Origin of the sequence: Acidovorax sp. GBBC 1281 (genome assembly GCF_028473645.1) — a bacterium.
GTDB lineage: Bacteria > Pseudomonadota > Gammaproteobacteria > Burkholderiales > Burkholderiaceae_C > Paracidovorax.
The window spans coordinates 1,175,809-1,233,185 of sequence record NZ_CP097269.1 but is presented as its reverse complement, the minus strand read 5'-3'; the positions used below and the strand labels follow the sequence as shown (position 1 = coordinate 1,233,185).

Sequence of the window (57,377 nt, the reverse complement as noted above, 5' to 3'; positions counted from 1 at the left end):
AGCTTAATTCGGAATATCCATGGGCGCTGTTGCACAAATCGAATTGCAGACGGCATGACCCCAACCCCAGACGGACCTATGCCACAGCAGTCACCGACACGGTGTGAGGACGGCCGATCTGACTGAACCGATTGAGCAAGGCCACGCGGACATGCAGCTCCACAACCTGGCGGTCGAACGTGCGCGCGATCACCCGTTCGCCCAGTCGCTTGAAGCAGTGCATCTTCGTCTCCACAAGGCTGCGCCGGTGGTAGCCGCTCCACTTCTTCCAAATGCCGCGACCCAGGCGCTGGCACGCCCGAATGGCCTCATTACGATGCGCCGAGCCCGGACTCGACTTCTTCCAATGGCTGGCGTTCTTGCGGGGCGGGATCACCGCCATCGCGTGCCGCTCGGCAATGGCGTCCAGGCAGGCGCGCGTGTCGTAGGCGCCATCGGCACTGACGCTTTCGATGGATTCGTCAGTGGGAATCTGAGCCAGCAACCCGGGCAACATCGGCGCATCCCCAATGGCGTTGCTGGTCACCTCGATGGCGCGTATTTCCAGCGTCTGCGCGTCGATGCCCAGATGGACCTTGCGCCATTCGCGCCGGTATTCAGCACCATGCTTCTTGCGTTTTCACTCTCCTTCGCCCAGGAACTTGATGCCGGTGCTGTCCACCAGCAACTGCAGCGGCGAGTTGGTTCGCTGGTAGCTCAGTTCGACCTGCAAGGTCTTTTGGCGCCGGCAAACAGTGCTGAAGTCAGGTACCGGCCAGTCCAGCTTTGCCAGCCGCAGCAGGCTCTGCACCATGCCCAGCGCCTGTCGCAAGGGCTGGCCGAACAGGCACTTGATGCTCAGGCAGAACTGGATTGCTGCGTCCGAGAAGGTTCGGCTGCGTCCACGCCTGCCGGTCGGCGTGCCAAACCACTGCATGCCCTCATCTAGCCACATCGTCAACGAGCCTCGCGCTTTCAGCGCCGCGTTGTACGCCTTCCAGTTCGTCGTGCGGTACTTGCTCCGCTGCCTGTTCTTCGTCTCTGTCACGCAGTCAGTCTACGGGCATCAGCATCGCGATTTGTGCAACAAAGCCCCTGGAACCGGAGCGGCTGCTCCACCAGATTGAGGCTCTGGACCTCTCCGCTGGCCGCCAATGCCAGCGGTCTTTCACTCGCGGTGAACACCGCTGCTTCCCCATCGGTGCCCGTCCCCGTGCGCAGCATCTTCAGCGCCTGCGCCTGTCCCCACACCTTATAGCTGGCCGCCCACACGATCCGCCCCGCCTCGTCCGTCAGCTCCTGCGGCGCCCCGATCTGGTCGCACTGGTAGTAGTAGATGGCGAAGTCTTTGTCTTCGGCTTTCTCATTTGCTACATCTTTTGTAGCAATATGCCCTAGTACTTCTTGCACTGGAGCCTGTTTCGCCTCCGACTCCAGCTTGGCCAGCGGCACGAAGCTGTCCGGCTCGTACAGGTATTCGCTGACTTTGCTGCCCCGTATTTCTCCCGCGAGCAGGTCGCCGTCATAGACGAACCGGGTCTTGCCGAAGGCGTCCGTCTTGTCGATACGCCGCCCCAGCGCGTCGTAGCGGTAGCGCGTGGTCTGCACGGTGGCGGGCGGCTCGGTCTGGACCTGCCCAGCCTGCACGGCTTTCGGCATCGGCCGCTCCCGGTAGCGCGTGACGGTGGCCTCCACGATCTGGTGTTCCGCGCTGTACCGGTAATCCTGCACCGTGTGCCAGCCCACCAGCCGTTGCACAACGTTGTCGTGCAGGTCGTAGGTGAACCGCAGGTCCTGGTACACCGTGAGGCGGTTGGTGGGGACTTTCTCGCGCTCGTGGCTCACGCCGCCTGCGCTTTGCTCGCCGCCCCGGTTGGGGTTGAGCAGGTTGCCGGCCGGATCGAACGTGAATTGCTCGCGGTCTTCTCCCTGCTGCGTACCCTGCGTCGTGCTCCGCGTGCCTTTGTGCGCCGACAGGATGCGGCCCAGCGCGTCGTAGCGGTATTCGCTGGCGCCCCGCAGGCTGTCCTGCGTGGCCGTGAGGTTGCCGCCCCGGTCGTACTGGTAGTGCCGCGCGATCCGGTGGCCTGAAGGAAGGTGTGGCAGACGGGCCAGCAGGTCGGGCAGGCCCGCTGGGCCGGGCGTGGCGGTTGGGGTGTCCCGGTCCCGCAGCGACTGCGCCGTGGCTGCGCCGGGCAGCGTCTTCAAGGCGGCTTCCCGGCTCACCTTGTGCGCCACCAGCCGGCCCATGGGGTCCAGGCCGTAGCGGCTGGTCAACGCCCCTTGCGTGCGCGAGATCTCCTGGTGCAGCGCATCGCGCTCCATGTCGCTGACGGTGTGGCCATCCACCCGGATCTGGTGCAGGTGCCCGGAGCCGTAGTACAGCCATTGCACGCTCTTGCCGCTGGGCAGCACGCTGGCGATCCGGTTGCCCAGGAGGGCGTCGGTGATGTCCGTGGGCAGGTTAGGCGCGTTGTAGCGCAGCCGCGTGGATCGCCGTGCGGTCGTTGACATTCACACATGGGCAGGCCGCGGAGTCACGGGACGATAACTGGCAAGCATCTGTTGGCGTCCGTGATGGGGCTTCCTCGGGTGTTTAGGGAAGCGATCGCCATGGCCAGCAGGTCGTGGTGGTAAGTCAAGGTAGTCAGGTAATTGCGCATCACCATCCCGCCCAAGACGATACCCACCAGTGCGGCCAAGCCGCAGGCTATGGGGAGCCTCTCACAACCCCATGTTTGACGAATCCGAATAGGGAGGAGTGGGCGCCAGTAGCCGTTTGAGCGTGATGAGGCCCAGCAACGGTCTGCGCCTGGGTGCATGAGGGGCCTTGCAGGCCCGGTGGCTCAGGCTTTCACCGTTTGCAGGCGCACTTGTGCCTTGCCAGTGGCGGGCTTGAAGAAAGCATCCACGCCCCGATGCAGGAACCAGGCCAGTCGCTTCATGTTGTAGCAGGCGGCCATCATCGTCATCCCCACCGTGGCGCGCGCCTGTCCGATGGTGCGCACGAACTTGCCCCCCAGGTGGCGGATACCGGCGAACACGTGCTCCACCTTGGCTCGTTTCTTTGCGATGCGCTGGTTGCGCCCCTTCTGGCATTCGCTCTGTGGTCGGCCCGCCTGCGCACGGCGCTGCATCGCATCCACGAATCCCAGCACTTTCAGCATCTGGCACCTTTGGCGGCTCGGGTAGGCTTTGTCCGCATGCACTGCCCGCCCGGTGTTGTGCATGTCCAGCACCTCATCGAAGTGGTGCCCGTCGTGCTCGCTGGCCGTGCCCGTGGCGAGGCGGCGGATGAAGCCGTGCTTGAGGTCCACGCTCACGCTGAGCTTGTAGCCGAAGTGGCTTTTGCCGTGCTTCTTCGTGTGCGTGGCCTCCACATCCTTTTGCCTGCGTCGCGCTTGGCTCCAGTCCGGCTGCCCGCCTTGTGCCAGCGTTCGCCGCTCCTGCTGGCCGATGTGCTGTCGGGGCGCGGGCACCAGCGTGGCATCAATGGCCTGCCCGCCCCGGGCGATGTAGCCGTGGCGCTGCAGTTGGGCATCCACCCCCTGGAACAAGGCCGTTGCCCCGCCCACGCCAAGGCGCTCGCCAAAGCGCCAGATCGTGTTGCGGTCCGGCACGTTCATCGCATCCTGCAACAGGCAAAACCGCTGGTAGCTCCCCCGGTCCAGCAACTGATACTCCATCTGCTCATCGGACAGGTTGTACAGCCGCTTCAACACCAGGATGCGCACCATCACCTCGGTGGGGTAGGCGGGCCGACCGCCCCGGCGGCCACCCCCGCGTTCGATCAAGGCATCCACCAGCCGGGCCAGTTCTGCGAAGTCGATGTGCCGCGCGATCACCTGCAGCGGATCGCCCACCTCATCTCTCTTGTGTTGGCGCGAGGCCTCAGCGAACAGGTCGAACTTCAGGGCGCTACGGGGAGTGATCATGGCAAAGGATGGAGCACGCATTCTCGATCAACAAGGGACCGGATGGGTTTTGAGAGGTTCCCTATGGGGAAGGCTATCCAATGATCAAAATAGGTGAGCTTGTTTTCAAGATTGGCAAGGGTCAATTCTTTCCAAACTGTGGACGCCAACCCAAGGACAGCAAAAAGCGCCACTTTATCGGGGGAGCCGAAGAACAGGGACAGCCTGGCTTTGATCCGTTTGATTTGAATGCCCTTCCATTGCTGGGCCAGCACCAGGATTTCCTGGGGATGGGCTTTCAAGGATTCGACGTGCTTCAAATCGTTCTTGGCATCCAACAGTAGCATTGCCTCGAATTCTTTTTTGAACGAAATTATTAATGGTAAACCCGATAGGATTTGGAGCAGCAGGCCCAAAAGCACCGGAACCATGCAGAGTACATACAAAATGTTTGCCGTTGCTCGAACCTCGCTTCGAAGCTTGAGTTCTGGAAAGAACCAGACCATTGCGGCCAATGACACCAGAAGAATAAAAAAGACGCACGATGCACCCGTCGTGAAATTTGAGAGCATCAACACCCGGGATTCAAAGGTGCTTCGTTTTTCCTTGGAGGACAAGGGGTGCAACTGATTCACATGACTCAGGATTTTTATTATTTCCGTCATTGGTTTTCAAACCTCCCACTTCAGAACACCGCTCTGCAGCCTCTACATCTTTCACCTTGTTTTCAACAAGAGATGTAATGCCAATTATAATATTTTGCAGCAGTAGCTAATATCATGAACCTTGGTCTGCACACAAAATTGCAAAGAATATACCAGACACACCAAAATCATTACTCAAATTTAAATTTGATTTTTTCATCATCCGGCAGGTCTTTTATCTGCAATGCAATGGAAGCTCGCGACCGCATCGCCATAACCGCCTCAGCCGCATACAAATTTTCAACTTCAAAATCACCTCCAAAAACAAATGGCATTTTAGGTACCAAGCGGAATCTATCAGGCAACGGGCCATTTATTCTTTGCCACTCATTTGCGAGAGAGTGTCCAGTATAAAAATCATAGTCATCCAAGACTTCTTTAGCCCACCCATCAACCGTCTTTGAAATCAACTCCAATTCACCGGTTTCAGGATCAAAAGAAGACACTCCTTCCTCAGATGCTACAAATTGGATTCCAAACAAATCTTCTGCAAAAACCAAACCTTTGGGATTTAGAGATTTATAAAAATCTCTCCAGAGCAAAGGATCATTCCACTCCGCAATTGACCAGTCAGCTCTTTGCAATCCGGAACCCATAATATGCAAAGCCGATTCAAACGCATATCCCCCATTAATTTTGCTTAAGAAATAACTCAACTCCGTAACCATTTGTTCTGGAATTTTAAAATCCCTCAAAAATTCTAAATCGCATGAAGCGCTAGAGCTGGAGGTGCTAATTTTCACGAGTTTTTCGACATTCTTAAATTGCATCATTTCACCTTTATTTTCACCTTTGTTCCATCCGGATATTTCTTACACTGGTGGCCCATGCATGAGCCCGCGCCTCTGTTATCACAGGGATCAATATGCTTGACATCAGCCCCAGTTCCACCCTCCTTAAACATTGCCGGAGGATATTCATCACGATCTTTATTAACTTTTGTTTTTATTCCTTTAAGAGACGCTTTACGTCGCGCCTTTGCGCCTGGGCGATCAATTGTCACCTCATCAGGATGACCTGCCGCTATCGCGTCTTTAACGTGCTGGGCTGTTTCCGGATATTTACTACTGTCAATCGTGATGCAAGGGAGAGAACAACCACAGGTTTTTGTTGTGCTTCTCTTTCTCTTTCTTTGCAGCCCTACAGGATCAATCCATTCCAGAGGGTTATTCGCATATAAAAAGCTATTGAGGCCGCCTTCCAGATCAATAGGATCCTGATGAATGAACCGCCCCGTCACCGGATCGTAGTACCGGAAGCGGTTGTAATGCAGCCCCGTTTCCCCGTCGAAGTACTGCCCCTGGAATCGGAGCGGCTGCTCCACCAGGTTGAGGCTTTAGACCTCTCCGCTGGCCGCCAATGCCAACGGTCTTTCATTGGCCGTGAACACCGCTGATTCCCCATCGGTGCCCGTCCCGGTGCGCAGCATCTGCAGCGCCTGTGCGTCTGCCCCCACACCTTGTAGCTGGCCGCCCACACGATCCGCCCCGCCTCGTCCGTCAACTCCTGCGGCGCCCCGATCTGGTCGCACTGGTAGTAGTAGATGGCGAAGTCTTTGTCTTCGGCTTTCTCATTTGCTACATCTTTTGTAGCAATATGCCCTAGTACTTCTTGCACTGGAGCCTGTTTCGCCTCCGACTCCAGCTTGGCCAGCGGCACGAAGCTGTCCGGCTCGTACAGGTATTCGCTGACTTTGCTGCCCCGTATTTCTCCCGCCAGCAGGTCGCCGTCATACACGAACCGGGTCCTGCCGAAGGCGTCCATCTTGTCGATGCGCGCCCCAGCGCGTCGTAGCGGTAGCGCCTGGTCTGCACGGTGACTGCAGGCTCGGCCTGCACCTGGCCGGCAGCAGGCACCGATTGCAGCGCAGAGCGCTCTCTAACATCGTTATTTCGTTACAACGAATTGGCGCCTCAGTTAATTTGATCAAGGCCTACGTGGATCTACTATCGAATAGCTAGCTCCCTCTATAATCTCGTCAAATTTTTCAATCCCCTCATTACTAATAATATCAACTTCTTTCTTGCTGATTGGAATCAACCATAAAACAGGCACGGATTCAACCCCCACCTTTATATCATCTAGTTTTTCACTTTCTCCACGCAACTCATCTATCAACAGAGCTTTTGTACTCCATTTATCGGGAGCAATTTCGCTTTCTGGCATAACTATTGGAGTTATGGAATTTTTTGCATTTTCAATATGATGCGCAATTAAATCAACAATATATCCAAAAATTCTATCCGAAGACTCCCCCCCTAAATCAGAAGTAAGCGCAAGCATCCATTCAGCAGAAACAGGTGAACCAGACGGACGAAGCGCGGTTGACAAGCCTATTGTTGCAAATCTGGATACATCAGATCTTTTTCCTGCTGGAAAATAATATATCTCCACATAGGTTTTTCTTGATGATTTTGAGGTTATGACCCTGTACTCGGGCATACCCCATTCATGCATGTAATGCCCTAAAATTATGCTCCGCCTTACATCAAAGGATAATTTCTCATCTCGAGAAAACCATTCAATATCATTAACATCCATCTTTTCGCCTTGATTTTCTAGGTTTAAATTGAGGGCCTGTGTCGGTTCTATATTGCTGCGTATGACTCATTGTGCCACCTTCAGCTTTTTGGCAAGGCAAACACACCAAACTATCAGCAGTGGAGTTATATAAATCATTTCTACCGGCTTGATCTGTATTAAAACCTAAATTATTGTGAGTTTCCACCAAAGGAGGTGAATGCTGAACCGACGTGTTTCCCGGTCCTAACTGGCAACTACATATTGCACAAGCAATATTTCCATCTGAACCTTTTTGCTTCTCTTCAAGCTCTGTTCTCGTTTTTTTCCTGACGCGCGATGGATAGAGCTTTTCTCGAATTCCAGGTCCACTACGTTTCGCAAGTCCGAAAGGATCTAACCAGCCGCTGGTATTTGCAGCGTAAACAAAGAAGTTTGTACCGCCAAATAATCCAATCGGGTCCTGATGCACAAACCGCCCCGTCACCGGATCGTAGTACCGGAAGCGGTTGTAGTGCAGCCCCGTTTCCCCATCGAAGTACTGCCCCTGGAATCGGAGCGGCTGCTCCACCAGGTTGAGGCTTTGCACCTCTCCACTGGCCGCCAATGCCAACGGTCGTTCATTCGCGGTGAACACCACCGCTTCCCCATCGGTGCCATTCCCCGTGCGAAGCATCTGCAGCGCCTGCGTCTGCCCCCACACCTTGTAGCTGGCCGCCCACACGATCCGCCCCGCCTCGTCCGTCAACTCCTGCGGCGCCCCGATCTGGTCGCACTGGTAGTAGTAGATGGCGAAGTCTTTGTCTTCGGCTTTCTCATTTGCTACATCTTTTGTAGCAATATGCCCTAGTGGTATTTGCGCTGGAGCCTGTTTCGCCTCTGACTCCAGTTTGGCCAGCGGCACGAAGCTGTCCGGCTCGTACAGGTATTCGCTGACTTTGCTGCCCCGTATTTCTCCCGCCAGCAAATCGCCGTCATAGACGAACCGGGTCCTGCCGAAGGCGTCCGTCTTGTCGACGCGCCGCCCCAGCGCGTCATAGCGGTAGCGCGTGGTCTGCACGGTGGCTCCAGGCTCGGCCTGCACCTGGCCGGCAGCAGGCACCGATTGCAGCGCGGGACGCTCCCAGTAGCGCGTAACGGTGGCATGCACGATCTGGTGTTCCGCGCTGTACCGGTAATCTGCACTGTGTGCCAGCCCACCAGCCGCTGCACAACGTTGCCGTGCAGGTCGTAGGTGAACCGCAGGTCCTGGTACACCGTGAGGCGGTTGGTGGGCACTTTCTCGCGCTCGTGGTTCACGCCGCCTGCGCTTTGCTCGCAACCCCGGTCAAGACTACAGCCCGACAATCGAGGAAGATACGTTGGAGGTCCTTGTTTCTTGCCGCACTCAACTCGGAATATCCATGCACAGCCTAATGCCCGCCAAAGAATCGGGCATATTTTGCAGGGGGATTTGAAGCTCCGTAGAAAGCATCGCCCATTGCGCTGGACCTTGGAATGGATAGAAACCGGAAGCACCGCCCCTCACCATCACGCCATTGCGGCCCTCCACCTTGGTCATCGCTGCCAAACCGAGCCCTGCGATTCCAAAAAAATTGGAGGCTTTCTTATTCTTCGAAGCACTCCCGAAAGACGTCAGGCAGACATTTTTTGAAAGATCGCCCCGGGGCAACTTATCTCCGCCAATGAAAATATTCGACCGCAGCTCTTTTGCCACATATTCCCACTCATGGTCCCACGGTAAGCGGTAGCCGCTTTTTCTCAAGAATTTTTCAGTCTCGCTGGTTGACAAATAGATGGGGTAAGGCCCCTCTTCTGTCGAAAAATCAGGCCGTTCCAAATCGCCAGACAAATCGATATTTTCTTCCGCCACCCATTCAAAAAGCGGAAACCTGCTCATCAGAAATGGGCGTACGGCTTTCTCCTCTGGTGAGACACGGCCCTCCACCAAGGTTTTCAGCATTTGCCATTCATCTGGAGAGCACAAAGCCTGAATTGCTTTTTTATGCGCATCGCTCATGCCGTAATCAAAAAACCCACCGAAAACTAAGCTCAAGGGGGTTTCGTATTCCTCGTCATAGAAGCACGGAATATCCACTTTCGACTGACTTTTAGATTCAATTGAACGAAAGGGCTCAGCCAATTGAAAACGATCAGGCAGCCTTTCCAATATCTCATCACAGATATACTCTTGTCGCTCTGCAGTTTGCGACATCCACGACTGCAGTGAATCAATCTCAGAAAAATTACTCATGATCTCTTTTTTTTTCCCAGAGCACAAACGCCCGCAGCCTTTTTAGAGTTTGACTTGGCCCTAGCCTTCTTAGCCGCATCACCTGCTTCCCACACTTTACCATCCCAAGTATATTTAATACCAGCAACTTTGCCACTATTTACGGCCGTATTCATAGCTCCCTTGCAGTGGGAGCATGGCGCATACTGCCCATCCATTTCTATGGAATCTTCTGGAGAATAATTTCCTTCATTCAAAGCCTTCCTTTCAGTATGTGTAACCAAGGTGCAGAGCGGATAACCTAACGCCTTATCCTCTTCAGTCATCCCACCACTGACATAATCCTGCTCAGATTTAACCGCACCATCCTTCCCCTTGACTTTGGCTTTCAAATTGTGGGGGGGACGCCTTGCTAGACCAAGAGGATCAAACCAACTCCAAGGATTCGGAGAATATTCATAGAAATTTCCTCCCCCAGCAAAACCGATAGGATCTTGATGTACAAAACGCCCAGTCACCGGGTCGTAATAACGGTACCGGTTGTAATGCAGCCCGGTTTCACCATCAAAATACTGCCCCTGAAACCGCAGCGGCTGCTCCACTAAATTGAGAGCCTGGAGATCGCCCTGGGCCGCGAGAGTCAATGGCCGGTCACTTGCAGTGAACACCGCAGCTTCCCCATCGGTGCCTGTGCGAAGCATCTGAAGCGCCTGCGCCTGCCCCCACACCTTATAGCTGGCCGCCCACACGATCCTTCCCGCCTCGTCCGTCAACTCCTGCGGCGCACCTACTTGGTCGCACTGGTAGTAATAGACGGCAAAGGATTTTGCCTCAGACGATTCATTTGCTACATTTTCCATAGCAATATGCCCTAGTACTTCTTGCACTGGAGCCTGTTTCGCCTCCGACTCCAGCTTGGCCAGCGGCACGAAGCTGTCCGGCTCGTACAGGTATTCGCTGACTTTGCTGCCCCGTATTTCTCCCGCGAGTAGGTCGCCGTCATACACGAACCGGGTCCTGCCGAAGGCGTCCGTCTTGTCGACGCGCCGCCCCAGCGCGTCATAGCGGTAGCGCGTGGTCTGCACGGTGGCTCCAGGCTCGGCCTGCACCTGGCCGGCAGCACGCACCGATTGCAGCGCGGGACGCTCCCGGTAACGCGTGACGGTGGCCTCCACGATCTGGTGCTCCGCGCTGTAGCGATAGTTCTGCACCGTGTGCCAGCCCACCAGCCGTTGCACGACGTTGCCATGCAGGTCGTAGGTGAACCGCAGATCCTGGTATACGGTGAGACGGTTGGTGGGCACCTTCTCCCGCTCGTGGCTCACGCCGCCGGCGCTTTGCTCGCCGCCCCGGTTGGGGTTGAGCAGGTTGCCGGCCGGATCGAACGTGAATTGCTCGCGGTCTTCTCCCTGCTGCGTACCCTGCGTCGTGCTCCGCGTGCCTTTGTGCGCCGACAGGATGCGGCCCAGCGCGTCGTAGCGGTATTCGCTGGCGCCCCGCAGGCTGTCCTGCGTGGCCGTGAGGTTGCCGCCCCGGTCGTACTGGTAGTGCCGCGCAATCCGATGGCCTGAAGGAAGGTGTGGCAGACGGGCCAGCAGGTCGGACAGGCCCGGTGGGCCGGGCATTCCGGGTGGTGGGTCCCGGTCCCGCAACGACGCCTCCGTGGCCGCACCGGGCAGCGTTTGCAAGGCGGCTTCCCGGCTCACTTTGTGGGCCACCAGCCGGCCCATGGGGTCCAGGCCGTAGCGGCTGGTCAACGCCCCTTGCGTGCGCGAGATCTCCTGGTGCAGCGCATCGCGCTCCATGTCGCTGACGGTGTGGCCATCCACCCGGATCTGGTGCAGGTGCCCGGAGCCGTAGTACAGCCATTGCACGTTCTTGCCGCTGGGCAACACGCTGGCGATTCGGTTGCCCAGGGCGTCGTAGGCGTGGCGGAAGGTGAAGTGCCTATCCACCAGGGCCTGCGCCTGGGTGGGTGCGGGTGCCTGCACGCCGTCCGCCTGGGCATCGCCCAGATGCACCTGCGTTTCCTCGACCAGTTGCGAGAGTGCGTCGTAGGCGAACCGGACCTGGGCCTGCGCGTTGGCGCAGCCGACCATGCGCCCGAGCAGGTCGTAGGTGTAGCTGGCCGCCTCTCCGTTCGTGTGGACCTTGGCCAGCAGCCGGCCCAGCAGGTCGCGCTGGAAGTGCGTGCGCTTCGGTAACGGCGCATCGGGCGCCATGTCGTACGGCGTGTCCGGCGGCTCGGCCGCATCGCGTTCGTGCAACTCGGTCAGCTCGCCCGCCGCGTTGTACCGGTAGCGCTGGATTCGGCCATCGAAGCCGATCTCCTGCACCAGGTTGTCAGCCGCGTCGTAGTGAAACTGGTACCAGGCGCCGTTCTCGTTTTGCAGCGCCACGAGCCGCCCCACCGCGTCGTAGCGGTAGCGCAGGCTTTGGCCCTGCGGGTCCTGGCGCTCCACGGGCTGGTCCAGGCCGTTGTACGCGTAGCGGGTGATGGCGCCCTTGGGGTCGGTGTAGGCCACCAAGTTGCCCTGGGCGTCGTGGTCGTAGCGGTGCTCGGCCCCGTCGGCTTGCGTTGCGATGCGCAACTGGCCCAGCGCGTCGTGCTGGTAGCGCGTGGCCTGGCCCAGGGCATCGACGCTGGCGGCCAGGTTGCCCAGGATGTCGTACTGGTAGCGGGTGGTGCGGCCCGAGCAGTCGGTGTAGGCCACCAGTTGGCCGGCCGCATCCCATTGCAGATGCCGGGTCTTGCCGTGGGCGTCCTCGATGGCAACGGGCAGGCCGCGCGGGTCGTATTGGTAGCGGGTGGCGTGGCCCAGCGCGTCGGTGTGCTCGCGCAGGTCGCCACGCGCGTCGTAGTCGTTCTTCCAGACGTGGCCCAGGGCGTCGGTGATCTCGGTGGGCAGGTTCAGCGCGTTGTAGCGCAGCCGCGTGGTGGCGCCGGCCGCGTCGGTGACAGCGGTCAGGTTGCCACGGGCATCCCATTGCCAGCGGGTGCTGCGGCCCAGGGCGTCGGTGGTCGTGTCGGGGTTGCCGGCGCGGTCCATCTGCGTCTCGGTGCGCACGGGCTGGCCGTCCGGTCCGGCTTCCGTGACGGCGACGACTTCGTTGTGCCCGTTGTAGTGGTAGCTGGTGCGCCGGCCCAGGGCATCGGTGACATGGGTGGTGCGCATCCCCAGGTCGTATTCGAAGCGGGTGTCCAGCAGGCCGGGGGTGTCGGTCCAGGTGCGCACCACGCGCCCCCCTGCGTCCAGCCGGCTCCACTGTTGGTGGTGGGTGAAGCCGTTCTTGGTGGTGTAGGCCACCATGAGGTGGTTCTCGTAGCGGTACGCCGTGGTGCCGCCCTGCGCATCGGTGGCGCTGGCGAGGTTGGCCTGGCTGTTGCCCTTGCCACCCTTGTCGCCCTCCAGGTTGCCCACGCTGTCGTAGGCATAGCGCACCAGCACCCCGCCCTGGTGTTCCACGCCATCGAGGGTGCGGGGCGCGAGGCGCACCTCGGCCAGCAGGCCGGCGTCGGTCCAGCCGAAGCGAAGCTCACGGCCGGCGCTGTCGGTCAGGCCGGCGGGGCGCGGCGCAATGCCGTCCACGCCGGTTTCGTCATAGGCCGGGTAATGCAGCGTGATGGCATTGCCGTGGCGGTCGCGTAGCCGCGCCAGGGGCAGGCGCCACTGGCCGGGCACGGGCTTGGCGAACTCGTGCCGCAGGCCGTCGGTGGACTCGACGCTGTAGTGCCCGTCTTCGTGGTGGATGAGGGTGATCTTTTCCCGCTCGTCGAAGTGGCTCTGCCCGGGCGAGAGCGGGGGCAACTGCACCCGGCGGCCCCGGGCATCGTAGTAGTGCACATGGCTGTGGACCAGGGCCAGCTCGATGCTCAAGGGCGTGCTCCACCCCCAGCCCAGCCAGCCGGGGCGCCGGTCGGCCGAGCGGTAAAAGCGCCGCCATTCCAGCGGCAGCAGGCCGGGCAAGGCAAAGTCGGTTTCCGACAGGATCTTGACGCCGGTGGCGAAGATGACCGGGTGGCAGGTGCCGAGTTCGCAGTTGGCGCCGCCCGGTGCGCCGACATGCACGTCATCGACGATCTTGGCCTGCGTGTTGGGGTTGACCTGGTTGTTCTGCCGGCTGGCAACCGCATTGATCCTGGACTTGGCGCGCTTCACGATCTTGCCGAGCACGAAGCCGATGGTGATGGCCGCCACGCCATTGGCGATCACGTCGGCGATCTGGTCGATCTTCTCGTCGGTCAGGGGCGGCGTGAGCAGGTCCTGCACCTCCTGGGCCAGCTCTGCGATCTGCATGGCGGATTCGGCCATGGCGGCACCGCCCACCACCAGATTGACGCCGGGAATGAGCTTGCCCACCAACTTGAGCGCGGGGCCGATCAGCACGCTCGGGTCGGTGAGCGACTCGCCCAGGGCGCTCAACTGGTCACCGAAGGCGCCGGGGAGCTTTTCGATGACTTTCTGGGCCAGTTGGTCGTAGGGGCCGGGCAGCGCCTTCATGGCCAGGCGCATGGCCCAGCCGGGGTTGATGACGAGGGAGTTGGATTTCGTCGTGTCGAACGAGCGGACGCTGCCCTTGCCTTCGAACTTGGTGTCGCTGCTGTAGCTGGTGGGCTCGGCCGCGCCGCCCACGACGGTGGAGCGCACGCCGGCGATGCCGCCCAGCCGATCGGGCGTGGCGGGGATGGATTCGAACCGGCTGCCGGCCACGGAGACGGGCTTGCCGTCGATCTTGAGGGTGGCCGTGCCGTTCTTGAGGCCCGGCCCGTGGGCCATGTTGAGGATCGGAACCGGCGGTCCGTTGGGCTTGGGGAAGACGGGGTTGATGGGCCCGGGAATCATGGCCGGGCTGCGCCCCTCATGGATCGCCCGGCGGTCGTTGACGTAAGTGGCCATGGGTCAGGCAGCTTCGCGGTTGCGGGTGGATGGGGATGGCATCGGTGCGCGGGTGTGGTTCCAGGTGGCGACCCAGGCGGCCGCGCGGGTGGAGAGGCCGGTCACGCTCTGCAGGCCCGCATGGCCGCTCAGCGCCACGGGCCTGTGCGGGTGGTGCAAGTCCTGCCGCATCTCGTGCAGCAGGCACAGAAGCAGCGGCGCCCAGGCGGCGCCCATCTCGCCCAGGAAGGCGGCGGGTTCCTGCATCGCAGGATGGCCGTGTTGCGCGGCGAGGGCCGCACTCAGGTTAGTGAGTTCGCTACCGCGCCAAGGGCTGCCGTCCGTGTCGCTCCAGTACGAATGCAGTGCCTCCGCCGGCAGGGTCGCGGCCTTCAGGGCCTGGATGGCAGCGTCGATGAGGCCCGCGCCGCCCAGGATGGCTTCACTGCCCACGCGCGGCGCGGCTTCCTGCCCGAAGCCCGGCGGAAACACGGTGACGTAGTTCGCCGCACAAGGCTTGCGCGCCAGCCGCACGAAAGCGGCCCCTTCCGAAGCGATGAAGCCCTCGGTGTGGCCGTTGACCTTGAGCCAGCGCCGTTCATAGAGGCAGTCCACGACGGCCGGGTCGACCAGGCTGTCCACGCCACCGAATACGACCTCGGGCACGGCGGGATGTTCGTGCAGGAAGCGGTATGCCGCAGCCAGCGCATCTGCCCCGCCCACCGACCCGCCCGTGTACAGCATCAACGGCAGGAATTCGGGGGCCACGTCGAGCGCACGCGGCAACTCCAACGCGAACCGCTGGGCATCGATGAGGCCACGCAGTTCGGGCAGTGGCTCGGGAAGCGCGATGAAGACCGGGATCGGCCGGACCAGCGGCCATGCCGCGGTGGATGCGGTGGTGGGCCCTTGCAGCGCTTCATGCAACGCGGGTGCTGCCAGCCGGACCAATCGATCGACGCCGGTGCAGTCGGGCGCGATGGCCTGCACGCGCGACACCGTGGCCTGGTGATCGATGTGGCCCTTGATGGGCTGGCGGGTGAAGGCCGCGAAGCGGCTGGCCACGGCGCTGCCGGTCTGCCAGGCACGCGTGCCGATGGGCGTGCAGGCGCCGGCGGCTGCAATGGTGAGCGGCGTCATGGTGCACTCCCGGCAAAGACGGCCCGCTCGAACACGGAGGCCGTCTGAAGCGCCAGCGCCTGCACGCCGGCCAGGTCATCGGCCTCGATCCACAGCGCGCCGCTCATGCGGGAGACATGTTCGATGTACAGCAGGCGGCGCAGCGGTGCACCCACGCACGCGGCGGCCTCTTCCAGCACGACCGATGGCCGCGGTTTGCCGATTCGCAGGGGCGGGCCGGCGCTGGGCAGCGCCGCCAGGGCCGCGTCCGCCCACTGGGCGCGGTCGCCGGCCGGGCGGGCTCGGTCGAACAGCCCATCGCAGGGAACGCCCGCCAGCAATGCCACGCTGTCGGCCAGTGCCCGGCATGCGAGTTCGTCGTCCCACAGCGTATGCGCCGCAAGCTGGCGCAGCAAGGGGCCGTCGCCGACCAGGGCGGCGGCATACAGCTGTTGCGTCCAGGCCATGGCGGGAAAGCGGCCCTCGCGCAAGGCAACGGCCAGATCGTGCCCTGCGCGCGCCGCGCAAAGGGCCAGCGCCACCGGGGAGTCGGGCCATCGCGCCAGCATCGCCTTGGCGGCCGTGGTCTCCTGCGGGCTGCCCATGAGCGCCAGGGAGATCAACCCTGCTTCGGCGTCCTCGCCTTGCTCCACGGCCCGCAGCGCCTTGGCCTCGTCGGCACGGGCCACGCAACGCCAATGGCAGAGATTCGCCAAGCCGCCGGGCAGGGGCTCGGCCATGGCGGCCATGGCATCGGCATACGCATCGGACACCGCGGGCCGCGCAATGGCGAGCCGCATCAGAAGGCGCACCAGCGACAGGTGCTGCTGCTGCACCGCCTGGCTTGCGCGCGGCGCGAGATAGCTGGCCACGGCGTCATCGAAAGCGAATCGCAAGGCATGGAAGACCGCAGCGGGGTGGGCTTGCAGATGGCCGTTCCAGAGGTCGGGGGCCACATCGGCGGGCCGGTCCAGCTGCAGCTTGAGGACCTCGATGCAGGCGTGGGCAAAAACGGCGGGGCCTTCCTGCTGCAATTCGTGCCCTGCTGCGGCGATTTCCGCATGAAAATCCGACTCCATCGCGGGCGCATGGGCCAGATGCAGCTTGAGCGAGGCCAGGCACTGAACGATGCTGTCGTCGAACACTGCCAGGGCCTCCAGCCGGTGTGCGGGCAGCGTGAGCATGTGGGTGCGGCGCCAGTACTGCGTGACCAGCGAACGCGCCATGCGCAGGGGCAATGCGCGCATGACCGGGATGTCGATGGCGCGCGCCAGGGGAAGACGGGCGACACTCACGCAGACCCCCTCGGGGCTGGCGCATGGCAAGGCCGAAAGCAAAAAGGATGCATACGATGCTGGAAAATTTGACGCCCTTCGCCGCGGAAATCCTTCCGGGCTACGGGCCAGATGGCGGGCTGCAAAAGACCGTGGTCGTCAAAGCCACGCTGGACTTTCGCAATCGGGTGGCGCCGCACGGCACGGGCTTGCCGATCCTGCGTGGCGACCAGTTCTTCGATGCACCGGGCATGGAGGGCGTGGTGCGCTTCGAAAGCGACCTGGTGCCCTTCAAGCCGCGGGTGGATGTCATCGTCAACGCGGTGGCCTACGCGCCCGGCGGCAAGCCCGTCGCCGCGTTCGATGCGGGCGTGACGGTGGGACGCGAGGCGCGCGTGGTGCGAGTCTTCGGCGAGCGCGTGTGGCGCAAGCGACTGGGCTTGTTTCCGGTGGCGGTGGAGCAGGCACCCGCGCTGCAGGTGCCCGTGGCCTATCACCTGGCCTACGGTGGGCAGGACCCTGCCGATGCACAGGCCTTCGCCCCCGCCAACCCCACGGGCCTGGGCTTCAGCGCCGGGCTGCCGCCCGATGGTTGGCCGCTGCCCCGGATCGAATGGCCGGACGAGTTGATCCACGCAGCGAGCGATACGCCCTCGCCCGCAGGGTTCGGGTGTTTCGGCCGCACCTGGCTGCCACGGCGCAAGCTGCTGGGCAGCTATGGGCCGGCGGAGTGGCAGGTGCCCGGCATCGTGGGACGGATGCCCCGATCGTTCGACCCGGCGGCCTGGAACTGCGCGCATCCACGGATGCAGTTTTCTTTCGATCAGGTGACATCCGGCACATCGATCCAGTGGCTCCACTTGAGTGCCCAGGGCCCGTCGCAGATCACCCTGCCCGATATCCGGCCCCACGTTTCCTGGACGGCTGGCGGCGGCAAGCGCCATGCCGCGTCTCCGCACTTCGACACCGTGACCATCGAGCCCGAGCATGGCCACTTCGCACTGACCTGGCGCCACACGCTGTCGCAGGAAATCCATGGCCCAGTGGAGGCGGTGCAGGTCCATCTCTGAAACGGACGGCGGCCGCCGTTCAGTTGATCCGGACTTCGGCGGCGTCGATGTCCACCAGGTCGCGCGCGTCGTGCTCAATGGTGAGGGCCACGATGCGGGCCAGCCCCTCGGCCGTCAGCCGCAGCGTCGCGGCGCCGGACGAGAGCGTGATGGAGTCATGCGACTGCAAACGGATGGACCGGTCGCTCCATGGCACGGCGGCGCAAGGCACCAGCACGGCGGTGATGACGGCGTGGCCTGCACCGGTGCGTGCCAGCAGCACCTCGTCGCCAGGCACGAGCGCAGGCAGCAGCACGCCCACGATGGCATCCAACGTCTCCGCGCCGCACGCCACGCTGTAGGCGCCCTGCCCGGCTTGCGCGCGCACCGTGGCCTGGCACATCGTGACGGATGGGGTCGCGCCTGCACCATCGCCGTGAGACGGCGAAGAAGAGAGCGAAGCATCGACGGAGGACGGTTGTGCGAGCGCCATGCGGACTCCGGTCAGGTGGGATTGACATTGGTGTTGGGCGACGCCACGGTGACGCTGGAGCTACCGGCCACGTTGATGGTCTGCCCGTTGATCTGCACGGTGCCGTCGCTGGTCATGCGCAGCACGGCCTTGCCGCATTTGATCTCGATGGCGTCGCCCACGGTCACGGACATTTCCTTGCCGACCGATAGCGTGCGCACCTCGCCGATCGTCGTGGCCGCGCTCTTGCCCACGCTCTCGGTGTAGTTGTCGGAGGTACTGTCGGTGCGGTCCTTGCCCACCTTGCTGGTCTGGCTCTGCCCCACGGTGACTGAGCGCCCCATCAGCACGTTGGTGCTCTGCGTCAGGCCCACGTTGACCACCATAGCCGCGCCCACGTTCACGTTGTAGGCCGCGCCGATGTTCATCATCTTGGCCAGCCCCACGTTCTGCAGGTAGGCGAGGCCGACGGTCTCGGTCTTGAAGCTGCCGACCTTGATCGACCAGTTGTTGCCGATCTTGTCCTTCTCGTTGCGGCCGATGGTCTTGCTGCGGTTGTTGCCGATGCTCACCGTCTCGTCGATGCCGACGTCTTCGTTCCGGTTGTCGCCGATGCTGATCTTCTCGTTGTGGTCCACCCGCTCGGTGCGGTTGTTGTGCACGGTGATGGTTTCATCGCGGTCCACGGTCTCGGTGCGGTCGCGGTGGATGACGTTGGTCTCGTCCCGGTCCACGGTCTTGCGCCGGTCGTTACCGACCCACTTGTCCTCGTCGTTCTCCACTTCGGTGAGCTGGTCCTTTTGCGCATGCAGCCACAGCTGCTCGGCCCCGGCCTTGTCCTCAAAGCGGATGGCGTTGGCATCGCCCGCACCGTTCTTCAATCCGTCTCCGAAGGCCCCGCCCTTGCTCGACTTGGTCTTGATGCCCGACTGCGTGGCGTTGGCCGGCAGCGCCCACGGCGGCATGTTGTCGGCGTTGTACACGCAGCCGGTGATGAGGGGGTAGTCCGGGTCGCCATTGAGGAAGTCGACCACGACTTCCATGTTGATGCGCGGGATGAACAGGGCCCCGAAGCCGGAGCCGGCCCAGCTGCTGGAGACCCGCACCCAGCAACTGGAGTTCTCGTTCATGGCACCCACCCGGTCCCAGTGGAACTGCACCTTGACGCGCCCGTACTGGTCGGGCCAGATCTCCTCGCCCGGCGGGCCGACGACGACGGCGGTCTGCGGGCCGGTGGTCCTGGGCTTCGGCGTGGTGCGCGCGGGGGTGTAGGGCACGCTGGTGGGCTGCGCCAGCAGGGTGAATCGCTGGAACGAGCCTTCTTCCTGCGCCGTGCCCTTGGGGCCCGGCGCAGCAGCGCTGACCTGGGGGTTTTCCTTGAAGTGGTATTCCAGGCCGGTGATCAGGTAGGCCTGGTTCTGGTCCTCGCGCGGGTAGTTCTCCAGCGTGAAGGTGTAGCCCGGGGCCAGCGCCCGGTGGCGCGACTGTCCCCGCACGGTGCTGTGCCCGGTGAGGCTTTCCTGCAGGCGCACGCGGGCATAGGCTTCGCCGTCGCCGAATTCGGTGTAGCCGCCCGGCCATTCGTAGATTTCGTGGGCGTCGTGCGCATGCCCCGGCGGGGTCTGGCGCATGTTGGACAGGTCGGCGCGCGGTTTCTTGAAGTCGTAGTCGTCGTTGTAGTGCCGCCCGGGCTTGATCTCCTGCGCCAGCTGCCAGGCGTGGATGTTCTCCTTGTCGGCCACGGCGGCCTTCTCGGGCGGGTAGAACGGGATGACGGCGGCGCCCGCGAGCGGGCTGTGCGAGGCGACGATGTCGTCGGCCAGGGTCAGGATGTGCTGGCCGGCGCTGTGCTGGTGGAAGTAGTAGATGCCTTCATGTTCCATGAGGCGCGAGACGAAGGCGCAGTCGGTCTCGCCGTACTGCACGCAGTAATCCCAGCTGCGATATGCCCGCGTGAGCCGCTTTTGCAGGGGGTGGCCGTATTTGCCGAGCACCTCTTCGATGATGTCGGGCACGGTCTTGTTCTGGAATATCTTGAAGTCGCTCTTGCGTGTGGCCAGCCACAGCCAGGGGTTCAAGCGCAGGCGGTAGGAGTAATACCGGTGGTCTTCGCCCTGCAGCCCGAACCGGGTGACGATGCCGTCCAGGTAGCGCCGACCTCCGCCTTCGGTCTCCACCTCCACCGTGGCGTGCTTGCCCAGCAACGCCTTGGGGTCGAGGGACTTGCTCTCGCTCAGCAGATCCACATCCAACGCAAACAGCTCGCTCAAAGATTCCCGGCCCTGCAGGCGGCGAAACTGCAACTGTTCTCCCAATGGCGTTTGGATCGTGACGCGGCGTGTCATGTGAGCAGGCCCTTATCGGCGTAATCGCTGTGATTAGAGGCCGCGATCATAGCCACCAATAATGACAATCCATCGATTAAACAAGGCCAGCTCAAGGGCATTGCACGACACGCATCTCAAAGAGGCATCAGAACACACCGCATCCCCTGCATGCAATGCGGCCAGCATGCCAAGCCACCGTCTTGGCGCCAAGCCCTCTATTGGGAACCTCTCAAAACCCATCCGGTCCCTTGTTGATCGAGAATGCGTGCTCCATCCTTTGCCATGATCACTCCCCGTAGCGCCCTGAAGTTCGACCTGTTCGCTGAGGCCTCGCGCCAACACAAGAGAGATGAGGTGGGCGATCCGCTGCAGGTGATCGCGCGGCACATCGACTTCGCAGAACTGGCCCGGCTGGTGGATGCCTTGATCGAACGCGGGGGTGGCCGCCGGGGCGGTCGGCCCGCCTACCCCACCGAGGTGATGGTGCGCATCCTGGTGTTGAAGCGGCTGTACAACCTGTCCGATGAGCAGATGGAGTATCAGTTGCTGGACCGGGGGAGCTACCAGCGGTTTTGCCTGTTGCAGGATGCGATGAACGTGCCGGACCGCAACACGATCTGGCGCTTTGGCGAGCGCCTTGGCGTGGGCGGGGCAACGGCCTTGTTCCAGGGGGTGGATGCCCAACTGCAGCGCCACGGCTACATCGCCCGGGGCGGGCAGGCCATTGATGCCACGCTGGTGCCCGCGCCCCGACAGCACATCGGCCAGCAGGAGCGGCGAACGCTGGCACAAGGCGGGCAGCCGGACTGGAGCCAAGCGCGACGCAGGCAAAAGGATGTGGAGGCCACGCACACGAAGAAGCACGGCAAAAGCCACTTCGGCTACAAGCTCAGCGTGAGCGTGGACCTCAAGCACGGCTTCATCCGCCGCCTCGCCACGGGCACGGCCAGCGAGCACGACGGGCACCACTTCGATGAGGTGCTGGACATGCACAACACCGGGCGGGCAGTGCATGCGGACAAAGCCTACCCGAGCCGCCAAAGGTGCCAGATGCTGAAAGTGCTGGGATTCGTGGATGCGATGCAGCGCCGTGCGCAGGCGGGCCGACCACAGAGCGAATGCCAGAAGGGGCGCAACCAGCGCATCGCAAAGAAACGAGCCAAGGTGGAGCACGTGTTCGCCGGTATCCGCCACCTGGGGGGCAAGTTCGTGCGCACCATCGGACAGGCGCGCGCCACGGTGGGGATGACGATGATGGCCGCCTGCTACAACATGAAGCGACTGGCCTGGTTCCTGCATCGGGGCGTGGATGCTTTCTTCAAGCCCGCCACTGGCAAGGCACAAGTGCGCCTGCAAACGGTGAAAGCCTGAGCCACCGGGCCTGCAAGGCCCCTCATGCACCCAGGCGCAGACCGTTGCTGGGCCTCATCACGCTCAAACGGCTACTGGCGCCCACTCCTCCCTATTCGGATTCGTCAAACATGGGGTTGTGAGAGGCTCCCTGCTGTGGCATAGGTCCGTCTGGGGTTGGGGTCATGCCGTCTGCAATTCGATTTGTGCAACAGCGCCTATGTAGTACATACCCTGCGCCGTCTCTTCCGGGAGCATTTTGAGGGCAGTGATCACTTTGTCTTCGATGCTGTAGCGGCGGTCCAGTACATTCAGGCCGATGCCGGTGGCGAGTGCAACCACCGCCATAAAACCGAGAGGAACGACCGCAACCGCAGTCATCGAAGTGCCTACAAACGCAGCCGCGCCATAGGCCACCAGGGCGCCAAGCCCTCCCTTGACGGCTTCTACGCCGATGCCGCCCACGAGGTCGTACATGGTCTTCTCGTCGTTGAACATGAAGTCCATCACCTCAAGTCCTGTGGACACGACCACGCCCAGAATAAAACCGCCCTTGGCAATCCCCTGCAAACTCTTTATCCCCAATCCGAGCTGCAGCATCTTCGGGTTGGTCGCCAGGTAGCGCGTGCCCTGCAATGCACTGCTGCGCTGGGCGGAGTACCCCTTGATGATGATGTACGTGCCCGTTGCCGTGGTCTTGATGTAGGTGCTGATACCCGCCATACCGATGGCGTTCAGCGTCTTGCCGATCGCCAGCACGTCATTGACCCCTTGCGCTACGGGCCCGACCCAAGGCTCACCCGCATTCGGGCTGAATTCTTTCTGCCAATACTGCCCGAATGTGGACTGCGACAGCATCTTGCGCAGGTTGAATTCCAGGGCGGCATTGCGCCTGGCCCTGTCCTGCAGGATGCTCATGTACTGCCCCTGCGTCAGCACCAGCACGTCCACCTGGTTCCTGTCCATGGACTGGGCCAGGGTCTGTCCGTAGCCGACGGTGAAGAACGTGGCCGCGAGTTCTGCGCTCATTCAATCCCCCCTTCGAGATCGCGTTTTTATTGGGGGCGAATGCTAATCGGAAAAAGCAAAAATGTGACTTTTGGGTAATTTAATTTATTAACCAATTGTTAATAAATCGACAATGCTCGTGCGGCGAGGGGGCTGGAGTCAACAGGCAGGCTGCAGCCCCGGCAGCCCACCCCGCCAGCGCCTTACAGCATTCCGGATTCGGCCATCGACAGCGCGTTGCCGGGCGCCACGATCACGTGGTCCAGCACGCGCACGTCCACCAGTGCCAGGGCTTTAGTGAGAAGGTGGGTGAGGTTTTCATCCGCGCGGCTGGGCTTCACGCTGCCGCTGGGGTGGTTGTGGGCCAGCACCACGGCGGCGGCGTGGTGGTGCAGGGCGCGGGTGACGATTTCGCGGGGGTACACACTGGCATGGGTGAGCGTGCCGCGGAACATCTCGTCCAGGGCGATCATGCGGTTCTGGGCGTCCATGAACATCACGGCAAAGACTTCGTAACCTCGGCCGGCCAAGTGCAACTGCAAATAATGCTTCACGGCGGTCGGGGACTCGAATGCCTCGCGCTCGCTTAGTTGTTCTGCGAGCGCTCGCCTTGCCAGTTCCAGCACCGCCACCAATTCGGCCCGCTTGGCGGGGCCGAGACCTTTGATACGCCGCAGGTCATCAGCGCTGGTATGGAGCAGGCCACTGATACCGCTGAAGCCGCCGGTGGGTTTGCCCGATGCCACATCCACCTGGGTTGGCGCGAGTAGTTCGCATGCCATCTCCATTACGCCTTTGCCTGCAATGCCTGTGCGAAGGATGATCGCGAGCAATTCCGCATCCGACAGCGCGGCAGGGCCCCGCTGGAGCAGCCGTTCGCGGGGCCGGGCATCGGCAGGCATGGTTTTCATGAGCATGGTGCGGCAGGTCCGGTAAGGGCGGCGGCATGGCCGCGCGCGGGGCAGGGGATGGGCGGGTTTCTACAATGGCGGCCAGTTTATCGGGACTCTCATGACCACCCTCGCCCCCACCTCCCTCGTTGCCTCTCCGGCCGCCGCTCCCACCGTGCAGGCCGGTTCCTTCCTGACCCTGCACTACCGTCTGGCCGGCCCGGCGGGCGACGTGATCAACACCTTCGGCGACAAGCCGGCCACCCTGTCCCTGGGCGCGGGCGAGCTGTCCCCTGCCATGGAGCAGTGCCTGATCGGCCTGCCCGAGGGCACCCGCACCACGTTCACCCTGCCCGCGGGCGAGGCCTTCGGCGACCGCAATCCCGACATGCAGCAGTGGGTGGCGCGCAAACTGCTGGCCGAGCTGGGCGACCCCGACGAGCGCTACACCGCGGGCGACGTGGTGCAGTTCCCCACGCCGGACGGTCTGGGCAGTTACGCGGGCGTGGTGCTGGCGGTGCGCGAGGACGGCGCGGTGCGCTTCGACTTCAACCACCCGCTGGCGGGCCAGCCGGTCACCTTCGAGGTGCAACTCATCGGGGTGCTCTGAGGCCATGCAAAAACCCCAGGAAATCGTTCTGGCCGAGCCGCGCGGCTTTTGCGCGGGCGTGGACCGCGCGATCGAGATCGTCGAGCGCGCGCTGCAGAAGTTCGGCGCGCCGATCTACGTGCGCCACGAGATCGTGCACAACACCTACGTGGTGAACGACCTCAAGGCCAAGGGCGCGATCTTCATCGAGGACCTGGCCGAGGTGCCGCCGGGCTCCACGCTGGTGTTCTCTGCCCACGGCGTGAGCAAGGCGGTGCAGACCGAGGCGGCCGAGCGCGGCTTCAGCGTGTTCGACGCCACCTGCCCGCTGGTGACCAAGGTGCACGTGGAGGTCGCCAAGCTGGCCAAGGAGGGCTACGAGTTCATCATGATCGGCCACAAGGGCCACCCCGAGGTGGAAGGCACCATGGGCCAGCTGGACCATGGCATCCACCTGGTGGAGGACGTGCAGGACGTGGCCCGCGTGCAGCCCGGGCAGACGGCCAAGCTGGCGGTGGTGACGCAGACCACGCTGTCGGTGGACGACGCGGCCGAGATCAGCGCGGCGGTGCGCGCGCGGTTCCCGAGCGTGCGCGAGCCCAAGCAGCAGGACATCTGCTACGCCACGCAGAACCGGCAGGACGCGATCAAGGTGCTGAGCCCGCAGGTGGACCTGGTGATCGTGGTGGGCAGCCCCACCAGCTCCAACAGCAACCGGCTGCGCGAGCTGGCGGCGCGCCTGGGCACGCGGGCCTACATGGTGGACAGCGCCGAGGAGCTGCGCCCCGAGTGGTTCGAGGGCGTGGCCCGCGTGGGGCTGACGGCCGGCGCCTCGGCGCCCGAGATCCTGGTGCGCCAGGTGATCGACCGCATCAAGGCGCTGGGCGCCGTTTCGGTGCGCAAGATGGACGGCATCGAGGAGACGGTGAAATTCCCGCTGCCCAAGGGCCTGCGCATCGATGCGGCCACGGGGCTGGCGATCACCGAGCGCACGCCGGAGACGGGCCCCGCAGGGCATTGAAATCGATTGGCTATCGTTTTGCTATTAATTTAATAGCTATATGCCCTAGTAATTATTGCACTGGAGGCCATTTCGATGCATGGTCTCTGGCGCCTGCCGCAGGCCCTGTCCCGGCAGCGACAGGGCGCAAATACCACGCTGGCGCCCCAATGTCCCTACGCGGGCGGCCCTTATGACCCCACGGCGGTTGTGACTTCTTACAATTTGCGGTTGATTCACTCTGAGGGAACCCATCCGTTCCCTGTCTATGGAGATAGCAATACTGTTCGCCCTCATCCTGCTCAATGGCCTGTTCGCCATGTCGGAACTGGCGCTGGTCACGGCGCGCAAGACCCGGCTTCAGAAGCTGATCGATGAGGGCGATAGCGGCGCGGTCGCTGCCGTCAAGCTGGGCGAAGACCCGACCCGATTCCTCTCCACCATCCAGATCGGCATCACCTCCATCGGTGTGCTGAACGGTATCGTCGGCGAAGCCGCGCTGGCCCAGCCATTGGGCGAATGGCTGCGCACGCTGGGGCTGGAGGCCAAATACGCCAGCTACCTGGCCACCGGCCTGGTGGTGATGCTCATCACCTACTTCTCCATCGTCGTGGGCGAACTCGTGCCCAAGCGCCTGGGCCAGAGCCATCCGGAAGTCATCGCCCGCCTGGTGGCCCGCCCGATCAACTGGCTGGCCATTGCGACCAAGCCGTTCGTGAAGCTGCTGTCCATGTCCACGCAGGGCCTGCTGCGCCTGCTGGGCGTGAAGGAGAACAACGCCAGCGCGGTGACCGAGGCCGAGATCCACGCGGTGCTGGCCGAAGGCACGAGCGCCGGCGTGATCGAGTCGCACGAGCACCAGATGGTGCGCAACGTGTTTCGCCTGGACGACCGCCAGATCGGTTCGCTGATGGTGCCGCGCGCCGATGTGGCGGTGCTGGACGTGGAGGACTCGTTCGAAGAGAACCTCAAATGCATCGAAGAGTCGGACCACGCGCGCTTTCCCGTGGTGCGTGGCGGCATGGAGAACGTGCTGGGCGTGCTGAATGCCCGCCAGTGGCTGTCGCGCTCGCTGCGCGAGCAGGCGCGCGACCTGGCCACGCAGCCGCTGCAGACGGCGCTGTACGTGCCCGAGACCATCACCGGCATGGAGCTGCTGGACAACTTCCGCCAGTCCGACCTGCACATGGCGTTCGTGATCGACGAGTACGGCGAAGTGCAGGGCATCGTCACGCTGCAGGATTTGATCGAGGCCATCACGGGTGAATTCCACGCCCGCGACCCCGAAACCTCCTGGGCGGTGCAGCGCGAGGACGGCAGCTGGCTGCTGGACGGCCACATCCCTGTGCCCGAACTGAAAGACCGCCTGAACCTGGACGCCGTGCCCGAGGAAGACCGCGGCCGCTACCACACGCTCAGCGGCATGGTGATGCTGCTGACCGGCAAGCTGCCCCGCGTGACCGACACGGTGCAGTGGGAGGGCTGGCAGTTCGAGGTGGTGGACATGGACGGCAAGACCATCGACAAAGTGCTGGCGAGCCCGCTGCCCTCGGTGGAGATCGCCGAGCCCGAGGCGATTTCGGCCGAATGATCCGCTGAGCGATTCGCCCAGTGAGGGCGCGGCCCGTGGCGCCAGCTGCGGGTTGCCTCGATCCCTCAAGAACCCGCGCGGCTGCCAGGCCCCGCGGGTTTTTTCATGCGCGGTGGCGGTGCTGCGCCGCGGCAGCGGGCGGTGCCGCGGGCCGCATCAGCTCCAGAGGTCCAGGGGCGGGTCGGCCGCGACGGCGCGAAGGATGTCGGTGCGCGAGATGAAGCCGGTCATGGTGCCGGCCTCGTCGGTCACCGGCAGGCCGGGCAGGCCGGTGTCGAGCAGCACGCCCGCCACCCGGCGCAGTTCGGTATCGGCGGCCACGGTGGGCACTGGGCTCACCATGATCTCGGAGACGGGCCGGCGCGCCAGGTCGATGGCCGCCTTCACGCTGCCGGGCTCGGGCAGCAGATCGAGCGGCGCCATGTCGGCGCGCAGCAGCAGCCCGACCACATGGCCCGCGGCGTCGACCACGGGCGCCTGGGCGATGCGGTGCTCCGCCAGCGTGGCCCAGGCATCGTTCACGCGGATGTCGGGCGGCACGGTGAGGGCGCCCACGGTCATCACGTCCTGGACGCGAGACAGCGGCTGGCGGGGCACCTGCGGGCCCTGCTCGGTCTGCGCGTAGGCGCTCACGGCCTCTTGCGCGCGCAGGTTCACCGGGCCGGGGTCGGGGGGCGGCGCGGGAACGGGGGGGAACGGATCCGCCTCGGGGTCGGCGGAGCGGGTGCGCAGTGCCTGGGGCCGCTGCACCCGCCGCACGGGCGCCACCTGCGCCAATTGCTCCGGCCCGCCGCGGTACATCTGGCCCGAAGGCCCGAACACATAGAACATCGCCATCTCCTGCCATGCCGCTGCACCGGCGTGCACACCGCCGTGCACGCCGCGATCGGCGGTCCATGGTATCGGCAGATGCTGGGGCCGCAGAAAGCCGGGGCATGGCGGGGAGGGCGGCGGGCTTCGATGGCTTCACGTGGCGGGTGCGTGGCTGGTGAGTGGTTGGTGCGTGGTGCGCTGCATACACTCGACGGTTTCGTGTGCCGCAAGCCCGTTGCCCGTCGTTCTTCGTGCGGGGCCGTGCGGGCACGGTCTTTCTTTTCGATTCGCCAAAGGCCCCCTCATGATCGATCGCTCCGCCATCTCCACTGCACACCAGCGCCTGGCCGCACAGGCCGGCTTTCTTCGTACCACCCCGCTGCTGCAGTTGAGCGGCAGCGCGCTGGGCGTGGACTGCGCGCAGGTGTGGCTCAAGCTGGAGCATCTGCAGGTGGGCGGCAGCTTCAAGGCCCGGGGCATGCTGTACCGCATGCTGGCCAATCCCGTGCCCGAGAGCGGCGTGATCATCGCCTCGGGCGGCAACGCGGGCATTGCCACGGCGGCCGCAGCGCGCGCGCTGGGCGTGCGCTGCGAAGTGTTCGTGCCCGAGATCTCGCCGGAGGCCAAGCGCGCCCGTCTGCGGGCCCTGGGCGCCGAAGTGGTGGTGACCGGCGCCGCGTATTCCGAAGCGCTGCAGGCCTGCCTGGCGCGCCAGCAGGCCACCGGCGCGCTGCTCAACCATGCGTACGACCAGCCCGAAGTCGTGGCCGGTGCCGGCACGCTGGCGCTGGAGATGGAAAGCCAGGCGGGCGACCGATTGCCCGACAGCGTGCTGGTGAGCGTGGGCGGCGGCGGGCTGATCGCCGGCGTGGCCGCGTGGTGCGACAGCCGTGCGCACGTGGTGGCGCTGGAGCCCGAGCGCGCGCCCACGCTGCACAGCGCCCGCGCGGCGGGTCGGCCGGTGGATGTGGAGGTGGGTGGCGTGGCCGCCGATTCATTGGGCGCCCGCCGCATCGGCGACATCGCCTGGGAGGTGTCGCAGCGCCACGTGCATACCGCGCTGCTGCTGCCCGACGAGGCCATCCGCAGCGCGCAGCAATGGCTATGGCGGGAGCTGAAGCTGGCGGTCGAGCCAGCGGCGGCGCTGGGCCTGGCTGCGCTGCAAAGCGGCGCCTACCGCCCGCGCGCTGAGGAGACGGTCGGCCTGATCCTGTGCGGGGCCAATTTCGATCCCGCCACGCTGGACTGAACGGCGCAGTGCCTGGGGGCGCCTTGGCCTTCAGGCGGGCGGCTGCGCCCCGTCGCAGTTGACCATCCAACCCACGCCGAACTTGTCCACCAGCGTGCCGAAGTGCGCACCCCAGAACGTGACGGTGAAGGGCATGCCCACGTGCCCGCCCACGGCCAGGCTGTGGAAGATGCGCTCGCCGCGTTCGGCGCTGCCGGGGCAGTTGACCGACATCGAAAAGCCCGCGTGGCCCGCGAACGGCTGGCCCGGCATGCGGTCGCTGGCCATGAACCGGTGGCCGCCGGGGGCCTCCAGGGTGGCATGCATGATCTTGTTGCGCCAGTGCGCGGGGAGTTGCTTTTCCAGCGGCGAGCCCTCGTAGCGGTGCACGGCGGTGAGTCGCCCTTCCAGGCACTGGGCGTAGAAATCCAGCGCTTGCTTGCAGTTGCCGTCGAAGAAAAGGTACGGTTCGATGTGCATGGAGTCCTCCCTGGGGCAGTGCGGTCCATCCTAAAACGGAAACTGCGGCGCGCCAACCCGGTAAGACGCCCTACTAAAATCGCGGCCTATGCTAGACATCCTCCTTCTTCGAAAAGACCTCGACTCCGCCATCGCCCGGCTGGAGACCCGCAAAAAACCCCAGGCCTTCCTGGACGTCGAGGCCTTTCAGTCCCTGGAGTCCGAGCGCAAGACCTTGCAGACCCGCACCGAGGAACTGCAGGCGCGCCGCAACACGCTGTCCAAGCAGATCGGCCAGCTCAAGGCCAAGGGCGAGAGCGCCGATGCGGTCATGGCCGAAGTGGGCTCGCTCAAGTCGGAACTGGAAACCTCGGCCGCCCGGCTGGAGCAGTTGCAGGGCGAACTGCACGCGCTGCTGCTGGCCGTGCCCAACCTGCCGCACGAGAGCGTGCCCGTGGGCGCGGACGAAGCCGGCAACGTCGAGGTGCGCCGCTGGGGCACGCCGCGCGCCTTCGACTTCGCGGCCAAGGACCACGTGGACGTGGGCACGCCGCTGGGGCTGGACTTCGACATGGGCGTCAAGCTGTCGGGCTCGCGCTTCACCGTGATGAAGGGCCCCATCGCCCGGCTGCACCGTGCGCTGTCGCAGTTCATGCTCGACGTGCAGACCCAGGAGCACGGCTACACCGAGTGCTATTTGCCCTATGCCGTCAATGCCGATTCGCTGCGCGGCACCGGGCAGTTGCCGAAGTTCGAGGGCGACCTCTTCGCGGCCAAGAAGGGCGGCCAGGACGGCGAGCCCGTGCCCGACCATGCGGCCCTGTACCTCATTCCCACCAGCGAAGTGCCGCTGACCAACTTCGTGCGCGACGTGGTCGTGCCCGAGTCGGACCTGCCCATCCGGCTCACGGCGCACACGCCGTGCTTTCGCTCCGAGGCTGGCAGCTACGGCCGCGACACGCGCGGCATGATCCGCCAGCACCAGTTCGACAAGGTCGAAATGGTGCAGATCGTGCACCCCGACAAGAGCTACGAAGCCCTGGAGGCCATGACGGGCCACGCCGAAGCCGTGCTGCAGAAGCTGGGGCTGCCTTACCGCGTGATGAGCCTGTGCACGGGCGACATGGGCTTCAGCGCCGCGAAGACCTACGACCTGGAAGTGTGGCTGCCTGCGCAGAACACCTACCGCGAGATCAGCTCGGTGAGCAACTGCGAGGCGTTCCAGTCCCGCCGCCTGCAAGCCCGCTTCAAGAACGCGCAAGGCAAGAACGAGTTGCTGCACACGCTCAATGGCTCGGGCCTGGCCGTGGGCCGAACCCTGGTGGCGGTGCTGGAGAACTACCAGCAGGCCGATGGCAGCGTGGAGATTCCGCAAGCGTTGCGCCCCTACCTGGGCGGGCTCGCTTCCCTGGCCGCATAGGCCGCGGGCCCGGGCCGCGCAGAATGGCTTTTTTTACGATGTATAGGTAATCAGGCCATGAAGCTCAACGTCGGCTGCGGTCGCAATACCCTTGCAGGGTGGCTGAACCTGGACAGCCAGGCGTTGCCCGGCGTGGACATCGTCGCGGACCTGGACGCCTGCGCGGCCACGCCCTTGCCGCTGGCGGACGGGAGCGTGGAGGAGTTTCTGCTGTCGCATGTCCTGGAGCACATCCCGAAGGTGCTGCCCATGATGCAGGAACTGCACCGCGTGGCCCGGCACGACGCGCGCATGGTCATCCGCGTGCCCCATGGCGCCAGCGACGATGCCTTCGAAGACCCGACCCACGTGCGCCAGTTGTTCCACGGGTCCTTCGGGTATTTCTCCCAGCCCTACTACTGGCGCGCGGATTACGGATATCGTGGTGACTGGATCACCGACCGGGTCGAGCTGACCGTGGCGCAGCGCCTGCGCGGATTGACCCATGAGCAGATCTGGGAATGCATCCAGAGCCAGCGCAACGTGGTGGTCGAGATGGTGGCCCATCTGCGCGCGGTGAAGCCGGCTCGCATGCCGTTGCGCGACTTGCAGAACGTGCCGCAGATCGTCCTGGTCTGAACCACCATCGGACTGGTGCTTTCAGGGGTTTTCCCGCTCCGATCGTGCAGCAGCAGCCCATTGCTGGTGTACTTGCGATCCGCCGGCGTTCTGCCGGCCCTCTTTTCAAGGATCGACCCGCGATGACCTCTTTCATGTACAGCGCCAGCGTGCCCGTTTTCAAGCAGATGCTTGGCTCGCTGGGGGATGTAATCTCCAAGACCGAAGCCCACGCGACCGCACGCAAGATCGACCCGGACGCTTTGCTGCAGGCCCGGCTGTTTCCCGACATGTTCCCGTTGGCGCGGCAGGTGCTGGTCGCGTGCGACTTCGCCAAGGGCATTGCCGCAAGGCTCGCCGGCGTGGACGTGCCATCGCTGCCCGATGCAGAACGGCCGGGTTTCGCTGACCTGCGCACCCGGATCGACACCGTGCTGGCGTTCATCGAAGGCCTGCCCGCCGAGGCTTTCGACGAGGCCGCGGCCCGCCAGATCATTCTGCAGCCCGGCACGCCCCGCGAAAAGCAGTTTGCCGGCGAGCACTACCTGCTGCACTACGGTCTGCCGCAGTTCTTCTTCCACGTGAATGCCACGTACGCGATTGCCCGGCACAACGGAGTGGAGCTGGGCAAGCGCGATTACATGGGGAAGTATTGAGTCGGCCGGAAGGCTGAAACTTCCTGCTAGAATCCCGGCTTCGACACACAGGAGAGGTGGCAGAGTGGTCGAATGTACCTGACTCGAAATCAGGCGTAGTGGCAACACTACCGTGGGTTCGAATCCCACCCTCTCCGCCAAAACGGTAAAAGCCTTGTAGGTCAACGACTTACAAGGCTTTTTTCCTTTGTGGGTGGTAGCAAAACTGGTAGCAACACATGCTCGGTTTGCCCATCTACCTCATTGGCTCCACGTACTACCTGCACACCCGCATCGAGGGTCGGCAGGTCAAGCGCTCCCTGCGCACCAGCTATCAGCGCGTGGCTATCATCAGAGCAATAAATCTGATGGATAGCTTGATGCGCAAAGACCTGCCTTCCAAGTACGAGATTGACGTCTCACGCGGCATCTTCAAAGCCAATGGTGCCGAGGACCATGCCCGGCTCATACAAGCCGTGGAGGCCATGAAGGCATTGCACGCCATTCAGCCCGCTCCGGTTGCCGCAGCACCCGTACCAGCACCCGCAGCAACTGCCGCACCAGCAGACGACCCCACGGCCTTGAAACTGTGCGAACTGCTGGAAAGGTTCCTACTGCTCAAATCCGTCAGGCAGGCAACGGCCGATTCGTACAGGAACACGGCTACCGAGGTCGCCAAGTTCCTCAAAAACCCGCCCATCACGCGCATTGCGCAAAGCGACATCACGCGCTACCAAGAGCACTTGGCCCAAAAGGGCAACAGCATTCGCACCATCGACAACAAGATTTCGACCATCCGCGCCCTCTACAACTTCGCCAAAAAACAGGCCTACACGCGCGGAGACAATCCCGCCGAGAACCGCTCCCTGCTCACGAAGAAGCAGCGCTTGAAAGGCGGTTGGGCGACCTTCGAAACCGATGAAGTCGCGCTCTTGCTAGGCGGAGACTTCTTCCGCGAGCAACGAAAGAAAGCCCCGGACTATGTGAACGCAGTTCTCATGGGCTTGTTCACCGCCTGCCGCGTGGGCGAGATCACCGCCCTGAAAAAAGGCCAGTTCAAGCGCAGCCGCACGGGCGTGCCGTACATCACCATCGACGACAGCAAGACGCTGGCCGGCATCCGTGATGTGCCCCTGCACTCCTACATCTTTGCGCAGATAGCCCCCGCCCTCGACAGCTTGAAGGAGCCGGAAGACAAGCTTTTCAAGTACAAGGAGCGCGACGGCAAGGGCAGCGGCAACGCCGTGGGCAAGATGTTCGCCCGGAATCTGGAAAGCGCAAGAATCACCCGCGAGAAGCTCGTTTTTCACAGCCTGCGCAAGTACGTGAACAACGAGCTTATGCAGAGCAAAGTCAGCTTGGAGCACCGCTGCCAGTTCGCCGGGCACGAACTCGACAACGTGAACGTCGCCATCTACACCAAGGTCATCGGCATCGATGAGTTGGCCGCGAGCGTGTTCCCGACGTTGGACACCATCGCCGAGACGGTCGATAAAGCCATCAACCCCATGGCAGGAATTGTCATCGGCGACCTCATCGACCCCGACATGCTGATGTAGCCATCAATACCCAGGCATGCTCCAGTCGAATTCTGCGGGGCCATCCCCCAGGGGCTGCAAACTCTGCAATGCCGTAATGACTACGGCATTTTTTTCACCCTCCGTTTTGGGGGCCAGATTCTGGTCGGACATTCCCACGGCCAAGGCGACATTGCTCTGGACTACCTGGGCCATTTTCGGATCATGCTGATAAAGCGCCAACAGCTCCCGGGCGGTGGCGTTCACGGCCAACAACTCCAACATCCCGGCCAGCTCGGGCCGGTTGGCAATCGCCGCAAGACGCTTCACCCCCTGGATACCCGCCAGCCCTTGCGGGAACCTCTCAAAACCCATCCGGTCCCTTGTTGATCGAGAATGCGTGCTCCATCCTTTGCCATGATCACTCCCCGTAGCGCCCTGAAGTTCGACCTGTTCGCTGAGGCCTCGCGCCAACACAAGAGAGATGAGGTGGGCGATCCGCTGCAGGTGATCGCGCGGCACATCGACTTCGCAGAACTGGCCCGGCTGGTGGATGCCTTGATCGAACGCGGGGGTGGCCGCCGGGGCGGTCGGCCCGCCTACCCCACCGAGGTGATGGTGCGCATCCTGGTGTTGAAGCGGCTGTACAACCTGTCCGATGAGCAGATGGAGTATCAGTTGCTGGACCGGGGGAGCTACCAGCGGTTTTGCCTGTTGCAGGATGCGATGAACGTGCCGGACCGCAACACGATCTGGCGCTTTGGCGAGCGCCTTGGCGTGGGCGGGGCAACGGCCTTGTTCCAGGGGGTGGATGCCCAACTGCAGCGCCACGGCTACATCGCCCGGGGCGGGCAGGCCATTGATGCCACGCTGGTGCCCGCGCCCCGACAGCACATCGGCCAGCAGGAGCGGCGAACGCTGGCACAAGGCGGGCAGCCGGACTGGAGCCAAGCGCGACGCAGGCAAAAGGATGTGGAGGCCACGCACACGAAGAAGCACGGCAAAAGCCACTTCGGCTACAAGCTCAGCGTGAGCGTGGACCTCAAGCACGGCTTCATCCGCCGCCTCGCCACGGGCACGGCCAGCGAGCACGACGGGCACCACTTCGATGAGGTGCTGGACATGCACAACACCGGGCGGGCAGTGCATGCGGACAAAGCCTACCCGAGCCGCCAAAGGTGCCAGATGCTGAAAGTGCTGGGATTCGTGGATGCGATGCAGCGCCGTGCGCAGGCGGGCCGACCACAGAGCGAATGCCAGAAGGGGCGCAACCAGCGCATCGCAAAGAAACGAGCCAAGGTGGAGCACGTGTTCGCCGGTATCCGCCACCTGGGGGGCAAGTTCGTGCGCACCATCGGACAGGCGCGCGCCACGGTGGGGATGACGATGATGGCCGCCTGCTACAACATGAAGCGACTGGCCTGGTTCCTGCATCGGGGCGTGGATGCTTTCTTCAAGCCCGCCACTGGCAAGGCACAAGTGCGCCTGCAAACGGTGAAAGCCTGAGCCACCGGGCCTGCAAGGCCCCTCATGCACCCAGGCGCAGACCGTTGCTGGGCCTCATCACGCTCAAACGGCTACTGGCGCCCACTCCTCCCTATTCGGATTCGTCAAACATGGGGTTGTGAGAGGCTCCCCCACCAGCCGGGCCAGTTCTGCGAAGTCGATGTGCCGCGCGATCACCTGCAGCGGATCGCCCACCTCATCTCTCTTGTGTTGGCGCGAGGCCTCAGCGAACAGGTCGAACTTCAGGGCGCTACGGGGAGTGATCATGGCAAAGGATGGAGCACGCATTCTCGATCAACAAGGGACCGGATGGGTTTTGAGAGGTTCCCTCCCCTCCGATGCGGCATTGACGGCGACGCCAATTTTCTGGGCGGTATTTTGGTTGATTTTATTGGTTTCAATCATTGGCACTCCATTTTTATTGACTGGAACACCCGCCGCATTGATAGAGGTCTTGTTTCTATAGGCGTATTCTGGATACATGACCTTTTCCACTGAAAAGACACGGGAACCACCTTCCAGTCCATATCTTTTCTGCAAGGCAGACAATTTGGTGGATGGATAAAGTAGATTATTTGCTTCGGATGTGCATCGATTGATCACCTCCAGACCCCGGGAAGAAATATTGTTCAAGGCGGCTGCCTTGACTTCGCTGGGTAGTGCGGCAGCGAAAATAAGGATATCGCTCTGCAACTCCGATACCTCTGCCTTGTCCGACGAGGCACCAGCCCTGTCTTCGGCAGCTTGCCCCGCAACATCGTCCGTCGATTTTCGGACATATCTGATTTTACTGGCGTCACCTTGTGCGACAGAGAAATCACTGCGGTCGATGATATTGGCTTCGGCGCAGATATCCAAAAAAGCTTCGGCCCGTTCGCAAGCACCTTTATCAATATCAACCAATTGGATTTGGGCGCCCGAGTGAATATGATACATCATCGCAGAAAGTGGAAAACCGGCACCGACGAATGAAATGGTCTTACCCTTCAAATCAGGAATTGAACTGTCTTTCGTCAACAAGCGCAACTCATTTTCCGCCATCTTGTCGTAATTATCGAGGTATGGAAAAGAGAACTGATGGCTTTCCTGCACGCCTGCAATCTTTTTGCTGTTCGGAATATCGAACACAATCTTTTTCAGATGCGCAGTTTTATCGTCTTTATTATTAAAACCGGCATCCAGCACAGGAATGCGCGTATCTTTAAAAACAGTAAAAATGTAGTCCAAAGCAATTCTTTCCATCTCCCCTTCTGAAAGATTGGAAATTTCTTGCAGATCTGATGCGATATCGCTCAGATTTTTTCTTATGGCCCGGGACTGTTCGGCAGAATAATCCTCGTTGCATGTCGTCACCAGTGAATTCAGACATTCATTGACCTCATCGCAAGGTTCGAGCCCATTGGCAATGTACGCTTGCGTGCGATTTTGATCATTCTTCACATGCTCTTTGTGCGCATCAAGCCGAGGCTTCATCTTTGCGTGAATCAACCTGATTTTTCCAACGGTTGCGTCGACACGCTCTTTATTGGCCTGACTCGCAGTTGGCAACTTCTGGATATCTGCATTTCGAGGCGCCGCAATCTTCGAACTTTTGCTGGAGGCCCCGCTTCGGATGGTTGGAAGGCCAATGGCACGTGCGGCCGTCGATAGCAGTTTCCCCGCTTTCGAACAGCCCCCAGGTTGCGTGCGCTGCAGATCTGGCTGGGAGTCCTTGTCCTTCGGAGGCAAGACGCATTTGAGTAGTCCGCGATGGGTGTCAATCTTCATGATTCTCAATTTCATTTAAAAAAGGAATGCGCATAATCGACAGGGACGACGCTGTCCCAGTCCAGGCATGCGAAGATCTGTCGCTTTTTGCGAAGTCGCCGATGTGTCCGCCGATGTGTTCGGCTGGTACCGGGTCGTCGGCACTCTGTGGATGGGCACGTACCGGCGCTGTTGCACAAATCGAATTGCAGACGGCATGACCCCAACCCCAGACGGACCTATGCCACAGCAGTCACCGACACGGTGTGAGGACGGCCGATCTGACTGAACCGATTGAGCAAGGCCACGCGGACATGCAGCTCCACAACCTGGCGGTCGAACGTGCGCGCGATCACCCGTTCGCCCAGTCGCTTGAAGCAGTGCATCTTCGTCTCCACAAGGCTGCGCCGGTGGTAGCCGCTCCACTTCTTCCAAATGCCGCGACCCAGGCGCTGGCACGCCCGAATGGCCTCATTACGATGCGCCGAGCCCGGACTCGACTTCTTCCAATGGCTGGCGTTCTTGCGGGGCGGGATCACCGCCATCGCGTGCCGCTCGGCAATGGCGTCCAGGCAGGCGCGCGTGTCGTAGGCGCCATCGGCACTGACGCTTTCGATGGATTCGTCAGTGGGAATCTGAGCCAGCAACCCGGGCAACATCGGCGCATCCCCAATGGCGTTGCTGGTCACCTCGATGGCGCGTATTTCCAGCGTCTGCGCGTCGATGCCCAGATGGACCTTGCGCCATTCGCGCCGGTATTCAGCACCATGCTTCTTGCGTTTTCACTCTCCTTCGCCCAGGAACTTGATGCCGGTGCTGTCCACCAGCAACTGCAGCGGCGAGTTGGTTCGCTGGTAGCTCAGTTCGACCTGCAAGGTCTTTTGGCGCCGGCAAACAGTGCTGAAGTCAGGTACCGGCCAGTCCAGCTTTGCCAGCCGCAGCAGGCTCTGCACCATGCCCAGCGCCTGTCGCAAGGGCTGGCCGAACAGGCACTTGATGCTCAGGCAGAACTGGATTGCTGCGTCCGAGAAGGTTCGGCTGCGTCCACGCCTGCCGGTCGGCGTGCCAAACCACTGCATGCCCTCATCTAGCCACATCGTCAACGAGCCTCGCGCTTTCAGCGCCGCGTTGTACGCCTTCCAGTTCGTCGTGCGGTACTTGCTCCGCTGCCTGTTCTTCGTCTCTGTCACGCAGTCAGTCTACGGGCATCAGCATCGCGATTTGTGCAACAAAGCCGCACGTACCCGTGCGTAATGAATGACGTCGAAGGCATTGCATTGCGGATCAAGGCCACAAAACACATCGGAGTATTCATTCCATGCCGTTCCCGTGTCCGCCGCCCAATCAACGTTTCTTTAAATCATTTCAAAGAAATGGCAATCCAATCGGCTTTGTTGCACAAACCGAATCGAGCGCGTTATGACCCCAGCCCCAGGCGCACTCATGCCACAGCCGCCACCGCGACGGTTTCAGGCCGTCCAAGCTGGCTGAACCGGTTCAGCAGCGCAACTCGGACATGCAGCTCAACCACCTGACGCTCAAACGTTCGTGCCATGACCCGCTCGCCCAAGCGCTTGAAGCAGTGCATCTTGGTCTCCACCAGGCTGCGCCGGTGGTAGCCGCTCCAGCTCTTCCAGATACGCCAGCCCAGGCGCCTGCAGGCCCGTACGGCTTCGTTACGGCTGGCTGACCCGGGACTGGCCCGTTTCCAGAAACTGGCGTTCTTGCGTGGCGGGATCACGGCCTGTGCACCTCGTCTGGCAATGGTGTCCAGACAGGCCCGCGTGTCATAAGCTCCGTCAGCACTGACACTGACACTGGCGATGGGCTCATCGACCTCAATTTGCGCCAGCAACTGCGGCAGCATGGGCGCATCTCCAATGGCGTTGCTGGTGACCTCGATGGCCCGGATCTCCAGTGTCTGAGCATCGATGCCCAAATGAACCTTACGCCATTCGCGCCGGTATTCGGCCCCGTGCCTTTTGCGCTTGCATTCACCTTCTCCCAGGAACTTAATGCCTGTGCTGTCCACCAGCAGGTGCAGCGGTGAGCTCCTCGGCTGGTAGTTCAGTTGGACTTGCAGATCCTTTTGGCGCCGACAGACCGTGCTGAAGTCAGGGACCGGCCAGTTCACCCCAGCCAGCTTGAGCAGGCTTTGGACCATGCCAAGCGCTTGGCGAAGGGGCTGACCAAACAGGCACTTGATGCTCAGACAGAACTGGATCGCGGCATCCGAGAACGTTTGGTTGCGACCGCGTTTGCCTTTGGGCTCAGCCAGCCACTGCATCCCCCTATCCAGCCACATCGTCAGCGATCCACGGGCCTTCAATGCCGCGTTGTACTGTGCCCAGTTTGTCGTGCGGTAGCGGGTCCGCATCTTCTTGCCTTCACTCATCTGGTCAGACTACCAGCGAGCTGCATCGCTTTGTGCAACAAAGCCAATCCAATCAGCACGTGACGATGGCGTGTGAGCGGCGCTTTCAAATCTCTCGACGAGCCCCCTCGCAGCCATCGCCCGCACCCGAAAGCCGTCTCGCATGCCCCGCTTTGCCGCCAACCTGTCCCTGCTCTACCCGGAGTTCGATTTCCTCGACCGTTTCGCCGCGGCTTCGGCTTTCGTGGGGTCGAATTTCTCTTTCCCTATGGCCACCCGCCCGCCGAACTGGCGGCGCGCCTGCAGGCCCATGGCCTCAAACAGGTGCTGTTCAACGCGCCACCGGTCCAGTGGGACGCGGGCGAGCGCGGCACGGCCTGCCTGCCCGGGCGCGAGGCGGAGTTTCGCGCCGGCATGGTGCAGGCGATCGATTACGCACAAGCGCTGCAGTCGCCGCGCATCCACGTGATGGCGGGGCTGCTGCCGGCCGGCCGCACGCGGGGCGAGGCGCGAGCCACGTATGTTGCCAATCTGCGCGTGGCGGCTGCGATGGCCGCGCCGCACGGGCTGCAGATCCTCATCGAACCCATCAACGGGCAGGACATGCCCGGCTACTTTTTGAACCGCCAGGACGAGGCCCATGCGCTGCTGGCCGAGATCGGCGCGCCGAACGTCCAGGTGCAGATGGACCTGTACCACTGCCAGATCGTCGAAGGCGACCTGGCCACCCAGATCCGCCAGTACGTGCCCACGGGCCGGGTGGGCCACATCCAGATCGCGGGCGTGCCCGAGCGGCACGAGCCGGATGTGGGCGAGGTCCACTACCCCTACCTGTTCCAGTTGCTGGACGAACTGGGCTATCCAGGCTGGATCGGCTGCGAATACCGGCCCGCGCGCGGCGCGGTACCCGGGGTCACCAGCACGGGACTCGGCTGGTTGCGGCCCTTCTTGTAAGGGGTCGGCGGCGCGTGCCCATCCCCAGGCCAGGGCCCCCTCGCGCCATTGGCTGACACGGCCGGCGGGTCAACGGGGATGAAATGGCACATCGCCCGGCGCCCGCCGGCCGGCCTTTCCTTCACTCTCTACCGATCATTCCCCCATGCCACGCCTTTCCCAGAAAACCGCCCTCGTCACCGGCAGCACCCAGGGCATCGGCGCCGCGATCGCGTTGCGCTTCGCCCGCGAGGGCGCCGACGTCGTGCTCAACGGCCGCAAGCCCGATGGCGGCCCGCGCGAACTCATCGAGCAGATCCAGGCGCTGGGCCGCCGCGCGGTCTACGTGCCAGCCGACATCGGCACCGCCAGCGCGGCCGCCCAACTGGTCGAGCGCGCGGTGGAGGCGCTGGGCGGTCTGGACATCTTGGTCAACAACGCCGGCGTGGAGCGCCATGCCGATTTCTGGGACGTGACCGAAGAGGACTACGACCTGGTGATGGACACGAACGTGAAGGGCCTGTTCTTCGCCACCCAGGCCTTCGTGCGCCACCGCCACGCGCTGCAGCGTGGTGGCGCCGTGGTGAACATCAGTTCGGTGCACGAAGAGATCGCGTTCCCGCACTTCGCCTCGTACTGCGCGAGCAAGGGCGCATTGCGCATGCTGGCACGCAACCTGGCCAGCGAACTGGCGCCGCTGTCGATCCGCATCAACAACGTGGCGCCGGGCGCGATCGCCACGCCCATCAACGAAAAGCTGCTGAACGACCCGGCCAAGCTCAAGGCGCTGCAGGCGCAGATCCCGATGGGCCGGCTGGGCATGCCGGAGGACGTGGCGGGGCTGGTGGCATTCCTGGCGAGCGAGGACGCGGGCTACATCACCGGCGGCACGCATTCGGTGGATGGCGGGCTGACCTACCACTACACGGAGCAGTGAAGGGGCGGCGGCGCCCGTTCAATGGAGTGAATGGGGAGCCTCTCACAACCCCATGTTTGACGAATCCGAATAGGGAGGAGTGGGCGCCAGTAGCCGTTTGAGCGTGATGAGGCCCAGCAACGGTCTGCGCCTGGGTGCATGAGGGGCCTTGCAGGCCCGGTGGCTCAGGCTTTCACCGTTTGCAGGCGCACTTGTGCCTTGCCAGTGGCGGGCTTGAAGAAAGCATCCACGCCCCGATGCAGGAACCAGGCCAGTCGCTTCATGTTGTAGCAGGCGGCCATCATCGTCATCCCCACCGTGGCGCGCGCCTGTCCGATGGTGCGCACGAACTTGCCCCCCAGGTGGCGGATACCGGCGAACACGTGCTCCACCTTGGCTCGTTTCTTTGCGATGCGCTGGTTGCGCCCCTTCTGGCATTCGCTCTGTGGTCGGCCCGCCTGCGCACGGCGCTGCATCGCATCCACGAATCCCAGCACTTTCAGCATCTGGCACCTTTGGCGGCTCGGGTAGGCTTTGTCCGCATGCACTGCCCGCCCGGTGTTGTGCATGTCCAGCACCTCATCGAAGTGGTGCCCGTCGTGCTCGCTGGCCGTGCCCGTGGCGAGGCGGCGGATGAAGCCGTGCTTGAGGTCCACGCTCACGCTGAGCTTGTAGCCGAAGTGGCTTTTGCCGTGCTTCTTCGTGTGCGTGGCCTCCACATCCTTTTGCCTGCGTCGCGCTTGGCTCCAGTCCGGCTGCCCGCCTTGTGCCAGCGTTCGCCGCTCCTGCTGGCCGATGTGCTGTCGGGGCGCGGGCACCAGCGTGGCATCAATGGCTTGCCCGCCCCGGGCGATGTAGCCGTGGCGCTGCAGTTGGGCATCCACCCCCTGGAACAAGGCCGTTGCCCCGCCCACGCCAAGGCGCTCGCCAAAGCGCCAGATCGTGTTGCGGTCCGGCACGTTCATCGCATCCTGCAACAGGCAAAACCGCTGGTAGCTCCCCCGGTCCAGCAACTGATACTCCATCTGCTCATCGGACAGGTTGTACAGCCGCTTCAACACCAGGATGCGCACCATCACCTCGGTGGGGTAGGCGGGCCGACCGCCCCGGCGGCCACCCCCGCGTTCGATCAAGGCATCCACCAGCCGGGCCAGTTCTGCGAAGTCGATGTGCCGCGCGATCACCTGCAGCGGATCGCCCACCTCATCTCTCTTGTGTTGGCGCGAGGCCTCAGCGAACAGGTCGAACTTCAGGGCGCTACGGGGAGTGATCATGGCAAAGGATGGAGCACGCATTCTCGATCAACAAGGGACCGGATGGGTTTTGAGAGGTTCCCGATGGACTGGCGTGGCCGGTCCGGCGCAAGGCGCATACAGGTCGTGCGTTGGAAAAGGCCTTCACCGCAATAAGTACTAGGGCGTATAACTATACTTTTGATAGCAACCGCTTGTGGCCTTCTTCGCCTTCCTCGCGCCGGGATGCTCTGCTGCGCGCAAGGGGTGTCGTCAGACCCCGTCGCCCAGTTCCTGCCGCGTGGGCAGCCCGTCCGAGTCGCCCGGAAACTGCACCACCCGCGCGCCGATGGCGTTGCCGCGCGCCGCGGCGCGGGCCAGGTCCAGCCCTTCGAGCAGGCCGCTGACCACGCCCACTGCGAAGCCGTCGCCAGCGCCGACCGTGTCCACCACGCGGGCCACCGGGCGACCGGGCGCGGTGCCCCGCGCACCGCCCTGCTGCGCGTAGAAGGCGCCTTCCGGCCCGAGCTTCACGACCACCTGCCGCGCGCCCTGTGCGAGATAGAAGTCGGCCACGCCCTCGGCGGTATCGCGCCCCGTGAGGGTGCGGCCTTCGCCCAGGCCCGGCAGCACGGTGTCGCACAGCGCCGCAAGGGCGTTGATGCATTCGGCCATGGCCTCGGGCGAGGGCCACAGCCGGGGACGCAGGTTGGGGTCGAACGAAATCGTGGCGCCCGCCGCGCGCGCCTGCCGTGCGAGGTGAAAGGCCAATTCGCGCGTGCTGAGCGACAGCGCCGGCGTGATGCCGGTCAGGTGCAGGTGGCGGGCCGGGAACGCGCCTTGCGGCGCATCGGCCAGTCCCAGGTGGCTCGCGGCCGAGCCTTTGCGGAAATATTCGATCTGCGGGTCGCTGCCGTCCTCGGCCCGCGTCTTGAGCATGAAGCCCGTGGGGTGCGCGGCATCGGTGGCGACGTGGCGGCGGTCGATGCCCTCGCGCTCCATCTCGCCCTGCAGGAAGCGGCCGAACGAATCCGCACCCAGCCGCGTGATGTAGCCGGTGCGCAGTCCCAGCCGGGCCAGGCCGGTGGCCACGTTCAGCTCGGCACCGGCCGCCGCGCGGCGGTAGTCGGCCACGGCGTGCAGCTCGCCCGGGACGGTGGCCATGAAAAGCGCCATGGGCTCGCCCACGGTGAGAACATCGAGCGCAAGGGAGTCGGGTTGCATCGGGGCGTCGTCCATTCAGGGGTTCATCGGTCCGTCGTCACATCACGGCCCCGAGCTGCCAGGGCAGGAATTCGTTGTCGCCCAGGCCGTTGTCCTCGCTCTTGCTACGCTGCCCCGAGGCCGTGGCGATCATGAGGCGAAACAGCGCCTCGCCGGCCTCGGCGATGCTCTGGCGCCCCTCCACGATGCCACCGCAGTCGAAGTCCATGTCGAGCGCCATGCGCTGGAACATGGGCGTGTTGGTGGCCAGCTTGAGCGAGGGCGTGGGCTTGCAGCCGTAGGTGGAGCCCCGGCCGGTGGTGAAGCAGATCAGGTTGGCGCCGCCGGCCACCTGGCCGGTCGCGGACACGGGGTCGTAGCCGGGCGTGTCCATGAAGACCAGACCCTGCGTGCGAACGGGCTCGGCGTAGCCCACCACGTCCATCAGCCCGGTGGAGCCGGCCTTGGCGACCGCGCCCAGCGACTTCTCCAGGATGGTGGTGATGCCGCCGGCCTTGTTGCCGGGCGAGGGGTTGTTGTTCAGGTCGCCGCCATGCAGCGCCGCGTAGCGCTCCCACCAGGCCATGCGCTCCAGCAGCTTGGCCGCGACTTCGGGCGTGGCGGCGCGGTGCGTGAGCAGGTGCTCGGCCCCGTAGATCTCGGGCGTCTCCGACAGGATGGCGATGCCGCCGTGGCGCACCAGCAGGTCCACCGCCGCGCCCAGCGCCGGGTTGGCGCTGATGCCCGAGTAGCCGTCCGATCCGCCGCACTGCAGGCCCACCGCCAGGTGCCGCAGCGGCACCGGCTCGCGCCGCGCTGCGTTGGCCTGGACGAGCATGTCACCGAGGATGGCCTTGCCGTGTGCGATGGTCTCGCGCGTACCGCCCTCGTCCTGGATGGTGAGTGTGGCGAACAGGCCGGGCGCGCGCGCCGTCAGCGTCTCCACCAGCGGCGCGATCTGGTTGACCTCGCAGCCCAGACCAATGACCAGCACGCCGGCGAAGTTGGGGTGGTTGGCGTAGCCGCGCAGCGTGCGCTGCAGCAGTTCCAGCCCCTCGCCATTCCCACCCATGCCGCAGCCGCTGCCGTGGGTGATGGCGACCACGCCGTCCACCTGCGGGTAGGCGGCCAGCGCCTCGCCCTTGAAGGCGTCGGCGATGTGGCGGCACACGGTGGCCGAGCAGTTCACGCTGGCGATCACGCCCAGGTAGTTGCGCGTGGCCACGCGGCCGTCGGCGCGCACGAAGCCGTCGAAGGTCAGCGTTTCTTGCAACGCGCCCGTGGGCCGGTAGCCCACGCCCGCGCTGTGGCCGTGGCTCGATTCCGCCATGCCCACGTTGTGCACGTGCACGTGGTCGCCGGCCGCGATGTCGGCCGTGGCGACGCCGATGCCCTGGCCGTACTTGAGCACGGCCGCGCCGCGCGGGATGGACACAAGCGCCAACTTGTGGCCCGAGGCGATGGGCTCGCGGACCTGCACGGCGTGCCCGCCGATGGTCAGGCGCGTGCCGGCCTCCAGCGCCTGGCGCGCCACGGCCACGTTGTCGGCGGCGCCCAGCTGAAGGGCCAGGGGCGGAGTGGACTGCAGGTCGGTATTCATCGTCGGGGCTGCGCGGCAGGGCGGTGGCAAACAGGGAATGAAAGGGTCAGGCGGCGGCGAGGGCCACCTTCAGGCGCGGCTGGGCCAGGTGCGGGGCGTGCTCGGCCGCCAGGGCCACGAGGGGGCCGAAGCGGCGCTGCTTCTTTTGCGCGTGGTTCTGCGCGATGTCGGCGATGCGGTGGTCCAGAAACGGGTTTTCGAAGCGCTCGCGCACATCGACGAGGTAGGCCTCGGCCTGCGCCCGCGCGCCCAGGGCGCCGAACACGGGCAGGATCTCCTCGGTCCAGAGCGCCTCCAGCCCGGTGCGCAGCGCGGCATCGGCCATGGCCTCGCGCACGGTCTCGCCGGCGGCGCGGCCTTCCTGCTGCCAGCGCTCGGCCAGGTAGGTGTGGCCGGCGTTGAGCAGCAGCAGCTTGAGCCGCTCGTAGAACGCCAAGTCGTCGGTGAGCACGATGGCCGGGTGCTTGCACGGCAGCGTGAGGCGCGGGTGGCGCTCGACCACCCAGACGGCATAGGGCTCGGCCACCGCGCCCACGGGCGCGATGGCCTCGGACACGATGCGGTCCACCAGCGAGTTGCCCCACACGCAGTGCGCCGTGAGCCAGTCGGTGCATTCGGCCGGCAGCGCCCATTGGCGTGCCAGGCCCACGACCACATCGCGCAGCACGTCGCCGTTGCGCTCGACCAGTTCGCACGGCAGCAGCGTGATGGGCGCCTGCGGCGCGGCCTGCCAGCGGCCGTGCAGCAGCACCAGCAGCTTGGCGGGAAAGCTGTGCGGCGGCGCGCTGCCCGGGCGCAGCGCGGCGGGGCCGTCGCGGTCGTCGAGCAGGTAGCCGCGGTCTGCGGTGTTGGAGACGATCACGCGCACCGGTCCTGCCACGGCGGCGCGCAGCTCGGGCCAGTGCGTGGCGGCCTGCCAGGCCTCGCGCACCGCCGTGCATTGCACGGTGCGGTCCACGCGCTCGCCGCCGGCGAGACCCCGGATGCGCACGGGGTAGCCCTCGCCGCGCGCCAGCGCCGCGATGCGGGCCGCGCCGTCGGGGCGGTCGGTGGTCTGCACCACGGTGATGCCACCCAGCGCATCGCCCGCGCCGGGAGCGCCCGCCAGCGCCTCGGACACGAACAGATCGACGTGCGCCTGCAGGAACCGGCTGGTGCCGAACTGGAGGATGGGTTGGACCATGGCCGCGCGTTCCTCAGACTTCCACCAGGGCCTTGACCACGCCCTGGGCGGGGTCCAGCAGCCGCGCGAAATCGGCCGGTACGTCGGCCAGGGCCATGCGGTGCGTGTTGAGCGCCGCCGTGGGCACCTGGCCCGCGCGCATGGCGGCCAGCACGGTCTCGAAGTCTTCGGTGGTGGCGTTGCGGCTGCCCAGCAGCGTGGTCTCGCGCTTGTGGAATTCGGGGTCGGAGAAGGTGATGGTGTCGCGCACCACCGAGATCAGCACGTACTTGCCGCCGTGCGCCACGAAGCCGAAGCCGCGCTCGATGGCCTTGGCATTGCCCGTGGCATCGAACACCTGGTCGTAGAACTCGCCGCCCGTGGCGGCGGACAGCTGAGACTCGTCGCCCTCGCCCAGCGCCACGGCATGGGCCACGCCCAGCTCGCGCTGGCAAAAGGCCACGCGGTCCTGGCGGCCGTCGATGGCCGTCACCTCGGCGCCGCGCAGCTTCGCGAAGATCATGGCGGCCATGCCGATCGGGCCGGCCCCCACCACCAGCACGCGCTGGCCGGGCTGCACGTCGCCCCGGCGCACGGCGTGCGCGCCGATGGCGAGGAACTCGATCATCGCGGCCTGATCCAGCGTGGCGCCCTCGGCGCGGTGCACGAAGGCCTCGGGCAGCGAAAGCACCTCGGTGAACGCGCCGTCGCGGTGCACGCCCAGCACCTGGATGTTGACGCAGCAATTGGTCTTGCCCTGCCGGCAGGCCACGCAGGTGCCGCACGACAGGTAGGGCATGACATAGACCACGTCGCCCACCGCCAGCCGCCCGCCGGGCACGGCCTCTTCCACCACGCCCGACAGTTCGTGCCCCATCACCCGCGGGTACTGCAGGAACGGCTGGTTGCCCGTGTAGATGTGCAGGTCGGTGCCGCACACGCCCACGCGCTTGACGCGCAGCAGCACTTCGCCCTCGCCGCGCACGGGGCGTTCGCGCTCCACGGCGCGCAGGGTGCCAGGGGTTTCACAGATGACAGTCAGCATGGGGGGCTCGCAATGCAGGAAAAAGAGGGGTGGGTGGGTCGGTGGAATGGGCTGCTGGCTCAGTTGCCGCCGTGGTACTTCTTGTAGATCGCCACGAGCTTGCCGTTCTCGGTGTTCTTGGTGATCCAGTCGTTGATCCAGGCCTTCAGCTCGGGCTCGTTCTTGCGCAGGCCGACGCCCAGCGGCACCTTCTGCATGACGAACTTCTGCACCAGGTCCTTCTGCGGCGATTTCGCCAGGACCGTGTTCACGATGGCGGGCGAGGTGGCGATGATGTCCGCCTGCCCGCTCACTGCGGCGGTGACCAGCGTGGCGTCGTCGTCGAAGCGCACGATCTGCGCGCCCTTGGCGCCCTGCGTGACGACCTTGTCGTTGTTGGAGCCGCGCGTGGTGGCCACGCGCTTGCCCTGCAGGTCTTCGAAGCCCTTGATGTCCGCGGCCTTGGGGGCGGCGACCACGGCGAGGATCTGCGCGTAGGGCACCGAAAAGTCGATGACCTTCTCGCGCTCGGGTGTGACCGACAGCGAGGCGACCACGATGTCGGCCTTGCCCGTCTGCAGGAACGGGATGCGGTTGGGGCTGGTGGTCTGCACCATCTCCAGGGCCACGCCCAGGTCCTGCGCCAGCAGCTGCGCGGTCTCCACGTCGGAGCCCACGGGCTTCATCGCGTCGTCCACGAAGCCGTAGGGCGGCGATCCGGTGTCGAGGGCGATGCGGATCTTCTTGGCCTCGCGGATGTCCTTGAGCAGATCGGCATGGGCGCTGCCGGCGCCGAAGGCCATCAGGGCGGCCGAGGCCAGCAGGGTGCGCAGCAGGAAGGAACGCGGTGTTGTCATGGGGCTTTGTCTCCGTGTGAAAAGGAAGGGTTGGGGTCGGCCCCGTCTGGTGCGGGGCTCGGGAATCACCGTGGCAGCGCTACAGGCCGTTGCCGACGAAATCGCGCAGCTCGGTGGTGGCTGGCGCATCGAGGATCGAGGCCGGACCGCGCTCCCACACGCGGCCCCGGTGCATGAAGATGACCTCGTCGGCCACCTTGCGCGCAAAGCCCATCTCGTGCGTGACGAGGATCATGGTCATGCCGCCTTCGGCCAGCTTTTCCATCACGCGCAGCACCTCGCCGGTCAGTTGCGGGTCCAGCGCCGAGGTCACCTCGTCGAACAGCATCAGCTGCGGCTGCATGGCCAGCGACCGGGCGATGGCCACGCGCTGCTGCTGGCCGCCCGACAACTGCGAGGGGTAGCAGTCGGCCTTGTCGGACAGGCCCACCTGCGCCAGCACGGCCTGGGCACGCTCGCGCACCTCGGCCTTGGCGGCCTTTTGCACCAGGCGCGGGGCCAGCATGATGTTCTCCAGCACGGTGAGGTGCGGAAACAGGTTGTAGCTCTGGAACACGATGCCCACGTCGCGGCGCAGCTGGTGCAGGTTGAGCCCGGGCGCGGTCACCTCGTGGCCGCACACGCGGATGCGGCCGGCATCCACCGTCTCCAGCCGGTCGATGCAGCGCAGCGCCGTGCTCTTGCCCGACCCGCTCTGGCCGATGATGGCGACCACCGAGCCCTTGTTCACCGTGAACGACACGCCCTCCAGCACGCGGGTGGCGCCGAAGCACTTGGAGATGTTCTCGATCTCAACGATGGGCGACATGAAAGCTCCTCTCCAGGCGACGGCTCAGCACCGACAGCGGGTAACACAGGGAGAAATACAGGGCCGCCACGATCACGAAGATCACGAACGGCTCGAAGGTGGAGTTGTTGATGATCTGGCCCGCCCGCGCCAGTTCCACGAAGCCGATGGCCGAGGCCAGCGAGGTGTTCTTGACGATCTGCACCATGAAGCCCACGGTGGGCGGCGTGGCGATCTTCACGGCCTGCGGCAGGATGACGTGCCACACGCGCTGGTGCCAGCGCAGGGCCAGGCATTCCGCGGCCTCGGCCTGCGTGCGCGGCACCGACTCGATGCAGCCACGCCAGATCTCGCCCAGGTAGGCCGACACGTAGATCGACAGCGCCAGCGCCGCCGCCGTGAGCGGCGCCACGTTCAACCCGAGCGAGGGCAGGCCGAAATACGCCAGCGGCAGCAGCACCAAGAGCGGCGTGCCCTGGATCAGCTTGATGTAGAGGGACACGGCCACGCGCGACCAGCGCGGCCCGTACGAGCTGCCCAGCGCCACGGCAAAGCCGAGCAGCCCGCCGCCAGCGAACGCCAGCAGCGAAAGCCCCACGGTCCACAGCAGGCCGTCGAACAGGAATTGAAGGTGCGATGCGTTGAGAAAGCCCATGGTGCGTGCCTGCGGCTTTTAAAGGGGGGTGCCCAGGCGCCGGCGGCGCGGGAAGGCGACCATAGCCACCAGCCAGAGCGCGCCGCGCATCACCAGCGACATGGCCAGGTACGCCGCGGCCACGATGAGATAGGTCTCCACCGAGCGGAAGGTGTCCGACTGGATGCGGTTGGCCACCGCCGTCAGCTCCTCCGCCGAGATCTGCGAGCAGATCGACGAGGCCAGCATCAGCAGCACGTACTGGCTGGACAGCGCCGGGTACACGGCCGGCGGCAGCACCACATGGCGCAGCGTCTGCCAGCGCGACAGGCCCATGCATTCGGCCGCTTCCAGCTGGCTTTTGGGAATCGACTCGATACCGGCCCGCACGATCTCGCTGGTGTAGGCCCCCACGTTCACCACCAGCGCCACGATGGCCGCGGTGAAAGCGCCCACCTGCAGGCCCAGCGAGGCCAGCCCGAAGTACACGATGAACACCTGCACCAGCAGCGGCGTGTTGCGGATGACCTCGATGTACGCCCCCGCCAGCCGGGCCAGCCAGCGCGAGCGGCCGGTATTGGCCAGGGCGCAGAACACGCCCACCAGGAAGCCGAAGAAGGTCGATGCCAGCGACAGCGTGGTCCACGCCCCTGCCAGGAGATCGGGCCAGTAGGCCAGCGGCGCGGAGAAGTCGAAAGCGTAGTTCAAGGCAGTGTCGGCGTGCGGACCGCTCGGCGGCCCATCGCAGGGGGTTTCTGGTAAGGCCAATTTGAGCGCCAAATTCAAATTGGCCTTACCGGGTTAACCCCAGCCGAAGGGTTTTCAGCGATCCAATGCTTGGAATCTGGTGATTTCACCCCCTACACTGCGCGCAACCCCTTTTTGGTCAGGCCATATGGTCTGGCCAATTTCAATCCACACGTTTGATGAACGACTCGACCAAAGCCCTCGAATCCCGGCGCCTGTACCAGCAGATCGCGGACAAGGTGCGCCTGCTGATCCAGCAGGGCGATTACCGGGAAGGCAGCCGCCTGCCGCCCGAGCGCGATCTGGCGCAGCAGCTGGGCGTGTCACGCCCCTCGCTGCGCGAGGCGCTGATCGCGCTGGAGATCGAGGGCAGCGTGGAGATCCGCATGGGTTCGGGCGTGTACGTGTGCAGCCGCGCGCTGCGGCGCTCCGCCCTGCCCCCCTCCATGGGCGAGAGCCCGGCCGAACTGATGCAGGCGCGGGGCGCGGTGGAGGGGGCGGTCATCGTGCTGGCGTGCGTGCACGCCACGACGGACGGCCTGGCCCGCGTGCAGGCGAGCATCGACGCCATGCGCGCCGACATCGCGGCCGGGCGCGACGTGCTGGAGCACGACCGCGAGTTCCACGTGCGCATCGCGGAGATGACCGGCAACTCGGTGCTGGTGCGGCTGGTGGGCAGCCTGTTCGACGAGCGCCGCGGGCCGCTGGCCAGCCACATGCGCGAGCGGCTGGAAGGCCAGCCGACCTGGCATGCGGCCCTGGCCGAGCATGAGCAGATCTACCGCTGCCTCGCGGCCCGCGACCCCTTGCTGGCGGAGTCGGCCATGCGCTCGCACATCCGCGCGGCGGCGGACCGCTGGGTCATGCCCTGAGCTTCGGCACCGAGCGCTGAGCGTCGGGCGCGACGCCCTGCTCTTTTTCCTTCGTTGCTTCTTCACCGTCGCGCCGAGCCTCACGCCGGATGCGCCACTTCGTCCTGTTGCCGCTGCCTGGACCACCGTGCTCTGGGGGCCGAGCCGTGGCCTGCGCGACTGGCTGCCAACGAGCGCACACCCAGGAAATGTTTGCACACGTTTGAAATGAAAATGGCATAATTAATAAAAATGATATTTCCATCACCACATTGACGAGGCACTGACCATGCAACACCTCAAGATCTCCACCCGATTGATCATCGGATTCGGGCTGCTCGCCACCCTCGGCGTCGCCATTGCGCTGCTCGCTGCGCTCCGCATGCAGGGCCTGGCCCAGGACCTGACCGAGGTGTCGGCCAACCGCATGGTCAAGGTGGCACAGTTCACCGACATCAAGGACAACCTGAACAACGGCGCGCGCGCGGTGCGCAACATCATCATCTCCAGCGACCCCACACTGCGCCAGGGCGAGAAGAAGAAGGTTGCCGAAGCCCGCGTGGCCAATACCGCACTGCTCCAGCAACTGGATGCGTCGCTGGCCCTGCCGATGACCCGCGAGCAACTGCGCATCATCAACGCCAACCGCGAGCCTTACAACCAGGCCATCGATCGGGCCATCGCTCTGGCGGAAGCCGGTGACAGCGCAGCGGCGGGAACGTTACTGATCAAAGAAGTGCGCACCCTGCAAAACGCCGTGTTCGGCGCCGTGGACGCATCCCGCGAAATCCAGCGTGGCCTGGCCAATCAAGTCGCCAAAGAGGCCCTGGCCCATGCCAACAACATGGCCGTGGTGCTGGGTGTGGCCGCAGCGCTGATGCTGATCGTCAGCGTGCTGGTCGGCTGGCTCATCGTTCGTGATCTCTCCCGTTCGCTGGGCGCCGAACCCTCCGCGTTGGCGGCAGCCGCCAACAATGTGGCGGCCGGCGACCTGAGCGCGGCACTGGTGGTGCGCAGCGGCGACACGGTGAGCGTGATGGCCGCCATGGCCCGCATGCAGGAGGCGCTGACCTCGGTGGTCGCCACCGTGCGCCATGGCTCCGACGGCGTGGCTACGGCCAGCGCCGAGATCGCCCAGGGCAACAGCGACCTGTCGGCCCGCACCGAACAGCAAGCCAGCGCGCTGGAAGAAACCGCGGCCTCGATGGAGGAGCTGTCCAGCACCGTGAAACAGAACGCGGACAACGCCCGCCAGGCCAACCAGTTGGCCGTGAGCGCATCGACCGTCGCCGCTCAGGGCGGTCAGGTGGTGAACGACGTCGTGAGTACGATGAAGATCATCGACGACAGCTCCAAACGCATCGCCGACATCATCGGCGTGATCGACGGCATCGCCTTCCAGACCAACATCCTGGCGCTCAACGCCGCCGTGGAGGCCGCCCGGGCCGGCGAGCAAGGCCGTGGTTTCGCGGTGGTGGCCAGCGAAGTGCGCAACCTGGCGCAGCGCAGCGCAGAGGCCGCGAAAGAGATCAAGTCACTGATCGACAGCAGCGTGGCCCAGGTGGGCGAGGGCACGGCGCTGGTGGCGAAGGCCGGCAGCACCATGACCGAGGTGGTCACGGCCATCCGCCGCGTCACCGACATCATCGGAGAGGTGAGCGCCGCCAGCACCGAGCAAAGCCAGGGCGTAGCCCAGGTGGGCGAGGCCATCGTCCAGATGGACCAGGTGACCCAGCAGAACGCGGCCCTGGTGGAGGAAAGCGCTGCGGCAGCCAGCAGCCTGAGCACGCAAGCCCAGCAACTCCTGCAGGCCGTGGCCATTTTCAAGCTCGGCGCACAAACGGAGGTGAGCAACGCCATGGCACACCAGGCAGGGCCATCGTTCAGCGGGCAGGCGGGCGTCGGAAAAAGGCATGCCCAGCCCGTAGCGAACACCCGTGCCATCCCCAGGCTCAGCGCCATGGCCGGCCGTTGACCAAGGCGCCCTGCGGCTGAAGATCAAGCGCTCAGATGATCTCGCAGGGCTTTCCAGCCGGCCACTGAGGCAGGCACGTCTTCGGCGCAGGCGGCCTCTTCGAGGCGGCTGGCCACTTGGTGGCCTTCGCTGCGGCCCAACGTGAGCAGTACGGTGCGCAGGTTGTGCGCCAGCCGGCGCAGCGCGGCCAGGTCGGCCACGGCGGCGGCCCGGTCCCCCTCAGCGCGATCCTTGGGGAATTGCAAGAAGCAGCGCTCGCGATAGCTCTCGAACAGGCGGCGGTTGTTGGCGAAGTGCGTGGCCACCGCGAGGGTTTCGTGCTCCGCCAGGCCCTCCACCGCCAGGGCGGCAGGCGCGGGCGGCGCAGAGGGAGGACTTTGGCCGGCCAGTTGCAGGGCATCCCGCACGCAGCCTTGCAGATCGCCCACCGAAGCCGGTTTGGCCAGCGTACGCCAGATGTTCATCGACGCCAGTTGCTCGCGCACCTTGGTGTTCAATCCTGCGCTGAACACCACGACCTTGGCGTCCACGGCGAGGGAACGGTCGGCGGCCATGCGCTGGATCAGCCCCATGCCGGATTCCCCGGGCATCATCAGATCGGTGATCACCAGCTGGACACGGTGCTCCGCCAGGAACTGCAGCGCCTGCTCCACGCTGCTGCAGACCTGCAGCCGCACCGGCAGGTCGTCGAGCACCATGCCGACGAAGCGGGACACCAGGGCATCGTCTTCCACCAGGAGGACGACGGGTTCATCCATGGCGCAGCGTTTCCAGGCAGGCCTGCAGCGCCCCGGGCAATTCGGCGACCAGCCGGGGCTTGTGGATGACGGCCACGCCCTGCAGGGCGAAGGCATAGGGCGCGCGTTGCGATTCGTCGAGCGAGGTCACCACGATCAGCTCGCTGCGCGCGAACTGGGGATGGGACCGCAGCGTGGTGATCAGGGTCGCGCCATCCAGGCCGGGCAGCAGGATGTCCACGATGAGGATGTCCGGCTGCAGCTGCCCGTACAGGGCCAGCCCGGCGATGCCGTCATCGGCCACCTGCAGCCCCAGTTCCGGAAACTGCTGCTGCACGATGAGCTGGATGAGGTTCTGGAAGTGCGTCGAATCCTCGATGAGCAGCAACAGGGGCTTTTTCGGCGCGCCGGCCTCGGTTCCGGCCCCGGTCCGGGCGTCGTCCGCCCGGCGGTTGTGCGGCTGCGCTGGGGCGGCCTTGTTGCCCTGCAGCCATTGCTGCACGGATGCGCGGGAAATGCGCCGGTGCCCGCCGGGCGTCTTCCAGGCTTGAAGCTCCCCGCGATCCACCATGAGTTGAACGGATCGAACGGCCATGCCGAGCAGCTTGGCCACCTCCAGGGTGGTGCAGTGATCGGTCACGTCGGAGATCTCAGGAGCAGATGTTGCCATGCGTGAATTGTGCCGCTGTTGGGTTCAAAACAAACAAATTTAAAGATGATAAAAATGATTTTTCTGATTAAAATCAGCCAACGACGCTGTTTTTTATTTCTATCATTTTCTCACCATCCGATCCCATGGCCTTCACCGCTCGTCGTCCCTGCTCAAGCGTCTGGCAAAAACCCGGCGCCGCGCTGCCATGGGGCGAGCCTGGCCTGACGCGCCTTCCCCGGAACCCTGAGATCGGTCAAGGTAAAGGCACAGGCCGACACGGGCGACCGGGCACCGGCCTCTATGATGCGCTGACACCCCAGGCCGCCTTCCCGGCGGGCCTGCATCCCGAGGACATCGCGCGCCCCCTTTCCTGCAGGGCGCGGCCCTGAAGAAATGGATGGCATGAAGCGGATCGTCCTTTCCCTCTCGCTGCTTTCTGGGGCCTGCCTGGCCGCCTGGCCGGCGGTGCAGGCCGGGCCAGTGTCCGATCGGGTGCGCTCGACCGGGGTCTTGCGGGTCTGCATCTGGCCCGACTACTACGGCGTGACCTACCGCCATCCCCGCACGCGCGAGCTGAAGGGCATCGACATCGACCTGTCGGCCGAACTCGCGAAAGACCTGGGCGCGCGCCTGGAGTACGTGGATTCCTCCTTTCCATCCCTGGTGGCCGACCTCACCAGCCGCCGGTGCGACGTGGCCATGTCCGCCATCGCCGTGACCCCGCAGCGCCAGCAGGTGCTGGATTTCACGCAGCCCTACCTGCACAGCGACGTGTACGCCATCACCACCAAGAACAATGCCGTGGTCACGCAATGGTCCGACATCGACCAGCCCGGCGTGCGGGTCGGCGTGCAGCAAGGCACCCTGACGGGGCCGATCATGGCGGCGCAGTTGCAGCATGCGAGGGTGGTGCCGGTCGACGCGCCCGCCACGCGCGAGCAGGAGCTCATCTCCGGCCGCGTGGATGTGTTCATGACCAACTACTTCTACAGCCGCCAGTTGCTGGACAACGCCAACTGGGCCAAGCTCCTCGTGCCGGCGCATTCGATCCAGGTCGTGCCCTACGCCTACGCGGTGCGGCCCGGCGATGGTGCCTGGCTCCGGCAGATGGAGGATTTCGTGGTCCGCATCAAGCGCGACGGCCGGCTCAAGGCCGCCGCGGAAAAGAACGGCCTCGGCCAGGTGATCGAGCCCTGACATGACGATGAAACGCCGCGCTCCCTCCCCACCCTCCCTCGCGGCGGAACCGGCGCTGCGCTTTCGCGGGCTGCCTGCCAGTGGCCTCGTGCTGGCCGCCGGCGTGGCGGCCGCGCTGCTGGCGGCGGCCGCGATGGCCCTGCTCGCCGTGAACGACATGCGTGCGACGATGACCGCCAGCCAGGTGCAGGCCCAGTTGCTGGCCCGCATCATCGAAGACCAGGCCGCCCGCACGTTCGATGCCGGCGACATGGCGCTGGGCGTGCTCGCGCATTCGCAGGCACTGACCGATGCCCCCACCAGCACGCAGGCCATGGAGGTCGCGATGCGGCAGGTGCTGGCCGGGCTGCCCTTCATGCGCGGCGTGGCGGTGGTGGACACCAAGGGCCTGGTGGTCGCCAGCACCGTCACCGGCGAGGCGGGTACCTTCATCGACGTCACGGGCCTGGGGCCCTGGGTGGAGGAAGAACGCCAGCGCATCGGCCCGCTGGTGCCGGGCCGCAGCCTGGGCAGCCTGCGCCGCACCACGCCCCCCGACGTGGCCCCGGCGGGCATGTCGTTCATTCCGCTGCTGCGCGGTTTTCGCACCAACGGCGGTCGGGACCTGATGCTCGTGGGGCTGGTCAATCCCGGTGCGCTGTCCAACTTCCAGTACCTCACCCTGGAATCCCTGAGCTACGACGCGGTGATCGCCAGCGACGACGGCCAGGTGCTGGCCAGTTCCGCGCCCGCCGCTGCCCTGGTCGGCCGGCGGATCGACAACCTGCCCGTCTTCCACAGCTACCTGCCCCACCGCGACTTCGCCAGCTACATCGGCCAGGGCGTGCTGGGCAGCGACCGCATCCTGGCCTTTCGCGCCTCGCGCGACAAGCCACTGGTGGCGATCGTGGAGGAGCCCTACGCGATGGCACAGGACCGGTGGCTGCAGGAGGCCCAGAGCATGCTCGGCATCGGCCTGGCCGCCGTGCTGCTCGCCCTCGGACTGACCGCGACCGCCTGGCGCGGCCTGCGAGCGCGCGAGGCCGCGCAGCGCTCGATGAACCTCGCGCAGCGAAAGATCGCGCAGAGCCAGCACGATCTGGCGGTGCTCATCAGCAGCGTGCAGGAACTGATCTTCCGCACTGATGCGCACGGCGTCATCACCTATGCCAACGCGCGGTGGGACACGATCAGCGGGCGCAGCCCCTCGCATGCCGTGGGGCAGACACTGCCGGACATCGTGGACTCGGTCAGCCGCAACGAGGTCGTGGCCATGCTCGACACCGAATCCACGGCGCAGGCGCGCACCTGCCAGGCGCTGATCCGCAGCGCCGATGGCCGCCACCTGCTGTTCGAGCTGGCGGTGGTACCGCTCATCAGCGAAGGGCGCATCGCCGGCTTCGCCGGCAGCGCGGTGGACGTGACCGGGCGCTGGGAGGCGCAGCTCAAGCTGCAGGCCCAGCTGGCCTTCCAGAACCTGCTGCTCGAAACCACGCCCCTGCCCATGTCCCTGACCGACAAGGACCATTGCGTGGTGCTCGTGAACCGCGCCTGGGAGGAATACAAGGGCCGGGGCCGCGCGCTGGTGATCGGCGAGCGGCTGCATGCCTTCCTGCCGCCGGACGAGGCCAACGTCGTGGTGGAGGCCAACCAGCGCCTGCTGATGCAGGGCGGCAAGATGACGCTGGAGACCCGGCTGC

General features: G+C 64.3%; 47 protein-coding genes, 1 tRNA gene and 5 pseudogenes (1 of these 53 running past the window's edge). 18 read left to right on the top strand and 35 right to left on the bottom strand.

All coding sequences use genetic code 11. The features are described 5' to 3' along the window. Positions 1-76: 76 nt before the first annotated feature. The 13 genes and pseudogenes from M5C96_RS05575 to M5C96_RS05515 all read right to left on the bottom strand — a co-directional run bounded on the left by M5C96_RS05575 (position 77) and on the right by M5C96_RS05515 (position 16,641). Positions 77-1,027, bottom strand: a pseudogene (locus M5C96_RS05575) (IS5 family transposase). Next, complete coding sequence (locus tag M5C96_RS05570) at positions 1,024-2,493, bottom strand: RHS domain-containing protein (RefSeq protein ID WP_272567745.1); 1,470 nt, start codon at positions 2,491-2,493, stop codon at positions 1,024-1,026. The pseudogene M5C96_RS05575 and the gene M5C96_RS05570 overlap by 4 nt, the downstream one beginning before the upstream one ends. A 332-nt stretch (positions 2,494-2,825) precedes the next feature. Beyond that, entirely contained in the window at positions 2,826-3,911 is a 1,086-nt protein-coding gene (locus tag M5C96_RS05565) for an IS5 family transposase (protein ID WP_272569564.1), read from the bottom strand. Further along, on the bottom strand, positions 3,911-4,510 hold the full coding sequence (locus M5C96_RS05560; RefSeq protein WP_272567743.1) for a hypothetical protein: 600 nt from the start codon (positions 4,508-4,510) through the stop codon (positions 3,911-3,913). The genes M5C96_RS05565 and M5C96_RS05560 overlap by 1 nt, the downstream gene beginning before the upstream one ends. A 218-nt stretch (positions 4,511-4,728) precedes the next feature. Beyond that, the gene (locus M5C96_RS05555; RefSeq protein WP_272567742.1) at positions 4,729-5,367 is read right to left on the bottom strand and encodes an SMI1/KNR4 family protein; all 639 of its coding nucleotides are present in this window, start codon (positions 5,365-5,367) and stop codon (positions 4,729-4,731) included. Further along, a complete protein-coding gene (locus M5C96_RS26895) occupies positions 5,367-5,600 on the bottom strand; it encodes a NucA/NucB deoxyribonuclease domain-containing protein (protein ID WP_442867383.1) in 234 nt (77 codons plus the stop codon). The genes M5C96_RS05555 and M5C96_RS26895 overlap by 1 nt, the downstream gene beginning before the upstream one ends. Positions 5,601-5,735: 135 nt before the next feature. Further along, positions 5,736-6,151: pseudogene (locus tag M5C96_RS26890) on the bottom strand (RHS repeat-associated core domain-containing protein); the annotation flags it as partial. Between the two features lie 372 nt (positions 6,152-6,523). Beyond that, on the bottom strand, positions 6,524-7,138 hold the full coding sequence (locus M5C96_RS05540) for a suppressor of fused domain protein (RefSeq protein WP_272567737.1): 615 nt from the start codon (positions 7,136-7,138) through the stop codon (positions 6,524-6,526). Between the two features lie 355 nt (positions 7,139-7,493). Further along, positions 7,494-7,898 (bottom strand): annotated as a pseudogene (locus M5C96_RS26885) (RHS repeat-associated core domain-containing protein); the annotation flags it as partial. 606 nt (positions 7,899-8,504) lie between these two features. Further along, on the bottom strand, positions 8,505-9,371 hold the full coding sequence (locus M5C96_RS05530) for a hypothetical protein (RefSeq protein WP_272567732.1): 867 nt from the start codon (positions 9,369-9,371) through the stop codon (positions 8,505-8,507). Continuing rightward, positions 9,368-14,248 (bottom strand): DUF6531 domain-containing protein, encoded by a 4,881-nt coding sequence (locus M5C96_RS05525; protein WP_272567731.1) that lies wholly within the window; start codon positions 14,246-14,248, stop codon positions 9,368-9,370. Before M5C96_RS05525 ends, M5C96_RS05530 begins: the two co-directional genes overlap by 4 nt. Before the next feature lie 3 nt (positions 14,249-14,251). Further along, positions 14,252-15,367: a 3-oxoacyl-ACP synthase gene (locus M5C96_RS05520; RefSeq protein ID WP_272567729.1), complete on the bottom strand. Its 1,116-nt coding sequence runs from the start codon at positions 15,365-15,367 to the stop codon at positions 14,252-14,254. Further along, positions 15,364-16,641 carry a hypothetical protein gene (locus M5C96_RS05515; protein WP_272567728.1) on the bottom strand — a complete coding sequence of 426 codons (1,278 nt, stop codon included), beginning with the start codon at positions 16,639-16,641 and terminating at the stop codon, positions 15,364-15,366. Before M5C96_RS05515 ends, M5C96_RS05520 begins: the two co-directional genes overlap by 4 nt. Before the next feature lie 56 nt (positions 16,642-16,697). On the opposite strand from M5C96_RS05515, the gene M5C96_RS05510 reads away from it, so the two are divergent. Continuing rightward, the gene (locus M5C96_RS05510; protein ID WP_272567727.1) at positions 16,698-17,690 is read left to right on the top strand and encodes a DUF2169 family type VI secretion system accessory protein; all 993 of its coding nucleotides are present in this window, start codon (positions 16,698-16,700) and stop codon (positions 17,688-17,690) included. 19 nt (positions 17,691-17,709) lie between these two features. Here the strand turns inward: M5C96_RS05510 and M5C96_RS05505 are convergent, their stop codons facing one another. Next, positions 17,710-18,162 (bottom strand): hypothetical protein, encoded by a 453-nt coding sequence (locus M5C96_RS05505; RefSeq protein WP_272567725.1) that lies wholly within the window; start codon positions 18,160-18,162, stop codon positions 17,710-17,712. 11 nt (positions 18,163-18,173) lie between these two features. Next, positions 18,174-20,486 (bottom strand): type VI secretion system Vgr family protein, encoded by a 2,313-nt coding sequence (locus tag M5C96_RS05500; RefSeq protein ID WP_272567723.1) that lies wholly within the window; start codon positions 20,484-20,486, stop codon positions 18,174-18,176. 267 nt (positions 20,487-20,753) lie between these two features. On the opposite strand from M5C96_RS05500, the gene M5C96_RS05495 reads away from it, so the two are divergent. Continuing rightward, positions 20,754-21,839: an IS5 family transposase gene (locus tag M5C96_RS05495; RefSeq protein WP_272569564.1), complete on the top strand. Its 1,086-nt coding sequence runs from the start codon at positions 20,754-20,756 to the stop codon at positions 21,837-21,839. A 162-nt stretch (positions 21,840-22,001) separates the two neighbouring features. Here M5C96_RS05495 and M5C96_RS05490 read toward each other — a convergent pair whose 3' ends face one another. Both M5C96_RS05490 and radC read right to left on the bottom strand, forming a co-directional pair. Then, positions 22,002-22,847, bottom strand: coding sequence for a hypothetical protein (locus tag M5C96_RS05490; protein WP_272567721.1), 846 nt, complete (start codon positions 22,845-22,847; stop codon positions 22,002-22,004). Positions 22,848-23,029: 182 nt separating this feature from the next. Beyond that, entirely contained in the window at positions 23,030-23,743 is a 714-nt protein-coding gene (gene radC / locus M5C96_RS05485; protein ID WP_272567719.1) for a RadC family protein, read from the bottom strand. Positions 23,744-23,837: 94 nt separating this feature from the next. Here radC and M5C96_RS05480 point away from each other — a divergent pair, with 94 nt between their 5' ends. From M5C96_RS05480 to M5C96_RS05470, 3 genes are all read left to right on the top strand, one after another. Then, on the top strand, positions 23,838-24,326 hold the full coding sequence (locus M5C96_RS05480) for an FKBP-type peptidyl-prolyl cis-trans isomerase (RefSeq protein ID WP_272567717.1): 489 nt from the start codon (positions 23,838-23,840) through the stop codon (positions 24,324-24,326). A gap of 4 nt (positions 24,327-24,330) precedes the next feature. Then, positions 24,331-25,326, top strand: a complete 996-nt coding sequence (gene ispH / locus M5C96_RS05475) for a 4-hydroxy-3-methylbut-2-enyl diphosphate reductase (RefSeq protein WP_272567716.1) — start codon at positions 24,331-24,333, stop codon at positions 25,324-25,326. Positions 25,327-25,573: 247 nt separating this feature from the next. After that, positions 25,574-26,896, top strand: coding sequence for a hemolysin family protein (locus M5C96_RS05470; RefSeq protein WP_272567714.1), 1,323 nt, complete (start codon positions 25,574-25,576; stop codon positions 26,894-26,896). Positions 26,897-27,052: 156 nt separating this feature from the next. Here the strand turns inward: M5C96_RS05470 and M5C96_RS05465 are convergent, their stop codons facing one another. Next, positions 27,053-27,727, bottom strand: coding sequence for a CBS domain-containing protein (locus tag M5C96_RS05465; protein WP_272569617.1), 675 nt, complete (start codon positions 27,725-27,727; stop codon positions 27,053-27,055). A gap of 286 nt (positions 27,728-28,013) precedes the next feature. Here M5C96_RS05465 and M5C96_RS05460 point away from each other — a divergent pair, with 286 nt between their 5' ends. After that, the gene (locus M5C96_RS05460) at positions 28,014-28,958 is read left to right on the top strand and encodes a threonine/serine dehydratase (RefSeq protein WP_272567713.1); all 945 of its coding nucleotides are present in this window, start codon (positions 28,014-28,016) and stop codon (positions 28,956-28,958) included. 30 nt (positions 28,959-28,988) lie between these two features. On the opposite strand, the gene M5C96_RS05455 is transcribed toward M5C96_RS05460, so the two are convergent. Next, positions 28,989-29,417, bottom strand: a complete 429-nt coding sequence (locus tag M5C96_RS05455; protein ID WP_272567712.1) for a VOC family protein — start codon at positions 29,415-29,417, stop codon at positions 28,989-28,991. Positions 29,418-29,505: 88 nt separating this feature from the next. Here M5C96_RS05455 and serS point away from each other — a divergent pair, with 88 nt between their 5' ends. From serS to M5C96_RS05430, 5 genes are all read left to right on the top strand, one after another. Then, the gene (serS, locus tag M5C96_RS05450; protein ID WP_272567710.1) at positions 29,506-30,816 is read left to right on the top strand and encodes a serine--tRNA ligase; all 1,311 of its coding nucleotides are present in this window, start codon (positions 29,506-29,508) and stop codon (positions 30,814-30,816) included. 57 nt (positions 30,817-30,873) lie between these two features. Next, the gene (locus M5C96_RS05445) at positions 30,874-31,434 is read left to right on the top strand and encodes a class I SAM-dependent methyltransferase (RefSeq protein ID WP_272567708.1); all 561 of its coding nucleotides are present in this window, start codon (positions 30,874-30,876) and stop codon (positions 31,432-31,434) included. A gap of 122 nt (positions 31,435-31,556) precedes the next feature. Continuing rightward, positions 31,557-32,069 carry a DUF1993 domain-containing protein gene (locus M5C96_RS05440; RefSeq protein ID WP_272567705.1) on the top strand — a complete coding sequence of 171 codons (513 nt, stop codon included), beginning with the start codon at positions 31,557-31,559 and terminating at the stop codon, positions 32,067-32,069. Between the two features lie 50 nt (positions 32,070-32,119). Beyond that, positions 32,120-32,209 (top strand) — tRNA-Ser (locus M5C96_RS05435). 78 nt (positions 32,210-32,287) lie between these two features. Further along, on the top strand, positions 32,288-33,607 hold the full coding sequence (locus tag M5C96_RS05430) for a phage integrase (RefSeq protein WP_272567704.1): 1,320 nt from the start codon (positions 32,288-32,290) through the stop codon (positions 33,605-33,607). 3 nt (positions 33,608-33,610) lie between these two features. On the opposite strand, the gene M5C96_RS05425 is transcribed toward M5C96_RS05430, so the two are convergent. After that, a complete protein-coding gene (locus tag M5C96_RS05425) occupies positions 33,611-33,940 on the bottom strand; it encodes a hypothetical protein (protein ID WP_272567702.1) in 330 nt (109 codons plus the stop codon). A gap of 45 nt (positions 33,941-33,985) precedes the next feature. On the opposite strand from M5C96_RS05425, the gene M5C96_RS05420 reads away from it, so the two are divergent. After that, positions 33,986-35,071 carry an IS5 family transposase gene (locus M5C96_RS05420; protein ID WP_272569564.1) on the top strand — a complete coding sequence of 362 codons (1,086 nt, stop codon included), beginning with the start codon at positions 33,986-33,988 and terminating at the stop codon, positions 35,069-35,071. Between the two features lie 63 nt (positions 35,072-35,134). On the opposite strand, the gene M5C96_RS26880 is transcribed toward M5C96_RS05420, so the two are convergent. From M5C96_RS26880 to M5C96_RS05400, 4 genes and pseudogenes are all read right to left on the bottom strand, one after another. Continuing rightward, a complete protein-coding gene (locus tag M5C96_RS26880) occupies positions 35,135-35,338 on the bottom strand; it encodes a hypothetical protein (protein WP_442867337.1) in 204 nt (67 codons plus the stop codon). 27 nt (positions 35,339-35,365) lie between these two features. Further along, positions 35,366-36,838: a hypothetical protein gene (locus tag M5C96_RS05410; RefSeq protein ID WP_272567701.1), complete on the bottom strand. Its 1,473-nt coding sequence runs from the start codon at positions 36,836-36,838 to the stop codon at positions 35,366-35,368. A gap of 218 nt (positions 36,839-37,056) precedes the next feature. Beyond that, positions 37,057-38,007: pseudogene (locus tag M5C96_RS05405) on the bottom strand (IS5 family transposase). A gap of 251 nt (positions 38,008-38,258) precedes the next feature. Next, positions 38,259-39,212 carry an IS5 family transposase gene (locus tag M5C96_RS05400; protein WP_272563677.1) on the bottom strand — a complete coding sequence of 318 codons (954 nt, stop codon included), beginning with the start codon at positions 39,210-39,212 and terminating at the stop codon, positions 38,259-38,261. Positions 39,213-39,354: 142 nt separating this feature from the next. On the opposite strand from M5C96_RS05400, the pseudogene otnI reads away from it, so the two are divergent. Together otnI and M5C96_RS05390 are read left to right on the top strand one after the other, a co-directional pair. Further along, positions 39,355-40,145, top strand: a pseudogene (gene otnI / locus M5C96_RS05395) (2-oxo-tetronate isomerase). A 145-nt stretch (positions 40,146-40,290) separates the two neighbouring features. Continuing rightward, positions 40,291-41,061, top strand: a complete 771-nt coding sequence (locus tag M5C96_RS05390) for an SDR family NAD(P)-dependent oxidoreductase (RefSeq protein WP_272567700.1) — start codon at positions 40,291-40,293, stop codon at positions 41,059-41,061. Between the two features lie 164 nt (positions 41,062-41,225). On the opposite strand, the gene M5C96_RS05385 is transcribed toward M5C96_RS05390, so the two are convergent. From M5C96_RS05385 to M5C96_RS05345, 9 genes are all read right to left on the bottom strand, one after another. Further along, positions 41,226-42,311, bottom strand: coding sequence for an IS5 family transposase (locus M5C96_RS05385; protein WP_272569564.1), 1,086 nt, complete (start codon positions 42,309-42,311; stop codon positions 41,226-41,228). A gap of 234 nt (positions 42,312-42,545) precedes the next feature. Next, positions 42,546-43,496: a sugar kinase gene (locus tag M5C96_RS05380; protein WP_272567699.1), complete on the bottom strand. Its 951-nt coding sequence runs from the start codon at positions 43,494-43,496 to the stop codon at positions 42,546-42,548. Positions 43,497-43,533: 37 nt separating this feature from the next. After that, positions 43,534-45,075, bottom strand: a complete 1,542-nt coding sequence (locus tag M5C96_RS05375) for a UxaA family hydrolase (RefSeq protein ID WP_272567697.1) — start codon at positions 45,073-45,075, stop codon at positions 43,534-43,536. Between the two features lie 46 nt (positions 45,076-45,121). After that, a complete protein-coding gene (locus M5C96_RS05370; protein WP_272567695.1) occupies positions 45,122-46,258 on the bottom strand; it encodes a mannitol dehydrogenase family protein in 1,137 nt (378 codons plus the stop codon). 13 nt (positions 46,259-46,271) lie between these two features. Continuing rightward, a complete protein-coding gene (locus M5C96_RS05365) occupies positions 46,272-47,282 on the bottom strand; it encodes a zinc-binding alcohol dehydrogenase family protein (RefSeq protein ID WP_272567693.1) in 1,011 nt (336 codons plus the stop codon). Between the two features lie 59 nt (positions 47,283-47,341). Continuing rightward, entirely contained in the window at positions 47,342-48,118 is a 777-nt protein-coding gene (locus tag M5C96_RS05360; RefSeq protein ID WP_272567691.1) for a transporter substrate-binding domain-containing protein, read from the bottom strand. Positions 48,119-48,197: 79 nt separating this feature from the next. Further along, positions 48,198-48,926, bottom strand: a complete 729-nt coding sequence (locus M5C96_RS05355; protein WP_272567689.1) for an amino acid ABC transporter ATP-binding protein — start codon at positions 48,924-48,926, stop codon at positions 48,198-48,200. After that, on the bottom strand, positions 48,910-49,560 hold the full coding sequence (locus M5C96_RS05350; RefSeq protein WP_272567688.1) for an amino acid ABC transporter permease: 651 nt from the start codon (positions 49,558-49,560) through the stop codon (positions 48,910-48,912). The genes M5C96_RS05355 and M5C96_RS05350 overlap by 17 nt, the downstream gene beginning before the upstream one ends. An 18-nt stretch (positions 49,561-49,578) precedes the next feature. Continuing rightward, positions 49,579-50,247, bottom strand: a complete 669-nt coding sequence (locus tag M5C96_RS05345) for an amino acid ABC transporter permease (protein WP_272567686.1) — start codon at positions 50,245-50,247, stop codon at positions 49,579-49,581. A 218-nt stretch (positions 50,248-50,465) separates the two neighbouring features. On the opposite strand from M5C96_RS05345, the gene M5C96_RS05340 reads away from it, so the two are divergent. Beyond that, the gene (locus M5C96_RS05340) at positions 50,466-51,158 is read left to right on the top strand and encodes a FadR/GntR family transcriptional regulator (RefSeq protein ID WP_272567685.1); all 693 of its coding nucleotides are present in this window, start codon (positions 50,466-50,468) and stop codon (positions 51,156-51,158) included. A 268-nt stretch (positions 51,159-51,426) separates the two neighbouring features. Further along, positions 51,427-53,112 carry a methyl-accepting chemotaxis protein gene (locus tag M5C96_RS05335; protein WP_272567683.1) on the top strand — a complete coding sequence of 562 codons (1,686 nt, stop codon included), beginning with the start codon at positions 51,427-51,429 and terminating at the stop codon, positions 53,110-53,112. Positions 53,113-53,135: 23 nt separating this feature from the next. Here the strand turns inward: M5C96_RS05335 and M5C96_RS05330 are convergent, their stop codons facing one another. Together M5C96_RS05330 and M5C96_RS05325 are read right to left on the bottom strand one after the other, a co-directional pair. Further along, complete coding sequence (locus M5C96_RS05330) at positions 53,136-53,870, bottom strand: response regulator (protein WP_272567681.1); 735 nt, start codon at positions 53,868-53,870, stop codon at positions 53,136-53,138. Then, the gene (locus M5C96_RS05325; protein ID WP_272567680.1) at positions 53,863-54,519 is read right to left on the bottom strand and encodes a response regulator; all 657 of its coding nucleotides are present in this window, start codon (positions 54,517-54,519) and stop codon (positions 53,863-53,865) included. Before M5C96_RS05325 ends, M5C96_RS05330 begins: the two co-directional genes overlap by 8 nt. Positions 54,520-54,903: 384 nt before the next feature. Between M5C96_RS05325 and M5C96_RS05320 the strand changes: the two genes are divergently transcribed. Together M5C96_RS05320 and M5C96_RS05315 are read left to right on the top strand one after the other, a co-directional pair. Beyond that, a complete protein-coding gene (locus M5C96_RS05320; RefSeq protein ID WP_336297882.1) occupies positions 54,904-55,698 on the top strand; it encodes an ABC transporter substrate-binding protein in 795 nt (264 codons plus the stop codon). Between the two features lies 1 nt (position 55,699). Further along, a protein-coding gene (locus M5C96_RS05315) for a sensor histidine kinase (protein ID WP_272567678.1) crosses the window boundary here: on the top strand, positions 55,700-57,377 show its 5' portion. Its footprint extends 881 nt past the window's final position; only the first 1,678 of its 2,559 coding nucleotides appear in the window; the start codon lies at positions 55,700-55,702; its stop codon lies off the right edge, out of view.

What these genes read in the sequence shown, in the direction of transcription:
- M5C96_RS05570 (WP_272567745.1), bottom strand. Translation starts at nt 2,493, where the DNA reads ATGTCAACGACCGCACGGCGATCCACGCGGCTGCGCTACAACGCGCCT.
- M5C96_RS05555 (WP_272567742.1), bottom strand. Translation starts at nt 5,367, where the DNA reads ATGCAATTTAAGAATGTCGAAAAACTCGTGAAAATTAGCACCTCCAGC.
- M5C96_RS05540 (WP_272567737.1), bottom strand. Translation starts at nt 7,138, where the DNA reads ATGGATGTTAATGATATTGAATGGTTTTCTCGAGATGAGAAATTATCC.
- M5C96_RS05530 (WP_272567732.1), bottom strand. Translation starts at nt 9,371, where the DNA reads ATGAGTAATTTTTCTGAGATTGATTCACTGCAGTCGTGGATGTCGCAA.
- M5C96_RS05525 (WP_272567731.1), bottom strand. Translation starts at nt 14,248, where the DNA reads ATGGCCACTTACGTCAACGACCGCCGGGCGATCCATGAGGGGCGCAGC.
- M5C96_RS05520 (WP_272567729.1), bottom strand. Translation starts at nt 15,367, where the DNA reads ATGACGCCGCTCACCATTGCAGCCGCCGGCGCCTGCACGCCCATCGGC.
- M5C96_RS05510 (WP_272567727.1), top strand. Translation starts at nt 16,698, where the DNA reads ATGCTGGAAAATTTGACGCCCTTCGCCGCGGAAATCCTTCCGGGCTAC.
- M5C96_RS05505 (WP_272567725.1), bottom strand. Translation starts at nt 18,162, where the DNA reads ATGGCGCTCGCACAACCGTCCTCCGTCGATGCTTCGCTCTCTTCTTCG.
- M5C96_RS05500 (WP_272567723.1), bottom strand. Translation starts at nt 20,486, where the DNA reads ATGACACGCCGCGTCACGATCCAAACGCCATTGGGAGAACAGTTGCAG.
- M5C96_RS05490 (WP_272567721.1), bottom strand. Translation starts at nt 22,847, where the DNA reads ATGAGCGCAGAACTCGCGGCCACGTTCTTCACCGTCGGCTACGGACAG.
- radC (WP_272567719.1), bottom strand. Translation starts at nt 23,743, where the DNA reads ATGCTCATGAAAACCATGCCTGCCGATGCCCGGCCCCGCGAACGGCTG.
- M5C96_RS05480 (WP_272567717.1), top strand. Translation starts at nt 23,838, where the DNA reads ATGACCACCCTCGCCCCCACCTCCCTCGTTGCCTCTCCGGCCGCCGCT.
- ispH (WP_272567716.1), top strand. Translation starts at nt 24,331, where the DNA reads ATGCAAAAACCCCAGGAAATCGTTCTGGCCGAGCCGCGCGGCTTTTGC.
- M5C96_RS05470 (WP_272567714.1), top strand. Translation starts at nt 25,574, where the DNA reads ATGGAGATAGCAATACTGTTCGCCCTCATCCTGCTCAATGGCCTGTTC.
- M5C96_RS05465 (WP_272569617.1), bottom strand. Translation starts at nt 27,727, where the DNA reads ATGTTCTATGTGTTCGGGCCTTCGGGCCAGATGTACCGCGGCGGGCCG.
- M5C96_RS05460 (WP_272567713.1), top strand. Translation starts at nt 28,014, where the DNA reads ATGATCGATCGCTCCGCCATCTCCACTGCACACCAGCGCCTGGCCGCA.
- M5C96_RS05455 (WP_272567712.1), bottom strand. Translation starts at nt 29,417, where the DNA reads ATGCACATCGAACCGTACCTTTTCTTCGACGGCAACTGCAAGCAAGCG.
- serS (WP_272567710.1), top strand. Translation starts at nt 29,506, where the DNA reads ATGCTAGACATCCTCCTTCTTCGAAAAGACCTCGACTCCGCCATCGCC.
- M5C96_RS05445 (WP_272567708.1), top strand. Translation starts at nt 30,874, where the DNA reads ATGAAGCTCAACGTCGGCTGCGGTCGCAATACCCTTGCAGGGTGGCTG.
- M5C96_RS05440 (WP_272567705.1), top strand. Translation starts at nt 31,557, where the DNA reads ATGACCTCTTTCATGTACAGCGCCAGCGTGCCCGTTTTCAAGCAGATG.
- M5C96_RS05430 (WP_272567704.1), top strand. Translation starts at nt 32,288, where the DNA reads ATGCTCGGTTTGCCCATCTACCTCATTGGCTCCACGTACTACCTGCAC.
- M5C96_RS05425 (WP_272567702.1), bottom strand. Translation starts at nt 33,940, where the DNA reads ATGGGTTTTGAGAGGTTCCCGCAAGGGCTGGCGGGTATCCAGGGGGTG.
- M5C96_RS26880 (WP_442867337.1), bottom strand. Translation starts at nt 35,338, where the DNA reads ATGATCACTCCCCGTAGCGCCCTGAAGTTCGACCTGTTCGCTGAGGCC.
- M5C96_RS05410 (WP_272567701.1), bottom strand. Translation starts at nt 36,838, where the DNA reads ATGAAGATTGACACCCATCGCGGACTACTCAAATGCGTCTTGCCTCCG.
- M5C96_RS05400 (WP_272563677.1), bottom strand. Translation starts at nt 39,212, where the DNA reads ATGAGTGAAGGCAAGAAGATGCGGACCCGCTACCGCACGACAAACTGG.
- M5C96_RS05390 (WP_272567700.1), top strand. Translation starts at nt 40,291, where the DNA reads ATGCCACGCCTTTCCCAGAAAACCGCCCTCGTCACCGGCAGCACCCAG.
- M5C96_RS05380 (WP_272567699.1), bottom strand. Translation starts at nt 43,496, where the DNA reads ATGCAACCCGACTCCCTTGCGCTCGATGTTCTCACCGTGGGCGAGCCC.
- M5C96_RS05375 (WP_272567697.1), bottom strand. Translation starts at nt 45,075, where the DNA reads ATGAATACCGACCTGCAGTCCACTCCGCCCCTGGCCCTTCAGCTGGGC.
- M5C96_RS05370 (WP_272567695.1), bottom strand. Translation starts at nt 46,258, where the DNA reads ATGGTCCAACCCATCCTCCAGTTCGGCACCAGCCGGTTCCTGCAGGCG.
- M5C96_RS05365 (WP_272567693.1), bottom strand. Translation starts at nt 47,282, where the DNA reads ATGCTGACTGTCATCTGTGAAACCCCTGGCACCCTGCGCGCCGTGGAG.
- M5C96_RS05360 (WP_272567691.1), bottom strand. Translation starts at nt 48,118, where the DNA reads ATGACAACACCGCGTTCCTTCCTGCTGCGCACCCTGCTGGCCTCGGCC.
- M5C96_RS05355 (WP_272567689.1), bottom strand. Translation starts at nt 48,926, where the DNA reads ATGTCGCCCATCGTTGAGATCGAGAACATCTCCAAGTGCTTCGGCGCC.
- M5C96_RS05350 (WP_272567688.1), bottom strand. Translation starts at nt 49,560, where the DNA reads ATGGGCTTTCTCAACGCATCGCACCTTCAATTCCTGTTCGACGGCCTG.
- M5C96_RS05340 (WP_272567685.1), top strand. Translation starts at nt 50,466, where the DNA reads ATGAACGACTCGACCAAAGCCCTCGAATCCCGGCGCCTGTACCAGCAG.
- M5C96_RS05335 (WP_272567683.1), top strand. Translation starts at nt 51,427, where the DNA reads ATGCAACACCTCAAGATCTCCACCCGATTGATCATCGGATTCGGGCTG.
- M5C96_RS05330 (WP_272567681.1), bottom strand. Translation starts at nt 53,870, where the DNA reads ATGGATGAACCCGTCGTCCTCCTGGTGGAAGACGATGCCCTGGTGTCC.
- M5C96_RS05325 (WP_272567680.1), bottom strand. Translation starts at nt 54,519, where the DNA reads ATGGCAACATCTGCTCCTGAGATCTCCGACGTGACCGATCACTGCACC.
- M5C96_RS05320 (WP_336297882.1), top strand. Translation starts at nt 54,904, where the DNA reads ATGAAGCGGATCGTCCTTTCCCTCTCGCTGCTTTCTGGGGCCTGCCTG.